We start from the raw sequence: 55,896 nt of genomic DNA on the forward strand, positions 1-55,896 counted from the left end.
CGTCTTCTCGCTCCACAAGCCGGACGTCCTGGACGACGGCCAGCGCCCGCATTTCAACCCGTTCTTCTACACGCTGGACCTCATCCTGCCCATCGGGACGCTCGGCCAGGAGATGGCGTTCGCCCCGAAGGGCGTCTACCAGTGGATCGCCAACTTCATCGTCGCGGCCGGGCTCGTCCTCGGCCTGACCGTCGCGGCGGGTGTGACCAGGGCACTCTCCCGCGAGTAGTCCGCGCGCGTCCGCCCGGCGGGGTGGTGTGCGTCACGTTTGCGTCAAGGACCAAGGCCGCGGGTAGGGGAGCCCATGGCGGGACTTGCATCGCGGGGTGTGAGGTCTGCCACGATGGCATATGCGGCTTTCATCCCCCACCGGGGCCGGAGGCCGTGGACATCGGCCGACCGCGCGGCGATCCCGCGTGCCGGCCCCGAACGAGGAGTGTCATCGATGACGATCGACTCCGTGCGCGGCGCGCCAGATACCCCCGAGGCCGCCGAGCCCGAGCTCGTCCAGCTGCTCACCCCCGAGGGGGAGCGCGTCGAGCATCCCGACTACCCCCTGGACCTCAGCGCCGAGGAGGTACGCGACCTCTATCGCGATCTGGTGATCGTCCGGCGGCTCGACCTGGAGTCCGTGGCGCTCACCCGGCAGGGCGAGGTGGGGCTGTGGCCGTCGCTGCTGGGCCAGGAGGCCGCGCAGATCGGGTCCGGACGGGCGCTGTCCGAGAACGACATGGTCTTCCCGACCTACCGGGAGCACGGCGTCGCCTGGTGCCGGGGCTTGGACCACCTCAACGTGATCGGGCTGTTCCGCGGCGTCAGCCACGGCGGCTGGGACCCCACCGAGCACAACTTCCACCTGTACACGGTCGTGATCGGCAGCCAGACGCTGCACGCGACCGGCTACGCGATGGGCGTCCAGCGGGACGGCGTCCTCGGCACGCCGTCGGCGGCCGCGACCATCGCGTACTTCGGCGACGGGGCGACCTCGCAGGGCGACGTGAACGAGTCGTTCGTGTTCGCGTCCGTGTTCAACGCGCCGATCGTGTTCTTCTGCCAGAACAACCAGTGGGCCATTTCCGAGCCGCTCGAAAAGCAGTCGCGGATTCCGCTCTACCGTCGCGCACAGGGTTACGGATTCCCCGGCCTCCGCGTGGACGGAAACGACGTGTTCGCCTGTCTGGCAGTAACTCGGAAGGCCCTGGAGAACGCCAGGACGGGCCAGGGCCCGACGCTCATCGAGGCGTTCACCTACCGGATGGGCGCCCACACCACGACGGACGACCCCACGCGCTACCGGCTGAAGGCCGAAGAAGAGGCGTGGAAACTCAAAGACCCGATCGAACGCGTCAAGGCGTACCTCGTGCGCAACGACCTCGCGGAGACGGCGTTCTTCGAAAAGGTCGAGGACGAGGCCAAGCAGCTGGGCAGGGAACTGCGCGAAGGATGCCTGTCGATGCCCGACCCGCGGCCGCTGGCGATGTTCGAGAACGTCTACGCGGATTCGCATCCGCTGATGACCGAGGAGCAGGAGCAGTTCGCCGCCTACCTGGCCTCCTTTGAAGGATCCAGCGAGGAGGCGAAATGACTACGCTCACCCTCGGCAAGGCCATGAACGAGGGCCTGCGCAAGGCCATGGAGAACGACCCGAAAGTCCTCGTCATGGGCGAGGACGTCGGAAAACTCGGCGGCGTATTCCGCATCACCGACGGGCTCCAGAAGGACTTCGGCGAAGAGCGCGTCATCGACACGCCGCTGGCCGAGTCCGGCATCGTCGGGACGGCGATCGGGCTGGCGCTGCGCGGCTACCGTCCGGTGGTGGAGATCCAGTTCGACGGGTTCGTGTTCCCCGCCGCCGACCAGATCATCACGCAGCTCGCGAAGATGCGGATGCGGTCGCTCGGCAAGCTGTCGCTGCCCGTCGTCATCCGGATCCCGTGGGGCGGCGGCATCGGCGCGGTGGAACACCACTCGGAGTCGCCCGAGGCGTACTTCACGCACACCGCCGGGCTGCGCGTCGTCGCGTGCTCGAACCCGGTGGACGCGTTCGCGATGATCCAGCAGTCGATCGCCTCGCCCGACCCGGTGATCTTCTTCGAGCCGAAGCGCCGGTACTGGGACAAGGCGGAGGTGGACGTCGAGTCGGCGTCCACGGACTGGGCGCCGCTGCACGAGGCCCGGATCGTCCAGCCGGGCGAGCACGCGACCGTCCTGGCGTACGGGCCGTCGGTGAAGACGTGCCTGGAGGCCGCCGCCGCGGCCGCCGAGGAGGGACGGGCGCTGGAGGTCATCGACCTGCGCTCGCTCAACCCGCTCGACATCGGCACCGTCGTCGACTCCGTGAACCGGACGGGACGCTGCGTCGTCGTCCACGAGGCGCCGGTGTTCGGCGGGTACGGCGCCGAACTGGCTGCGCGGATCACCGAGCGGTGCTTCTACCGGCTGGAGTCGCCGGTGCTGCGCGTCGGCGGGTTCTCCGCCCCGTACCCGCCGTCCCGCAACGAGGACCACTACCTGCCAGATCTCGACCGCATCCTGGACGCGGTCGACCGGACCTTCGCGTGGTGACGCCGGTGAGCCAGCCGAACATCTTCAAACTGCCGGACGTGGGCGAGGGCCTGACGGAGGCCGAGATCGTCAAGTGGCACGTCCAGCCGGGCGACACGGTGGAGATCAACCAGACCATCGTCGAGATCGAGACCGCGAAGGCGATCGTGGAGCTGCCCTGCCCGTTCGAGGGCGTGGTGAGGGAACTGCTGGTCGCCGAGGGCGCGACCGTGGACGTCGGCTCCCCCATCATCTCCGTGGGCGGCGAGGGCGGGGCGGCGACGCCCGCGCCCGAGGGTCCGGCGGAGGCCGCGGCGCCACGGGAGGAGGGCGTGCCGGTCCCGGACGAGCCGGGCATCGTGTCGCCCGAGTCGCCGCCGAAGCGCCAGCCCGTGCTCGTCGGGTACGGCGTTAAGGAGGGGGCGACGAAGCGGCGTCCGCGCAAGCAGGCGAACGGCGCACCACCACCGGCGCCGCCCGCCGCCGCCCCCGCCCAGCAGGCCGCCCCCACGCCGCCGGCGCCCTCCCCGCCGCCGCCCCCGGCACCGGCCTCGCGGACGACTCGTCCACAGCCTGTGGATAACGGGCTGCCGCTGGCGAAGCCGCCGGTCCGGAAGCTGGCGAAGGACCTCGGCGTGGACCTCGCGACGATCACCGGGTCGGGGCCGCAGGGCTCGATCACCCGCGACGACGTCCTCGCCGCGCAGTCCGGGACGGCGACGGCGGCCTCCGCGGCGGCGGTGCCCGTCCAGGCGGGGCCGCGCGAGGAGCGGGTGCTGGTCAAGGGCGTCCGCAAGGCGACCGCGGCTGCGGTGTCCGGCTCGGCGTTCACCGCGCCGCACGTCACCGAATTCCTCCAGGTGGACGTGACCCGGACGATGGAGACCGTGCAGCGCCTCCGCGAGCTGCCCGAATTCGCCGACGTGAAGGTGTCCCCGCTGCTGCTGGTCGCGCGAGCGCTGCTCACGGCCGTGGCGCGCCACCCGCAGGTGAACTCCACCTGGGCGGACGGCCCGTCCGGCGCGGAGATCGTCGTCAAGCGGTACGTGAACCTGGGGATCGCGGCGGCCACCGACCGGGGCCTGATCGTCCCGAAGGTGAAGGAGGCGCAGGACCTCGACCTGCCGGGGCTGGCCCGCGCCCTCCAGGAGCTGACGGAGAAGGCGCGGGCGGGCAAGGCGTCCCCGGCCGACCTGTCCGACGGCACGATCACGATCACGAACGTCGGCGTGTTCGGCGTGGACTCCGGGACCCCGATCATCACCCCGGGCGAGGCCGCGATCCTGGCGTTCGGCCAGATCCGCGACCTGCCGTGGGTGCACGAGGGCGAGCTGGCGATCCGGAAGGTCACGACGCTGTCGCTGTCGTTCGACCACCGGATCGTGGACGGCGAGCTGGGTTCGCGCGTCCTCCGCGATGTCGGCGCGATGCTGGAGGACCCCATCCGCATGCTGGCCTGGAGCTGATCAGACGGCCAAGAGGGCCGGAGAGCGTCAAAGAGGGCCGGAGAGCGTGTAAATAAGGCCGGTGCCGCGCGAGCGGCACCGGCCTTTTCTGGCTGCTCAGGGCCCCTTTTTCGGGCTGCTCAGGGGCGGGGCGGGTTGTCCTCGTCGTACATCTGCTCGTCCCGCCGTCTCGACGGGAACCGCGGGCCGCGCTGCTGCATCCGGGACATCATCAGCATCTGCAACGCGAACGACACCCCGCCCACGATGATCAGGATGACGCCGATGATGTGGATGTCCACCGGGTCGGTCATCGCATCCGGCTTGATCGCGAACTTGAGGATCAGCCCGAGCGTGATCGTGAAGATACTGACGCCGACACCCATGCGATGACCTCCGCCAGACGATCCGTGTTCCTGCTCTTTAACTATCCGTTCAGATCGCCGGTCACACGTCGGACGATCACCTACGCGATCGGCTACGAGACCGGGACCCTGTCGACCTTGCCGAAGGGGCCGCCGTCGAAGGCGACGGACGTGACGTTCCCGGGCGGCGCGGGCAGGTAGACGAAACCGCGGACGGGCTGCCCGACGGCAGTGCGGAACACGGCGCGGCCTGGGCCGACGTAGACGCTCGGGCCGCCCGGCGTCCTGGGGCCGACGCGGACGGCGCGGTACACGTCCTTGCCGCCCGGGACCTGGACGGAGAAGGACGTGAACACCCCGCCCGGATAGTCCGTGTGCGCGTAGGAGGCGTCCGGCGGGGTGGGTCCCGGGCCTTCGTTCACGATCTCGAACACGGCGACGATGTAGGCGCCATCGCGGTAGAACGGCTTGACGTCCAGGCGGCGTTTCGCGGCGCCGAAGCGTACGGAGCGGCTCGCGACCGTCTTGCCGTCCTGCGCCCGGAACGCCGCCGGCGAGCCGGACGAACCAGGTGCGCCGGTCGCGCCAGGCGTCGTGCCGGTCGCCGTCTGTTTGACCTGGTAGGAGATCTCGACGCGGCGGTTGCGGGCGCGGGCCCTGGCGTCGTCGGCGCCGCCCTCCTTGGCGACCGGATCCGTCCCGCCCTTGCCGTGCGCGGTGTAGGTGAAGGTGTTGCCGAGCCGCTTCTTCAGCTCCTTCAGCACGGCGTCGGCGCGCTGCCCCGACAGCTTCTGGTTCTGCGCGCCGTCGCCCTTGGCGTCGGTGTGGCCGGAGAACGTCAGCGGGCCGGTGGCCTTGGCCTTGATCTGCTGCGCGGCCTCGTCCAGGACCGCCTTGGCCCGGCTCGACGGCTTCGCCGAGCCGCCGTCGAACAGCACGTCGGCGCGCAGGTCGAGCGTCATGGTGGACGCGCTGGACGCGACGTTCTTGACCTCACTCTCGGTGAGGTCGTACAGATCCACGGGGTTTTCACCCGCCCCGGTCACGGGCGGTGTGGTCCCGCTGGACGGCGTGGTCGACGGCGTCGTCCGGGGGGACGGCGTCGTCGGGGGTGGCGACAGCGGCGACGGCGCGGACGCGGCGTACGGGTCGTAGCCGTCGGACGACCTGTATCCGTTCGGCGTCGCACCCCCGTTCGGCTGCGCGAATCCTGAAGGCGGGGAGAATCCGGGCGGAAGCGAGAACCCAGGCGGAGGCGAGAATCCAGGCGGGAGCGAGAACCCGGGAGGCGGCGTGAATCCGGGAGGCGGCGTGAAGCCGGTGGGCGGCGCGGACCCGCCGCCCGGTACCGACCCGCCGCCCGGATTCGAGCCGCCACCCGGTGCGGCGGACGAGCCGTTCGTCACCGGTATCCCGGTGAACTCGCCCGCTGTCCCCGGCGTGATCGCGGTGATCTTCTGGACGTTCTGCGGAAGCGCCGGATACTCGGCGGCCATCTCGCGGGCGGCGCCGGGCGCGAAGGCGGCGCCGCTCGTCGACCCGGTGGGCTTGTAGAGCTTGCGTCCGACCGGATCGAGCAGCTCGATCGCGAACGGGACGGACTTCGTGGTCGTGTCCAGCGACGTCACGGTGTAGTTCAGCACCGCCTTGGCGCCCCGCCGCTCGACGCCCTTGATCTCGACGCGCGCGTGCAGACCGTCCGCGCTCCCGAACCAGCCCTCCTTGGCGAACCCGGCGGCGGCGGCGCGGGACCCGGTCACGCCGACGGTCGGCGGTTCGCTCATCTCGGCCTTGTCGGCGTCGGCGCAGCCGGCGATCAGCAGGAACCCGGTAAGGGAGACGGCGAGAGGCAGAGCGCGCATCGTTCATCCGGTCAGGGGGAGGCGGACGGTCGGAGGAGGGGCGGGGCTCGAAAGGCGAGCGGCCGGGAGGGCAAACGGTCGGGAGGGGCGAATGGTCTAAGGAGGCGGGACGAAGCGGGACGAGAGGGACGCGCCAACAGTAGCGACGCGGCGGGCCCTCGCCAACACCCCGGCGAGGGCCCGCCATCACGAAATGATCAGAGGATCAGAAGGCCGCTTCGGGCAGCTCCATCACGTCCAGGCTGGTGGCCTCGGCGATGGCGCGCTCGGACGCCAGCCGCGGCAGCACGGTCTGGCAGAAGAACTGCGCGGCCGCGACCTTCCCGGTGTAGAACGCCTCGTCCGGGCCCGAGACGTCGCCGCCGCCGAGCGCGGTGAGCGCGATCTCGGCCTGGCGGCAGAGCAGCCAGCCGACGATGAGGTCGCCGAGCGCGAGCAGCAGCCGGGACGTGTTGAGCCCGATCTTGTACAGCTCCTTCGGGTTCTCCATCGAGCCGAGCGCCCACTCGATCATCGGGTCGAGGATGCCGTGGACGTCGTCCAGCGCCCGGCCGATCTGCGCCCGCTCGTTCTTAAGCCGCCCGTTGCCGGCGTCGGAGTCGGCGAACGCCCTGATCTCCCCGGCGAGCACGCTCAACGCCTCGCCGTTGTCCCGGAGGATCTTGCGGAAGAACAGGTCCTGGCCCTGGATCGCGGTGGTGCCCTCGTACAGGGTGTCGATCTTGGAGTCGCGGATGTACTGCTCGACCGGGTAGTCCTGCAGGAAGCCGGACCCGCCGAGCGTCTGCAGCGACTCGGCGCCGAGCAGCGCGTACGCCCGCTCGGACCCGAAGCCCTTCACGATCGGCAGCAGCAGGTCGTTGACCTTCTCGGCGGTCTCGTCCCTGCGGCCCTCGTACTCGGCGATCTGCACGGCGTCCTGGTAGGACGAGGTGAGCAGCACCAGCGCCCGCATGCCCTCCGCGTACGCCTTCTGCGTCATGAGGCTGCGCCGGACGTCCGGGTGGTGGGTGATCGTCACCCGCGGGGCAGACTTGTCGGTCATCTGCGTCATGTCCGCGCCCTGGACGCGCTCCTTCGCGTACTCCAGCGCGTTCAGGTAGCCGGTGGACAGCGTGGCGATGGCCTTCGTCCCGACCATCATCCGCGCGTACTCGATCACGAGGAACATCTGCTTGATGCCCTGGTGCACATCGCCGACCAGGTACCCGACCGCCGGGTGCTTCTCGCCGAAGGTCAGCTCGCACGTCGTGGAGACCTTGAGGCCCATCTTCTTCTCGACGTTCGTCACGTACGCGCCGTTGCGCTCGCCCAGCTCCCCGGTCTCCAGATCGACCAGGTACTTGGGCACGAGGAACATCGACAGCCCCTTGGTGCCGGGCCCCGCACCCTCAGGCCGCGCCAGCACCAGATGGAAGATGTTCTCCGCCATGTCGTGCTCGGCGGACGTGATGAAACGCTTGACGCCCTCGATGTGCCAGGTGCCGTCCGGCTGCTCGACGGCCTTGGCCCGGCCGGCGCCGACGTCCGACCCGGCGTCCGGCTCGGTCAGCACCATCGTGGCGCCCCACTTCCGATCGAGCGCCAGTTCGGCGAACCGCTTCTGCTCCGCCGTGCCGATGCGCCACAGGATCTGCGCGAAACCCGGACCGGACGAGAACATGTAGACCGCCGGGTTCGCGCCGAGCACCTGCTCCGCGACCGCCCAGGTCAGGGAGCGCGGGGCGCGGCTGCCGCCGAGCTCGGGCCCGAGGTCGAGCCGGTACCACTCGGCGTCCATCCAGGCCTTGAAGGACTTCTTGAAACCGTCCGGCATGGTGACGGAGCCGGTGGCGGGGTCGAAGACCGGCGGATGGCGGTCGGCGTCCTCGAAGGACGCGGCGATCGGGCCCTCGGCCAGCCGGCCGACCTCGTCGAGGACGCTGCGGGCGGTGTCCTCGTCGAAATCCTCGTACGGGCCGGAGCCGAGGAGGTCCTGGCGCCTGAACACCTCGAAGAGGTTGAACTCCAGGTCGCGGAGGTTGCTCTTGTAGTGCCCCATCCGAGCCTCCGTCTCGTCCCGCGGCGCCCGGCGGTAACCGGTCCCGCAGCCGCTGCCGTACTGGTCGGTAACACCTTCATGCTACCCGCTGGTAACCACCCTGGAACACCCTGCGGGGCTTCGATGGGAAGATCGTGTGCACGATCACACCGCGCAAGGCTCACAAGGGGAGGTGCACATGAATCACAGGGAGGCGGCGGCCCCGAGACTGACCGTCATCGGGACCGGCTACCTCGGCGCCACGCACGCCGTCTGCATGGCCGTGCTCGGCTTCGAGGTCCTCGGCGTGGACGTCGACCGGCACAAGATCGGCAGGCTGGCGTCCGGCGAGGTCCCGTTCTTCGAGCCCGGACTGCCCGAGCTGCTCACCAAGGCGCTCGACTCGGGCCGGCTCCGGTTCACCACCTCCTACGCGGAGGCCGGTGACTTCGGCGACGTCCACTTCCTCTGCGTGGGGACGCCGCAACTCCCCGGGTCGGACGCAGCCGACCTCACCTACGTCGACGCCGCCGTCCGCTCCCTGGCCCCGCTCCTGCGCCGCCGCGCCCTCATCGTCGGGAAGTCGACGGTGCCGGTCGGGACGGCGCGCCGCCTCACCGGCCTCGTCCAGGACCTCGCTCCCGCCGGCGCCGACGTCGAACTCGCCTGGAACCCGGAGTTCCTCCGCGAGGGCTTCGCCGTCGACGACACGATGCGTCCCGACCGGCTCGTGTTCGGCGTCGCGTCCGACTGGGCGTACGAACGGCTGCGGGCCGCGTTCAGGCCCGTCCTCGACCTCGGCACCCCCGTGATCCGCACGGACCTCGCCACCGCCGAGCTCGTCAAGGTCGCCGCCAACTCCTTCCTCGCCACCAAGATCTCCTACATCAACGCGATGGCCGAGGTGTGCGAGGCCGTCGGTGCCGACGTCAAGGACCTCGCCGACTCCCTCGCCCTCGACGACCGGATCGGCGGCCGGTTCCTGCGTCCCGGGCTCGGCTTCGGCGGCGGCTGCCTCCCCAAGGACATCCGCGCGTTCGCGCACCGCGCCGAGGAGATCGGCGTCGGGCAGGCCGTGTCGTTCCTCCGCCAGGTGGACGACATCAACCGGCGCCGCCGCGCCCGCACCGTCGACCTCGTCCGCGAGGTGCTCGGCGGCGACTTCGCGGGCAACCGGATCGCCGTGTGGGGCGCCGCGTTCAAGCCCAACTCCGACGACGTCCGCGACGCTCCCGCGCTGGACGTGGCCCGCACCATGCACGGCCTCGGCGGCGACGTCCGCGTCTACGACCCGGCGGCCCTCGGCAACGCCCGCCGCGTGTTCCCCGAGCTCCGGTACGGCGACAGCGCGTTCGACGTCGCCGGGGACGCCGACGTCGTCGTCCTGGCGACCGAGTGGTCGGACTTCCGGGAGGTGCGGCCCGAGGCGCTCGCGGAGGTCGTCCGGCACAAGCGGATCGTGGACGGACGGCACGCCCTGGACGCCGCGCAGTGGCGCTCTGCGGGCTGGGAGTACCGCGCGCTCGGCAGATCCTGAGCACCCTGCGGCGTCCGCGAGGTCGGCGGACCTGAGCACCCTGCGGCGCTCGCGAGGTCGGCAGATCCTGGGAGCCTGCGGCGCTCGCGAGGTCGGCAGGTCCTGAGCGTCCTGCGGCCGCCGCAGGGAATGCTCCGTGGCACGGGGCCGTTGGGGCTGGTGAGGGCCATCGGTCCCTCCCGGACGAGGTGCGTCGTACCCGGCAGGCGAAGACGACGCGTGACAGCCGTCGTCTCGCCCACCGGGAGGGTGATCATGGCCTGGATCCTCGTCATCGCCGCCGGCCTCTTCGAGGTCGCGATGGCCCTGTGCCTGAAGGGCAGCAGGGGGTTCACCGAACCGCTGCCGTCCATCGGCTTCCTCGTGTTCGCCGTGACCAGCTTCGGCCTGCTCAGCGTGGCCCTGAAGAACCTCGACGTCGGCACCGCCTACGCGGTGTGGGTCGGGATCGGCGCGGTCGGGACCGCGACGCTCGGCATGCTCGTCCTCGGCGACCAGGTCTCCGCGCTGAAGATCGCCGCGCTGGCGTTCATCCTCGTCGGCGTCGTCGGCCTCAACCTCGCGGGCGGCGGCCACTGACGGCCAGAAAGGCCGCGATTCGCAGGTCACGCCCGCGATTCGCAGGTCACGGCGGTCGCGAGGAACGTACTCTCCCGTAACAGCGTCTATGGGACGAGAGTCCCCGGACGGATGGGACAGCGCCCGGTAGTGCGCGAACACGGGAGGACGGACCTTGGTCTTCAAGAAGCTGCGGCAGGCGATGGGCATCGGCGGGCCGTCGATCGAAACGACCCTGCACGACCCGAACACCACGCCCGGCAGCGTGATCACCGGCGAGATCGCCATCATCGGCGGTCAGCACGACTCCGACATCAAGTCGGTGAACCTCGCCCTGCGCACCAGGGTCGAGATCGAGTCGGGGGACAACGAGTACACCTCGAACCTGGAGTACGCCAAGCTGCGCGTGGCCGGCGGCTTCGAGCTGGACGACGGTGCCCGGCACAGCATCCCGTTCCAGTTCAGCATCCCGTGGGAGGCGCCGCTCACCCACATGTACGGGCAGCCGCTGCGCGGTACCACGGTCGGTCTCGCGACCGAGCTGGAGGTCGCGGGCGCGATCGACCCGGGCGACCTCGACCCGATCGCGATCCACCCGCTGCCCGCGCAGGAGCGCCTCCTCGCGGCGTTCTCCAACCTCGGGTTCCAGTTCCGCAACGCCGACTGCGAGAAGGGCCGCATCTGGGGCGTGCACCAGGAGCTGCCGTTCTACCAGGAGATCGAGTTCTTCCCTCCGAGCCGGTACGCGCGCGGCATCAAGCAGCTTGAGGTGACGTTCGTGTCGTACGCGCAGTCGATGGAGGTCGTGCTGGAGCTCGACAAGCGCGGCGGCGCGTTCACCGAGGGGCACGACGCGTTCAGCCGGTTCACGGTCGACTACGCGACCGTCGAGAACACCAACTGGGAGCAGCAGCTCGACGGCTTCCTCCAGGACGCCGGACGCCGCCGCGGCTTCTTCTAGGCCCGTCCAGACGCCCGTGAAATCCCCTCCGCGATCTTGATCGCGGAGGGGATCTCCGTCTAGAAAGAGTGTCCGTGCCCCAGCCCCCCGGACTCAACGACGCCGAACAGCGCCTCTGGGCCGCGTTCCCCACCGGCGCGACGGTCGTGCTCGGCGACGACCGTCCCGCGGGGCCGTTGCCCGAGCGGATGGTGCGCGCCGAGATCATCACCCAGCTGCTGCTGGGCGCGGGCGATTCTCGTCCCGGGTCGGTGGCGGCCGTCCGGCTGCGCGGCGCCTACGTCATCGGACGGCTTGACGTCTCGGGCGGGACGGTCGAGCACGAACTGCTGCTGTCGCATTGCAGGCTCGTCGAGGAGCCCGACTTCTCCAACGCCGAGACCCGCCAGCTGCGGCTCAACAACTGCCGGATGCCGGGCTTCGACGGCGGCGGCCTCCGCGCGGACGGCTTCCTCAGCATGTCCGGGTCGAAGATCGACGGCGAGGTCCGGCTACAGCGCGGGCAGATCAGCGGCGGCCTGCGCCTCAACGGGACGACGATCACCGCGACCGCCCCGGAGAAGTGGGCGCTGTCCGGCGGCTCCCTCGTCGTGGACGTCGGCGCGTTCGTCCGGAACGCGACCATCACCGGCGGCGTGCGGCTCGTCGGGTCCCGGATGAGCGGCGGGCTGTTCATGGAGGGGACGACCCTCGTCAATACCGGCCGGATCGCCCTGGACGGGCAGAACATGGTCGTCGAGGACACCGCCGAGTTCAGCAACGGCTTCACCGCGCTCGGGACCGTCCGGCTGCGCAGCGCCCGCTTCAACGGCATCCTGTCGTTCTCCAGGTCGCGCCTCGACTCGACCGACCCCGAACGGATGGCGCTGCACGCCAGCCACATGCAGGCCGACGAGCTGCTCCTGTGGCCCGTGGAGAGGATCAAGGGCCGGGTGTCGCTGTCGTACTCCCGGATCTCGCAGATCTTGGACAATCCGTCCGTCTGGCCGGACGAGCTGTACCTGAACGGCATGACGTACGAGACGCTGCGCGGCGCCGAGTTCAAGGACCGGCTCAGCTGGGTGTCCCGCGACCCGGAGTTCCATCTCCAGCCGTACGAGCAGCTCGCCGCCTGGTACCACGGCATCGGCCACGACGACCTCGCCCGCAAGGTGCAGCTCGCCAAGCTCCGCGCCCGCCGCCGACGGCTGCACCCGGTCGCGAAGGGCTGGAACCACGTCCTGGACTGGACGGTCGGGTACGGCTACCGCCCCTGGCTGGCGTTCGCCTGGTTCGCGGCCCTCCTCGCCCTCGGGACGACCGTGTTCTCCATCGAGGAGCCGCGTCCGGTCAAGCCGGGGAACGAGCTGCCCGCCTTCCACGCCCTGATCTACACCCTCGACCTGCTGATCCCGCTCGACACGTTCGGGCAGCAGCTGTCGTACGACGCGGTGAGCTGGACCAGGTGGGTGGCGTACGCGCTGGTCACGACCGGCTGGGTACTCGCGACCGCGCTCATCGCGGGCACCGCCCGGGTACTGCGCCCGGCGTCCGGCGCGAACTGATGGGCCGCCCCGGACGTCCACACCCATAGGGGATCCACGAGGATGGGACGTCATGGGCACGTATCTGATCACGGGGGCGACCGGCGGCATCGGGACGGCGGTCGCGGAGCTGCTGCGCGAACGCGGGCACGACCTCGTCCTCACCGCCCGCTCTCCCGAGCGCCTCGGCGAGCTGGCCGGACGGCTGCGCGGCGCCGCGCACGCCCCCACGCAGGTCATCAACCCCAGTGCGGTCGCCGCGGGGCGGCGCGACGCGTCCGTCACCACGATCCCGGTCGACCTGACGGAGCCGCTCCGCATCGAGGCGTCCCTCGCCGTGGCGGGGCTTCCCGCGCGGCTGGACGGCGTCGTCCACGCGGCGGGCATGGTGCATCTCGCGCCGGTCGCCGACATGGAGGCGGACGAGTGGATCCAGCACCTGTCGGTCAACCTGGTGTCCGCGGCGGAGCTGACCCGGTTGCTGCTGCCCGCGCTGCGCGCCGCCGAAGGGCACATCGTCTTCGTCAACTCGACCGCCGGGCTGCGCGCCAACCCGGAATGGTCGGCGTACGCGGCGAGCAAGTTCGGCCTGCGCGCCCTGGCCGATTCGCTACGCGCCGAGGAGCCGTCCTTGCGCGTCACGACCGTCTACCCGGGACGGACGGCCACGGACATGCAGCGCAAGGTGCGCGCCCAGGAAGGCCACCCCTACGCCGAGGACGACTTCGCCGCACCCGCCACGGTGGCTCGCGTACTGGTGTCCGCGTTGGAGACGCCGCGTGACGCCGTAGTCTCCGACGTCACCGTCAGGCCGAACTAGAGCCCGGCACCCGCGCCGGTACCGGCACCGGCGCCCTGGCTGGTGTCGCGGCCGGTGGAGCGCCGCAGGGCCCAGGCGCCCAGCACGCCGCCGATCAGCCCGAACAGGTGCCCCTGCCAGGAGATGCCGGGATCGTTGGGGATGACGCCGAGCAGCATCGTCCCGTAGACGGCGACGACGGCGATCGCGATGCCGATGTCGATCAGCCGCCGCTCGAAGATCCCGCGCCCGACCAGGTAGCCGAAGAAGCCGAAGATCAGGATGCTGGACCCGAGCGTGTTGGCGGAGCTGGTGAACCACACCCCGAGCCCGCCGACCACGATGATGATCAGGCTCGCGACGAGGAACTTCGCGATGCCGCGCGCCGCCGCGATGAATCCGAGCACGAGGAACGGGACCGTGTTCGCCATCAGGTGCCCGAAACCGCCGTGCATGAACGGCGCGGTGAAGATGTCCGGCAGGTCGTTCACGTCCCGCGGCTGGATCCCGAACCGGTCGAACCATCCGTCGCTCGCGTAGTCGAACGTCTCCAGCACCCACATCACCGCGGTCACGGAGCCGATCAGGACCGCGGACGACAGCGCGCGGGCCCCGTGCTTGGCGAGCCCGTCGGAACGTTGCCTCTCGGGGATATAGCTCATGTCAGCCACCGTAAGTCTGGACGCCTCCCTGCGGTCAACGCGCGAAACGTCCGGAACGTGCCACTGCGGTAGGGTCCGGGGATCATGGAGGACTTCGAGTCCTGCCGGGGCCACCTGTGGTCCGTCGCGTACCGGATCCTCGGGTCGGTCGCCGACGCCGACGACGCGCTGCAGGAGACCTGGCTGCGCTGGCGGCAGGCCGACCAGGACGCCGTGCGCTCCCCCCGCGCCTACCTCACGACGACGGTCAGCCGGATCTGCTACGACACGCTGACGTCGGCGCAGGCGCGCAGGGAGGCCTACGTCGGGCAGTGGCTCCCCGAACCCGTGGTCGACGAGCCGGGCCCCGAAGAACGGGTGACGCTGGACGAGTCGGTGAGCCTGGCGCTGCTCGCCGTCCTCGAACGTCTCTCACCGGCCGAGCGGACCGCGTTCGTCCTGCACGACGTGTTCGACATGCCGTTCGGGGAGATCGCGGAGATCGTCGGGCGCAGCGCGGGCGCGGTGAGGCAGCTGGCGTCGCGGGCGCGCGGGCGCGTCCGGGAGTACGGGCCGCGGCGCACGCCTGACCGCGCGGCGCACGTCCAGGCGGTCGAGGCGTTCGCGGCCGCGGCCACCACCGGCGACCTTCCGGCGCTGGTCGCCGTGCTCGACCCCGACGTGGTGTGGCGGGCGGACGGCGGCGGCGTGGTCACCGTGGCCCTGCACCCGATCGCCGGTCCTGACCGCGTCGCCAGGCTCGTCCTGGGGATGGTCGAGCGCTGGTACGCGGGCATGTCCGCCGAGTTCCGCGACGTCAACGGCGCCCCGGGCGTCGTGATCCTGGACGGCGACGGCGCCGTCGACAGCGTGCTCGCGTTCACCGTCGCCGACGGCCGGATCACCGAGGTGGACGTCGTCCGCAACCCGGCCAAGCTCCGCCACGTCACGGTGACGTAGCTCACTCTGACAACCGCGGTCACGGCGCCGTCCCTCTTGCGGCACAACGAAAGCAGGAGGCGGACATGGACATCGTGGTCATCGGAGCCGGGTACGCGGGCCTCACGACGGCGCTGCGGCTGGACCGGGAACACAACATCACCCTCGTCAGCGCCGGAGACCACTTCACCCAGCGGATCAGGCTGCACGAGTTCGCGGCGGGACGGCCCAGCGTGACGGTCCCGCTGGCCGAGCTGACCTGGGGCACGGGCATCGACCTGGTGACGGCCCAGGTGTCCGGCGTGGACCTGGCGTCCCGGCTGGTCCTGACCGGCGACGGCCGGACGATCCCGTACGAAACACTCGTGTACGCCCTCGGCAGCCGCACCGACACAAGCACCCCGGGCGTCGCCGAACACGCCTACACCACGGAGGCGGCGGGCGCTCTGCGGGCGCGCCTGGAGTCCGGCGGCGGCGACTTGGCCGTCGTGGGCGGCGGCCTGACCGGCATCGAGCTCGCCACCGAACTGGCCGAGACCTATCCCGCCTGGCGCGTGTCCCTCGTGACCCGGACCGAGCCCGGCGGAGGGCTCTCCGCCCGCGGACGCGCCCGCGTCGCCAAGGCGATGACCAGGCTCAACATCACCGGGCACCCGAACACGCGCGTCGAAGCCGTCGAACCGGGACGGCTCCGCACCGACCGCGGGGACATCCCGGCGGACGCCGTCGTCTGGGCGGGCTCGTTCACCGTCCCGGCGGTGGCCGCGGAGGCGGGACTCGCCGTCGACGACCGGGGCCGTGCACGCGTGGACGGGACGCTCCGATCGATCTCCCACCCCGACGTCTACGTCGTCGGCGACGCCGCCGCGGTCGAGATCCCCGGCGCCGGAACGTCCCGGATGTCGTGCGCGGTGGGGATGCCGATCGGTGCTCACGCCGCCGACGTCATCAACGCGCGGGCGGCGGGCCGCGAGCCGAAGCCGTTCCGGTTCAGGTACTTCATCCAGTGCGTCAGCCTGGGCCGCCGCGACGGGGTGATCCAGGCGGTCCGGCGGGACGATTCACCGCTCGGCCTGATCCTCGGCGGCCGCACCGCCGCGTTCGTCAAGGAGGCCGTCTGCCGCTTCACGCTGCGCTCCCTGCGCCTGGAGCGCCGCCGTCCCGGCACCTACCTGTGGCCAAAGGGCCGCCGCCTCAAGACGAAGAGCACAGCCGAGGCGGGCTAGGCGGCGGACGCGGACTCAGACCCGGCGGCGGACGCGGCTCGGACGCCTGCGCGGGCGCGTGCCTAGGCGGCGGAGGCGTGTTCGGGCTCGGACGCGTCCCCACGGACGACGATGACGGGGAGGGGGCGCCGCGCGGGGGCGTCGGCCGTCCGGCGGAGGTAGCGGCGCTCCTCGGGCGTCGTCCCGCCCCAGATGCCGTCGGGCTCGCCGACCCGCAGCGCCCACACCAGGCACTCGGCCTGCACCGGGCAGTTCGCGCAGATCGCCTTGGCGGCGTCCTCCTGCGCCTTCAGCACCGCCGCCGAGTAGCCGATCGGGAAGAACAGATCGGGATCGGCGCCGCGGCAGATGGCGTGGTCGCTCCAGTGTTCCTCGTTCTCGTTGTTGTGCATCGGATCTCCCTGCGCGGCGACGAGACCACCGGCAGTTCGGCTCGTCGAGGTGGTCTCCACTCAACGTAGTACTACAACATGTAGTACTACAAGACGTTCGTGAACGTTGCAAGTTAGCGCCCGGATAGCCTGTGAGGCGTGCAGCGTGATCAAGAAGTGACCTTCCGCGAGGCGACGGCGGACGATCTGCCCCAGATCGTCCGACTACTCGCCGACGATCCCCTGGGATCCACCCGCGAAACACCAGGGGACGAGATTCCGGACGCGTACGTCACAGCCTTCACCGCGATCGAGAAAGACCCGAACAACACGCTGATCGTCGCCGAGGTCGCCGGCGAGGTCGCCGGAACGCTGCAGCTGACCTTCATCCCCGGCCTCACCTACACCGGAAGCGAGCGCGCCCAGATCGAAGGCGTCCGCATCGCCGCCTCGCAGCGCGGCCGCGGCCTCGGCCAGCTCATGATCGACTGGGCCATCGACCAGGCCCGCGACCGCGGCTGCCGCGTCGTCCAGCTCACCACCGACCGGCAGCGCCCGGACGCCATCCGCTTTTACCAGAAGATCGGCTTCCGCCCGTCCCACATGGGCATGAAATACCACCTCGCGTAGGTTCAGTGCCGGCCCGTGAGGAGGTTCGCGGCGAAGCCGAGGAACGCGACGCCGCTCACCCGTTCCAGCCAGCGCCGGAAACGGGGGCTCCGCAGCCGCTCCCCCAGCGCCGCGGCGGCTCCGGACACGAACCAGTACCAGAGCGCCAGTTCCACCAGGTCGATCCCGGTGAAGAGCAGCGTCGTCGACCACAGCGGCGCGCCAGGCGGGATGAACTGCGGAATCAGGCTCATGTAGAAGACCCCGGCCTTGGGGTTGAGGAGATTGGTCGCCACCCCGGCCCGGTAGGCCGCCCATCGACCCTGCGTTATCGGGGGTTCGACGTCCACCTGCGCCTGCGGCGACGCGCGGTCACGCCATGAACGCCAGAGGGCGGAGGTCCCGAGCCAGATCAGGTAGACGGCGCCGGCGATGCGCAGGGCGTCGTAGGCGAGCCGGGAGGCGGCCAGGAGCGCGGACAGGCCCGCCGCGGTCGCGATCCCCCACCCCAGACAGCCGGTGAGGATTCCCAGCGCGGCGGCGACCCCGGCCGCCTTGCCGTGGGTGGCCGACGCCCGGAACACCAGAAGAGTGTCCAGGCCCGGCGTGATGTTGATGAGCGCGGCGACGCCGGCGAACAGCAGTGCAGCAGTGATCATTTGTACCGGCCACGCTACGCGCCGCCCTCCCGACGATCAACCGGGTTCACCGGGACCAGGTCCACTCGGCGTTGGGGAACATCCGGTACTTCAGCAGGCGGTCCAGCCGCTCGGCCGCCACCGTGGCATCGCCGCACGGCGACAGGAACCCGCCGCGCCCCTTGCCCGCCTCGAAGTAGCCCCACGTGCCACCCGGCGTCGCCCGCACGGTCACCACGGCGCCGACGTCGTCCGCCGCCCCGCTCGCGTAGACCCACAGCAACGGCACCGGGAACCCGAACTCCGGCTTCTCGTACAGCTCCACGCATCGCCAGCCGTTCGGCTTCAGCGCGACCGACAGCAGTTCCAGGTTCCGCACGGCGATCTCGTCGCCCAGGACCGTCCGCCAGCACAGGACGGTCCGCCATCGTCCGACCACCCGGCGCGCAGCCGCGAGCACCGTCATATCACCCACACCACGCCTCCGGTCCGCGCGTCGCGCCTGCCTTCGACGACCACGCCGAGCTGCAGGTACTCGACCCGACCGCTCATCGAGACCGCGACCCGCCGCACCTCGCCCCGCGTCCCCGGCGCGCCCTCCTCAAGCCCCCGCCGCACATGCCGAATCGCCGCGTCCCGATCCTCGGTCACCCCGCAGGCCCCCTCGGCCACGTCCCACGCATAGAGCGGCGGCCCGCTCGTTCCATTCAGGTTCATGACCAGCCCTTCCGCATGTGGCGAAGCAGTCACCGTCGGTGACAGTTCAGTCGTACGCCGTGCCCGCGGACGCTTGAACGCCGTTCTCGGGACGTCCAGGACGTTTTCGAGCTACCGTGAAAAACGTCCTGACCGTCCCGTGAGAAAGGGTGCCGTTGTGGTGAACGAAGCACTACGACAGGCAATGACCGGTGCGAGACTGACAGAGCAGGAACTCGCCGAAGCATGTCAAGTGGACGTCAAGACAGTGGCCCGGTGGATAGCCGACGAAGGTCGCACGCCGCACCCCCGTCACCGCTGGGCAGCCTCGGACGCGTTGGGAGTTGATGAGGGCATGTTGTGGCCCGATGCCATCCGCAAGAACCTGAAGACCGGACCGGACCGCGAGATCATCGCGGTGTATCCCTACCGGTCCGCCTGCCCCAAATCCGTCTGGCGTCGTCTCATCGGCGACGCGGGCAAGGAACTGACCTTCGCCGGCTACACGAACTACTTCCTGTGGCTGGAGATCCCCAACCTCCGGACCACCCTTCGCCGCAAGGCCGAACGCGGCTGCCGGGTCAGGTTCTTGATCGGGGATCCCGACAGCGACACCACGCGCCACCGCGAGGAACTGGAATCCGTACCGCTGACCGTGAGCACCCGGATCAGGATCACCATGGACGAGCTCTCCAAGATCGCGAACGTATCGGGAGTGGAGGCTCGCTACGGTGACGAGCACATCGCCATGAGCATCTTCGTCTTCGACGACGAGATGCTCGTGACACCGCACCTCGCCTACCTCGTGGGACACGACTCGCCGATGCTCCACATCCAGCGCCAGCAGGAAGACGGCCTGTACGACCGGTTCGCCCACCACGTCGCCGGGCTCTGGGACAGCGGACGCCCCATCGCGGAACTCACCTCCCACACCGGCACAACGTCACCTGATCGAGCGGGCGCGGCTCAGCGCTGGGTCGGAGACCCGTGATGCCCTGGCCAGGGTGGAGCAGCTCGTGGCAACTCCCATGCCCGACCGTCCGGGATCGGCGAGCGGGCCGTTGGCCGGGGCAGGCGCCTTTACTGCTGGATCTGTCCGTGACCGCGACGGCGGCCCGGGTGAGCTATCGCGGCGGGCATGAAGTGGGGTCGGTTAGGCGCGGAGGATGGATTGGACGACTGTGGGGGTGTCGGTGAGGTCTGGGAGGACGACCTCGGCGCCGGAGAGGCGGAGGGTGGAGGCGGGGGTGGCGCCGGTTGCGACGGCGACTACGTGGGCGCCGCCTTCGTGGCCCGCGCGGACGTCGTGCGGGGTGTCGCCGATTAGGACGGTGTTCGATGCGGTGAAGTCCTCGTTGTATTTGGACGTCGCGCGCTGTTGGGCAAGTTTCACCAGGGGTGGGCGTTCGATGCCGTCCATGCCGTAGGCGCCGACTTCGAGGTCGAAGAAGTCGATGAGTGCGAATGCCGTGAGTTTGCACACGGCGATCGGGCGCATGTTTCCGGTGAGGGCCGACTGGATGACGCCGGGGTTGGTGGCCAGGGTCTTCAGGGCGGCGCGGGCGCCGGGCAGGACGTGGCCACGCTCCGCGAATTCGTTTTGACGGACGGTGAATGCGTCCGCGAGGGCATTCGTGAATGACGCCATCAGGTCGCGCGTGGGTTCGATACCGTTGTGGCGGAGGGTCTCGGTGGTGATGGCGAGGTCCGTGCGTCCGGCCATGTCGGCGACCTTCTCGGGCGGACGGCCGATGAGCCGCTGGAACACCGTTCCGTAGATCTCGGAGCTGAGCCCGCCGGCGTTGATGAGGGTGTGGTCGATGTCCCAGAGAACCAGTGTGCGCACCCCACGCATGCTAGGCGGAAGCGGCTGACCACAAGATTTCTGTCGTTGTTCACCTTGGCGTGGAATGCTTGTCAACTGGGTGTGCGCCGCCGTTGCCGACGTCCTTTGAGGAGCTGAGCGTGGCCGAGAGGCATCTGGAGATCGAGCAGAAGTACGACGCCGTCGCCGGTTTCGTCCTGCCGGAGCTGGACGGGCTGCCGGGTGTGGCATCCGTCACGGAGCCCGAGGCCCATGAATTGCACGCCGCGTATTTCGACACCGCCGATCTGCGGCTCGCGGCGCACGGAATCACACTGCGGCGGCGCCGGGGCGGGACGGACGCGGGCTGGCACCTGAAGATGCCCGCCGGGCCGGACAGCAGGCAGGAGTTGCGGGCGCCGCTGGGGCGGCCGCTGGTGGTCCCGGCGCGGCTGGCGGGGCTGGTCGCGGCGTACACGCGGGGCGCTGAGCTGCGTCCGGTCGCGACGCTGGAGACCGCGCGGACGGTGGTCCGGCTGCTCGACGCGGACGGGACGGAGCTGGCGGAGGTCGCCGACGACCTGGTGACGGGCCGCGCCGAACGGGACGGCGAGCGCGAGCCGGATGGGGAGCGGGAGCCGGACGGCGCGCGGGAGCCGGTGCGGTGGCGTGAGGTCGAGGTTGAGCTCGGCGCCGGGCCGCCTGACCTGCTGAAGGCGGCGGGCAAGCGGCTGCGGAAGAGCGGCGCGCGGAAGGCGAAGTCGTCGTCGAAGCTGGGGCGGCTGCTGGGGGACGCGGTCGTGCCGTCGGAGGCCGCGGCGGCGCGGGGCGCGGCGCGGTCGTGGATCGCGGCCGCGACGTGCAACGGGAAGGCCCCGGCGGTGACGACCGGGGAGGTCGTGCTGGCCTATCTCGCGGACCAGGTCACGGCGGTCCTGGCGTTCGACCCGAAGGCGCGGCTGGGCGAGGACGACGCCGTCCACCGGATGCGGGTGGCGGTGCGGCGGTTGCGGAGCGCGCTGCGCAGCTACCGGCCGGTTCTGGACGCGGAGCGGACGGTCCCGCTGGGCCCGGAGCTGCGCTGGCTGGCCGCGGTCCTAGGCGAGGTGCGCGACCGTGAGGTGCTGCGGATGCGTTTCGCGAAGGCGCCGCAGTTCCTGCTGGACGATCTGGAAAGGCAGGAGCGGGCCGCTTATCGGCGACTGAACGCGAACCTCAAAGATGCACGGTATTTCGCTCTGCTCGATGAACTCGACCGGCTGGTGACCGATCCGCCTTTGGCGCGGACCGGCGAGAAGAAGGCGCGCAAGGAATTGCCGATCCTGGTCACGCGGGCGTGGGATCGGATGGCCAAGGATTACGCGTCGATCCAGACGGCGGACGATCCGGCCGTCGCACGGCACGAGACGCGGAAGGCGGCCAAGCGGGCGCGCTACGCGGCGGAGCTGGCGGTTCCGGTGCTGGGTGTGGCGGCGAAGCGGCTGGTCAAGGACGCCAAACGCATCCAGGAGGTCCTCGGCGAGTACCAGGACGGTGTCATCGCCATGGAGCATCTTGAGGCGGCCGCGAAACGCACGCGGGTTCCGGAGGAGGCGTTCACGCTGGGCGTCCTGTACGGGCGGGAGGAATGCGAAGCGCAGGCGGCCAGGGAACGGCTTCCGACCACCTGGTCACAGACGCTGGGGCCGTCCTTCTAGAGGGTGTGGCGTTCCAGTGCCGCCATTGAGTTGTCGGCCAGGTGCGCCACCCAGAATTCCGCCTTGCGCAGGCTCGGGTCGTCAGGGACCTTCTCTCCCATTTCCTTGCACAGGCCGGTGACGAGTTCGGAGACGACCTCGCCGTGGGTGCACACGATGGTCGGGACGCCGTCCGCGATCAGGGACAGGAGCCGTTCGACGGAACGTTCCGGGCTGGTGGCGCCGACGGTGAACGCCGCCTCGGTGGTGATGGACCCGCGGACGAGCCGCGCGTACGGCAGGACGGTCGCCAGGCAGCGCGCCGTCGCGGAGCTGATCAGCCGGGCCGGGCCGTAGGCGTGCAGGAGGCCGGTGAGCCCGGCGGCCTCGGCACGCCCGGCGGCGTCCAGCGGGCGCAGCTCGTCGGCCTCCCGCCAGTCGACCTTCTCCCCGGCCGACGCGTGCCGCAGGATCACGAGCGGCGCGGTGTCCCTGGGGCCGCGCAGGAACTCGCGGAGCAGGTCGACGTCATGGCCGTAGGTCAGCCTGGCCTCGGCCTCGGTGGGCTGGAGCCAGACGAGCTCGTCCACCTCGTGGTTCGCGGTGAACGCGCTCCCGGCGACGGGCCTGGCCGCCCAGTAGTCGACCTGCTTGGTCCGGCCGCGGACGGGATACGTGCTGGCCGGCAGGCGGCGGCCGAGGCGGGGCACGATGCCCGTCTCCTCCTCGGTCTCGCGGACGGCGGCCCGCAGCAGGTGCTCGCCCTTGTCGATCTTCCCCTTGGGGAACGACCAGTCGTCGTAGCGGGGACGGTGGACCACCGCGACCTCGACGCCCTCCCGGCCGGAGGCGTCGCGCCAGAGCAGGGTGCCGGCGGCCCGGACGGCTACCGGCGGCGCCACCCCACACCCCCCGGGGCACACGCACGGGTCGTCATTGGGAATCGACCGTCCTCCACCGGCGGGTCTTCACGAGGTGGGTCTGGATGTCCTGCATGGCCTCGCCCGGGTCGGCCGTGAGCCGCGTCCAGGCGCCGTCGCCGGCGAGGGCCCACGCGTCGGTGCCGTCGTCCATGGCGCGGTCGAGGAGGTCGAGGAGGCCGTCGCGGTGGGCGCGGTCGGTGACGGAGACGAGGGCCTCGACGCGGCGGTCCAGGTTGCGGTGCATGAGGTCGGCGCTGCCGATCCACACCTCGGGCTCGCCGCCGTTCTCGAACGCGAACACCCGGGAGTGCTCAAGGAACCGGCCGAGGACGCTCCGCACCCTGATCACGTCCGACAGTCCGGGCACGCCGGGACGCAGCGCGCAGATGCCGCGGACCCAGACGTCCACCGGCACCCCGGCGCGCGACGCCCGGTACAGCGCGTCGATGATCACCTCGTCGACGAGGGAGTTGCACTTGATCCGGATGCGGGCGGGATGCCCGGCCCGGCGGTTCTCGATCTCGTGCTCGATCCGCTGGACGAGCCCGGACCGCAGGCTGTTCGGCGCGACCAGCAGCCGGTGGTAGGAGCCCTGCCGGGAGTAGCCGGTGAGGTGGTTGAACAGGGCGCTGACGTCCTCGCCGACCTCCGGGTTGGCGGTGAGCAGGCCGAAGTCCTCGTACAGGCGGGCGGTCTTCGGGTGGTAGTTGCCGGTGCCGATGTGGCAGTAGCGCCGTAGCTGGCCCTCCGCGTCCTGCCGGACGATCAGCGCCAGCTTGCAGTGCGTCTTCAGCCCGACGAACCCGTACACGACGTGGCAGCCGGCCGTCTCCAGCTTCCGCGCCCACGCGATGTTGGCGCGCTCGTCGAAGCGGGCCTTCAGCTCGACGACGACCACGACCTGCTTGCCCGCCTCGGCGGCGGCCATCAGCGCGTCGACGATCGGGGAGTCGCCGCTCGTCCGGTACAGCGTCTGCTTGATCGCGAGGACGCGCGGGTCGGTCGCGGCGTCCTCGATCAGCCGCTGGACGGTCGTGGTGAACGAGTCGTAGGGGTGGTGGAGGAGCACGTCCCGTTCACGGATGGCGCTGAAGATGCTCGCATCCGCCGGCAGTGCCTCCTTGGACGGGACGAAAGGGGGATATTTCAGCTCCGGCCGGTCGAGGTCGGCGATGGACGCGAGTCCGCCGAGATCGAGCGGGCCGACGACGCTGTAGATCTGGCCCTCGTCCACGGCCAGCTCGGTGGTCAGCAGTTCGAGCACGCCGCTGGAGATCGACTCCTCGACCTCAAGCCGGACGACCGGGCCGAACCGGCGGCGCAGCAGTTCCCGTTCGAGGGCCTGGAGGAGGCCCTCGCTGATGTCGTCGTCGATCTCCAGGTCCTGGTTGCGGGTGACGCGGAACGCGTGGTGCTCGACGACCTCCATCCCGGTGAACAGCTGGCCGAGGTGGGCGGCGATGACGTCCTCCAGCGGCGTGAACCGGTCCGGGGACGCCTCGATGAACCGGGGCAGCAGCGGGGGGACCTTGACGCGCGCGAACAGCGTGGCGTCCGTCTCCGGGTCGCGGACGATCACCGCGAGGTTGAGCGAGAGGCCCGAGATGTACGGGAACGGGTGCGCGGAGTCGACGACGAGCGGGGTGAGGACGGGGTAGATCCGGTCGCGGAACAGCCGCCGCAGCCGCTCCTGCTCGGTCTCGGCCAGCTCGTCCCAGCGCAGGATGTCGATGCCCTCGTCGCTGAGCGCGGGCCGGAGGTCGTCGCGGAAGCAGGCGGCGTGCCGGTCCATCAGCTCGTGCGCGACCTCGCCGGTGCGTTCGAGCACCTCGCGGGGCTGCCGGCCGCTGGCGGACTGGACGGCGAGCCCGGTCGCCATCCGGCGGGCGAGGCCCGCGACGCGGACCATGAAGAACTCGTCCAGGTTGCTGGTGAAGATCGACAGGAACCGGACGCGTTCGAGCAGCGGCAGTGCCGGATCCTCGGCCAGCTCCAGGACGCGCTGATTGAACCGGAGCCAGCTCTCCTCGCGATCGAGGAAGCGGTCCTCCGGCAACGCCTCGGCATGATGAGGGATATGTCCTGGATTGACGGTCATGCGGTGATTTTCCCTGAGCAAAGTGAACGACAGTAGAACTCGGTCGATTAGCTGAAGTATCAGACACTCCGATGATCCCCCTGGTTCCCGGGGTCATAACACGGACCGCCCGACCCCCTGAGCAGCCTGGCTACCTACCGGACGGCCTCGGCTACGTACCGGGGGCCACGGCTACGTTCCGGGACGCCTTGGCTACGTTCCTGACGGCCTCGGCTACGTTCCGGAGTGGCCGGTGACCAAGCGGTGGCCCAGGTGGCGCTTCAGGTCGTCGACGAACGTCTGGGTGAGCGGCGGCCAGTTCCAGAAGCGCAGGCCCAGCTGGGCGAACGCGCAGGGCACGGGCCATTGCCAGGCGTTGAGGGCCGTCCGGGCGGTGCAGCGGGCGCAGACCAGCGAGTCCGGGCCGCCCTCCAGCCACTCCTCCACCTCGGGCAGGACGGTCTCGAACGGCAGCCACGCGGCGCAGTGCGGGCAGGTCACGCGGTCGTCCTCGCGGATGTTGCCGTAGAAGGCGGTCCGGCCGACGTCGACCTCCAGGCCGTTCGGCCACACGTCGGGGAATCCGCCAAGGGCGGCGGGGTCGACAGGGTCGGCGGTCACGATCGTCGAGGCGCAGGGGCCCGGAGCGTACCCGCCGGGGACGTCGCCGAGCACGCAGTCGGTCCGTTCGGCGACCACCACCCCGGCGCCGACGAGCCGGCCGAGGACAGCGCGGGCTAGGTCGGGCGCGTCTCCGGGATGGGCGTCCACGTCCGCGACCCACCGGCTCCGCTCCCCCACAGGCCCTCACACTACGCCGCACAAGGTGGCCGTGGGGGAGCACCGAACTCTCTACGAAGAGGGCTTCACTGTGGGAGGCACCGTTGGTAGACCGAGAACCGTGACCCATCAGGAGCCTTTTCCGCAGTCCACTACCACGGTGTTCTGGCCGCGATGCTCAGCCGTCCACGGATGCATGGGACGCGCCGTCGATGGGTCGGGCGGTTGTCCCGCCCATCTGTCGCCAGACGACTTCGGACGGTTCGTGGACTCGCTCCGTCCGGGCGCAGACGTCGACCTGCGCGGCGTCACCGTCCCTGCGTGGCTGCTGGACGCCGTGTTGGACGCCCTGACCGGCCCCGACGGGCGACCCCACCTGGGCCGTACCCGCTTCGACCGCGCGGTGCTCCCGTCGGACGCGGCACTGCGCGGCTTCTGCGTGGAAGGCGACAGCTCGTTCGACGGCGCCTGCTTCCTCGGCGGCGCCTCGTTCTACGACGCGCGGTTCTTCGGCAACGTCTCGTTCCGCGGAGCGCGCTTCGGACGCAACGTCTCCTTCCACGCGGCACGCTTCCACCGGCACGCGTCCTTTGAGGAGGCCGTCTTCGCCGAGGACGCGCTGTTCGGGGAGGCGGGCTGGCTCGCCGACGCCTCGTTCCGGCACACGGTGTTCATGGGCGCGGCCTGCTTCGACCGCGCCAGGTTCGGACGGGACGCGGCGATGCAGGCGGCGTGCTTCGGCGGGGCGGTCTCGTTCAAACGCGTCCAGGTCACCCGGCACGCCCGGTTCGAGCGGACGAAGTTCCGCTGCGGCGCGTGGCTCGGGCCGCTGGTCGCGGGCGGCCGGATCGGGCTCGCGGACTCCACCGCGCACGGCGGGCTCCGCGTCCACGCGGCGGCGCGGTACGTCACCGCGCGGGGGGCGACCGTCCACGGGGAGGCCGATTTCCGGCTGCGGCACACCGAGCTCGACCTGGAGGACGCCGACTTCGACGGGACGCTGTGCATCCGCTCCCTGGCGCATCGCATCCAGGGGCTCGCCGAGCCGTCCTGGCCGGGACGGGGATCCGTCCGGCTGACGTCGCTGCGCCGGGTCGACGCGAAGCGGATCCAGCTGATCGACGTCGACCTGAGCGGCTGCGGATTCCTCGGCCTGCGGCGCCCGGACACGCTGCGCATCACCGGCGACTGCACGTTCGCGACGGCGCCCCGCCGCCGGTCGTGGGCGCGCCGCGGCCCGGGACGCGCCGTCCTCGCCGACGACCTCGACCACGCCGCCGCCGACACGGGCACGGCCCGCGGTGACGACCCGCTGGCCGCGCTGTACTGCGACCTGGCCCGCGCCAGCGCCGACTCCGGCCACCGCCGCCTCGCCAGGGACTTCCGCTACAGCGCGCTGGAGAGGCGCCGTCGCAGCGAACCGGCGCCGTGGCGGCGCTGGGGCCTGCACCTGCTCTGGATCACCTGCGGTTACGGCCTCAAGGGGGGCCGCGCCGTCGCCTGGCTCGCCATCATCGTCGCGCTCGTCTGCTCCGGCGCGACGCTCCTGCACCACGACAATCGCCATGAAGCCGTCCGCGTGATCCACCTGGACGGCGACAACACATAACCGCCTCGTGATCTGGCGGCGACGCCGTCCGAAGGGCCCCGGCAAAAGGGCGGCGTCCCCGTTTTGTCAGACCCTTGGGTAATCATTCTTGTTATGAGCAGAGACACCCATCCGGGGGTGCAGTGCCCGCACTGCCAATCGCATCTCGCGCTCGTCCCCGTGCCCGGAAACTCCGCCGCCGCACCGGTTCCCGTCCTGCCGCCCGTCCTCAAGGAGGAATGGCAGCCGCCGCCCGTCGCCGAAGTCCTCGCGGTTTACGCCGGACGCGCCAAGGACTCCGCGACCGCCAGCCGCGGCGCCGCCAAGGTCAGGGATAGCCTCAACCGTGCCAGGGCTGCCGCCGCGCAGCGCAGGGCCGCTCAGAAAACCGCCCGCCGAACTCCCAAAAGCGCCTGATCACATATAGACCACTAACGCCCGCGGTAGCGAAGCGCTCACAGAAGGGACGGCGCTGACCTGCGTGCGCCGTCCCTTCCGGTCGGGGTCTTCTCAGCGCGGGGGCGTGTCCGTCCATTCCGCCGTGAGGGCGACCTCGGAGCTCATCGTCCGCCCGGCGGGGACGTCCGAGCCGGGCGCGGGCCTCAGCATGACGGTGCCGCCGGCCAGCGCCGCCCCGGTGGTCAGATCGATGATCATCTGGTCGCGGATCACGCCGCCGGGCGTCTTCTTGTCCACGGCGATGGCGGCGCCGGTCCGGCCCTGCGGGTCCTTGATCTGACCGATCGACTTCACCGCCGGGAGCCCGGCCAGCATCCGGAATCCGGCCGCCCGCACCTCGGGCCGCACGGGCATGGCCAGCACCATTCCGCGTGTCACCTCGTAGAGCCAGTCGCCGGCGTCCATCGGCCGGTCGGACTCGGTGTCGTGCCCCTCGTACCACCGCATCAGCTCGGCCTTGAGCCGCTTCGGGTCGGACGGCAGCGCCCGCAGCTGCTTCATCGTCACGTTCCGGCCGAGCCAGAACACCGTGTCGCCGCCGGTCAGCGGCGAGGCCCAGGACTGCGGCGACGCGGGCGCGAGCTTCCATCGAGCCGGCTTGGTGATCTTGCTGCCCGGGCCGATGGGCACCCTGACCTCGAACGTGTCCGGCGACCCGGCGCGGCGCCAGGCGGCCTCGTCCGCGGGCGTGGTGGGCTTCGCCCCGAGGTACTGGTCGCGTCCGTGCACCTTGCCGTTCGGGCGGCTCGGCGTCCAGGCCTCGTACTTGCTCCTGGCCGTGACGCTGTAGCGGGCCCCGGCCTTCCCCACCGTGTGCGTGCTGGATCCGATCGACACCGTGTGCCAGTAGGCGCGCATCGTGTCGGGCCGTCCGTCCGCCTTCTGCGCGGCGGTGAGCAGGACGGTCTTCGCGTCGAGCGTCCACTCGGTGTCGCCGCCGGCGCGGGGCGGCTCCGGCCCGTCCTCGCCGGACGGGACGAGCACCACCGCGGCCAGCGCCCCGGCCGCCACCGTCCCCGCGAGCCCGGCGCCCCACACCGGACGGAAGCGCCGCCTCCGCGCCGGCACCGACACGGGCACCGGCACGGGCGGCAGCATGGGCGGCGACACGGGCGGCGACACGGGCGGCTCGGGCGCGGTGGCCATGGCGCGCGCCAGTTCCGCTCGGCGGACGTGCTCGTCGACGGGCGCGTCGGGGTCGTATTCGGCGGGCCGGGCGTCCCGCAGGGTCCGCAGCACGTCGTTCATGACATCTCCTCAGTGATGGTCTTCACCTGCCGGCGCGTCCCCGCCGGGCTCGCCTTCGCCGCCTGCCCCGCGGCCGGAGGCGGTTCGGCGCTCTCCGCGGCGCTGGCGAGGCGGCGTCGCGCGCGGTGCAGGCGCACCCGCAGGGCCGCGGGCGAGCAGCCGACGACGCGGGCGGCGTCGCGCGGCGTCAGCCCCTGCCAGGCGACGAGGATCAGGATCTCCCTGTCGCCGTCCGGCAGCGCCGCCATCGCGCGGAGGACGGCGAGGCGTTCCGCCACGTCCTCGGCGATGTCGCCGGCGGGACGCGCCGTCCACCGCGCCAGTTCGGTGGCGAACGACTCGCGCCGCACCTCCGCGCGGTGTCCGCCGCGCAGCACGTTCCGCGCGACGCCCAGCAGCCACGGCAGCGCCGGGTCGGGGACGTCGGCGAGCCGCCGCCACGCGACGGCGAACGTCTCGCTCACCACCTCGTCCGCGACCTGCCGTCCGGCGCGGCTGGCGGCGTACGCCCACACGCGCTGGCGGCACTCGTCGTAGATCGCGGTGAAGCGTCGTTCGTCGTGAGCCTCGTCTGCCACCGCCTGCTTCTCCGTCCGTCCGGGGTCCGGGTCTTGCGCGTCACCAGGTAGTGGCCCCGGGAGGCCCATCGTTACGCACGGACCGGGAGCGACGAACGAGACGACTACCGCGCCGGCAACAAAGGCCCTCCTTTCGGGAGGAACATCACCGTTCGGTGTGCGTTGCAGCGGCCCGGTGCCTTTAACATTTGCCCGACTGCAAGCGACGACTCCCCAAGGGAGCTGAGAGATGTCCGCGATGCACAGTCGCGGCGCCGAACGGCTCCTCGGCGTGGCCGGCTCCCCGCATCTTCTCCTCGTCGAGGACGACCCGGGCGACGCCTTCCTGTTCGAGGAACTGCTCACCGAGGCGCAGCCCGGCGTGCGGATCACGGTCGCGACCACGCTCGCCGAGGCGCTCGACGCGCTGCGGCCCGAGATCCAGTGCGTCATCGTCGACCTCACGCTCCCGGACGCGCAGGGCCTGGACGCGCTGCGCCAGGTCCGCGGCCACGCCCCGGCCACCGCCGTCCTCGTGCTGACCGGGCTCGCCGACGCGCACGTCGGGGTGGAGGCCGTCGCCGCGGGCGCGCAGGACTACCTCGTCAAACAGGACGTGGACGGCGCGCTCCTCACCCGCGCGATCAGCTACGCGATCGAGCGCAAGCGCGCCGACGAGTCGGAGCGGCAGCTCGTCGAGGCACGTGCGCTGAGCAGGGAGAACGCGCGGCTTGAGCGCGGGCTGCTGCCCGTCCCGATCCTCACCGACACGACGTTGCGGCACCACACCCGGTACCGGCCAGGACGCTACCGCGCCCTGCTCGGCGGCGACTTCCACGACACCGTCGAGACCGCCGACGGCGCGGTGCACGTCGTGATCGGCGACGTCAGCGGCCACGGCGCGGACGAGGCGTCTCTCGGGGTGCGGCTCCGCATGGCCTGGCGCACGCTCGTTTTGGCCGGGCACACTGGGGAACGGCTCCTGGACACGCTCGACGCCGTCCTGCAACACGAGCGGTGGAGCGAGGAGATCTTCACCACCGTGTGCATGCTGACGATCCGACCCGACCGGCGCACCGCGCGGCTGTACCGGGCCGGGCATCCGCGCCCGCTGTTCTTCGGCCCGGGCGGCGTGGAGGCCGTCCCGGACGAGCCGCGCGGCCCCGCGCTCGGGCTGATCCCCGGCACAGCCTGGCCCGCCGTCGACCTCGAACTCGGCGACTCGTGGAGTCTGCTGCTCTACACCGACGGTCTCATCGAGGGCTTCGCGGGCGGCAACGGCGAGCACCTCGACCTGTCCGGCCTGATGGAGCTGGCCACGGCCGCGCACGGCGACGGGCAGCGCGGCGGAGTGCTGGTCGACGGGCTCATCGCGGAGGCGGAACGGCTGAACGGGGACGTCCTGTCCGACGACCTGGCCGTCCTGCTGCTGAGCCGGGGCGACGGCTGATGTCTCCCGCCGACCCCGACCTCGACCGCCCCGACCCCGACCCCGACCGCCCCGAGCCGGGACGAGAAGGGTCGGCGGTGCCGGGCCCGCCTCGCCGGGCTTCCGGGCCCGCCGTCGTGCTGCCGGCGGCGGACATCCCCGAAGCGCACGGGATGAGCCGGATCAGGCTCGTCCAGATCTACCGGATCGGCTCGATCGTCCTCGGGCTGCTCCTCCTGATCGCGTTCGCGCAGACCGGGTTGGCGCAGTACGAGAACGCCCGGGCGCGGGACGTGCTGATCGACCAGGTCGACCCGGCGGCGCTGGAGCAGTTCCGCCTCTCGGCGGCGGTCGGCGCGCAGGATGCTGCCATCCGCGAGTACGCCCTGGACGGCGGGCCGGACCGGCTCGCCGAGTACCGCGCCGCGGTCGGGCAGGAGGCGGCGTCCGCGGCACGGATGCGCCGCCTGCTGGACGGAGTGTCCGGCAGCGAGAACGTCCTGCGCCTCCTGGACAGGGCCACCGCCGACACCCGCGGCTGGCGGACGTCCTTCGCCGACCGCGTGGCGGCCGGGCCCGGCGGCGAGGGCCTCCAGCCCGAGGCGAGCCGGGAGGCGCGGCGGCTGCTCAACCAGGCGCGCGGCGACATGACCCCGTTGCAGACGGGCCTCACCGGCCTGCACGACCGGGCCGCCGACACGCTGCGGTCCCGCGCGCGGACGGCGACGTGGTCGACGGCCGCCGCGCTCGCCCTGGTCGTGCTGGCCGCGCTCGCGCTCGCCGTGCTGATCCGGCGGACCGTGCTGACGCCCGTGTCGACCCTGACCGGACGCGTCCGCGCCGTGGCGCAGGGCGACTTCGAGCATCCGCTGGACGTACCTGGACCGTCCGAGATCAACGAGCTCGCCGTGATCATCGACGCGATGCGCGACCGGATCATCGAGGAGTGGCTGGCCACCGTCGAGCAGACCCGACGGCTGGACGAGCAGGCGGAGGAACTGCGCCGGTCCAATGCGGAGCTGGAGCAGTTCGCCTACGTGGCGAGCCACGACCTCCAGGAGCCGCTGCGCAAGGTCGCGAGCTTCTGCCAGATGCTCGAACGCCGGTACGGGGACCGGCTCGACGACCGCGGACGCCAGTACATCGAGTTCGCCGTCGACGGCGCCAAACGCATGCAGTCCCTGATCAACGACCTGCTGAGCTTCTCCAGGGTCGGGCGGCTCGCCGAGCTGGCGGACTCCGTCGACCTCAACGACGCCGCCCGGCAGGCGCTGGACAACCTGGCGGCGCTGCGCGAGGAGACGGGCGCCCAGGTGGACGTCGGCGACCTGCCGAGCGTGCCCGGCGACCGGACCCAGCTCGTCCAGCTCTTCCAGAACCTCGTCGGAAACGCCATCAAGTTCCGCCGCGCGGACGAACCGCCCCGCATCACCGTCGACGCCCGCCGGGCCGGGGACGAGTGGGAGTTCCGCTGCGCCGACAACGGCATCGGGATCGAGCCCCGCCACGCCGACCGGATCTTCCTGATCTTCCAGCGGCTGCATCCGCGCGACGAGTACACCGGCACGGGCATCGGCCTGGCCCTCTGCAAGAAGATCGTCGAGTACCACGGCGGCCGCATCTGGCTCGCCACCGCCTCCACCGCCTCCACCGGCTCCACCGGCTCCACCAGCGACACCGGCGGCACCACCGGTGTTGGCACCACCTTCCAATGGACGCTGCCGACCCGGAACCGGGCGGGCATCCCCGCACCGTTCACGGACGCGACAACGACGAGGGACACCCCATGAACGAAGCCCCCCACCCCATCGAGGTTTTGCTCGTGGAGGACGATCCCGGCGACGTCCTGCTGACCGTCGAGGCGCTGGAGCACAACAAGGTCAACAACACGCTGCACGTCGTCAACGACGGCGAGCAGGCGATGGCGTTCCTGCGCCAGGAGGGCGAGTACGCGGACGTCCCGCGTCCCGACCTGGTCCTGCTCGACCTGAACCTGCCGCGCAAGGACGGCCGCGAGGTGCTCGGCGAGATCAAGGCGGACGCCGACCTGCGGGCCATCCCCGTCGTCGTGCTGACGACGTCGGAGGCGGAGGAGGACATCCTGCGCAGCTACCACCTGCACGCCAACGCCTACGTCACCAAGCCGGTCGACTTCGACCAATTCATCTCCGTTGTCCGCCGAATCGATGATTTCTTCGTAACGGTCGTCAAGCTCCCTCGCTAGCCCCGAGTACGCGTGTTCAAGCGGCCCCGCGAAATGGCGTTCGGTGGCGTCGCAGGACGGCCGCGCGCAGCAGTTCCCATCGAATTCCGCCCGCGGGCATCAACCAGATGCGGCGGCTTGCATCAGCCGGGTGCGGCGGAGAGCGTCAAGCGGGTGCGGCGGCGGTGGCGGGCCGGGGGGCGTGCCGGTCCGGGATGCCGTCGGCGACGTCGTGTGTAACAGTGGGAGTCATGATGGGGACGTCGGGTGAGGGAGCCGCGGAATCCGCGGCCGCGCTCGACGACGCGGCGTTCGCTCTGATGGACGTCTGGTCCCGCGCCCATAACGCGCCGGACGTACCGGTTCCGTCCACGCAGCTTCGCGCGCTGTTCGTGCTGGAACGCGGGCCGGTCAACGTCAGCAACCTGGCCGGTGAGCTGGGCGCGCTGGTGTCGTCGGCGAGCCGGCTGTGCGACCGGCTGGAGGCGTCCGGGCTGCTGGCGCGCGACCACGGGCGGGACCGCCGCGAGGTCACGGTGCGGCTGAGCGCGGACGGCGAGGCGCTGCTCGACCGGCTGCGGCGGCACCGGCGCGAGGAGCTCACCCGCGTGCTGTCCTCGATGCCGGCGCCCGCGCGGGCCGCGCTGCTGTGGGGGCTCACCGAGTTCCACGAGGCGGCCTCCAAGCCGGGCTCCGCGGGCGGCTCCTTCTCCATGCCCGCCTGAGACGCCCTTGGATATCCGCCTTTTCCGTACAAGCCGCGCCTGCACCGAGCTTCCAGAAATTCGGAGAATAAGGCCATTTTAATGGGCGGCCTCCGGCTGGGTTTTCGCCATTCTCGATACGCCCCCTCCAAGCATCAGTAACATCCCGGCTCATGGCGATTCAAAATGCGTCGCGGCATTCCCGGCGCCGGCACCGCCGGTCCGGCTCGGCCGCCGGGCGCGTGATCCCGGCGGCCACGGCCTTCGGCGTGCTGCTGCTACTCGGCGGCGGCTGCGGTGGCGGCTCGGGCGGCTCGGCGCTCGGCGCGGCGTCCACCGGGAGCGGGAACGCGCCCACGGACGGGAGCGCGGCGCGCGGCACCGCCCGAGCGTCCAAGATCCCCGAAGCGACCACGTTCACCACCGTCTCCGGCGCACCCAAGGACCCCGGGCCCAGCAGCGACGGCACGCCCGGCGGCGACGGCATGCCCGGCGACGGCACACCCGGCGGCGGGCGCGGCGGCCTGGTCCTGCACCCGGACAGCGCGACCCCGATCTTCGACCGTCCCGGCGGACGGCCCGTCGCCACGCTCCCCGCCAGGCAGCTCGGCGGCCCCACCTGGGTGCCCGTGGTGGAGAGCTCCGGCGCGTGGCGGCGCGTGCTGCTGCCGTCCAAGCCGAACCGGTCGAGCGGCTGGATCTCCGGCGACGGGCTGCGCGCCGCGTACACGCCCTACACCGTCCGGATCGACCTCGCGAAGCGCCGCCTCACGCTGCTCAAATCGGCGCGCAAGGCCGGGCAGTGGACGGTCGCGACCGGCGGCCCCAAGACCCCGACACCTCAAGGCCGGACGTTCCTCATGGCCACGCTCGCCCCGGCGAAGAAGACGCCGAGCCCCCTCGTCCTCCCGCTCGGCGCCCACTCAGCGACCCTCGACACCTTCGGCGGCGGTCCCGGGACCGTCGCCCTGCACGGCTGGCCCGACACGTCCGTGTTCGGCAAGGCCGTCACGCACGGCTGCGTCCGGGTGCCGAAGGACGCGCTCCGGGCCCTGTCGCGCGTCCCGCTCGGCTCCCTGGTGATCATCACCGCCTGAGCCGCCCACATTCCCCGCTCGAACCGGCCGCCCCGAGACACGGCGGCCGGACCCTTCCCAGATCTCAAGAATCGGAGAACACCCATGCGTCACAGCCATGCCGCCGGACGGCTCACCGCCGCCGGCCTGCTGGTCACCGGCCTCGTCGCCACCACGGCCCCGGCCTTGGCCGCGGCCCCGGCCTTGGCGACGGCCCCGGCCTTGGCGACGGCCCCGGCGACGGCCGCCACGCGCGGCCCCGAGGGGTCCGCGTACGGGCTGACGGTGGACGGGCCGCTCGCCGTCCCGCCGGTGCCGTCCGTCTCGTCCGCCGCCGGAACGGTCAGCAGGAGCCTGGCGCGCGAGGACCACACCAAGCTGGTCAACGCGTCCGCCCTGGACGTCAGCGCCTCCCGCGCCCGCGCCCACTCGACGGTCGCGCGGCTCGCCGTCCCGTCCGCGCGGCTGCTGGCGAGCGCCGTGTCCGCCCGGTGCGAGGCGGGCCGGGGCTCCGCCCACCTGACCCGCGCCAACATCGCGGGCAGGGAGCTGGACGCGTCGCCGCCGCCGAACACCACCGTCCCGGTCGACGTGGAGGGCGTCGGACGTGCCTCGCTGACCCTCAACAAGCAGCAGCGCATGGCCGACGGCCGGCTCGCGGTCACCGCGATGGAGCTCCGGCTGCCCCTTCCCGGGAAGGCGTCGACGGTCCGGATCGCGTCCGCCACGTGCGGCCGCGCCGCGAGCGACGACCCGGGCGAGGCGCCCGCCCCGACCCCGGTGAAGCACGACCTCCCCGTCACCGGCTGACATCCGTCCAGCACGACGGCCCAGGCGACGGTCCGGAGGGGTGAACGCCCTCCGGGCCGTCGTCGCGGTCAGCTCGCCAGCGATTTCTCGAAATGCACGACCGCGCCGTCGCGGTGAACGCGCTCGGCGATCCGCAATTCCTCCGTGAACGCCCGCATCAGCTGGAGGCCGCGTCCGTGCTCCGCGAGCGGCGGCACCTGGACGTCCTCCCAGCCGGCGCCGCACCCGCCTTCCGAGCCGATGCCCGGCGCGGTTTCCAGGCCGGATTCCGGGCCGGGTTCGGCCGTGTCGGACGCGTCCGCCGCGCCCCCGTCGATGACCTCGACGACGCATCTCGTCCCGTCCATCCGCGCACGGACCTCGTACTCCATTCCGTTCGCGGCGTGCTGGATGACGTTCGCGCACGCCTCACCCAGGGCGAGCGCGATATCGGCACGGATCTCGGAAGCGACCCCGAGCCCGCGGAGCGAGGCGTCGAGCGTGTGCCGCACCAGCGGAGCGCTCTCGGCGTTCCTCGGCAGGGTCATTTCGAGAACGACCTCCATGCCAATCGCCTCCGTTCCTCTAGCAGCCAGAATTCCCGTTGATCGGCAAGAGAAACTCCAGTCACCGGAAAACCCCGGCGACCGGCGGCGCCGACGCCATTCGGCGGGAATTCCACGTGCCCTCGGCCACTTGACCCGGCCCGCCGGACGGGCAGACTGGGGCGGTGGTCAAGTCACTGCGCCCCCAGAGCTACAACGAGGTCCTGTACGTCGGGCACTTCTTCCGCAAGGGCGTGCCCGTCCTCATGGACCTGTCGGACGTCCCGGACGCCGAGGCCAAGCAGATGGTCGATTTCGCGACCGGCCTGGTCTTCGGCCGCGGCGGCGCCATGGACCGCGTCGACCGCAGACTCTTCCTCCTCCAGCCCTGACGTTCTCCAGCCCTGACGTTCCAGGCCACCGCCCGGCCACGCCGCCCCTGAATTCGGCGGCGCCCGGGGCGGGAACCCGACGCGGGCTTTGTGCATCTATTCCTCCGACATGGTGTTCGCCAGAGGAGGACCAGTGTTCCGTTCGGTTCCGGTTGTGGCCGGCCTTGTGCTCGGCGGTGCGCTGCTGGTCAGCGGCTGCCAGAGCAATTCGTACTCCTGCAAGAACGGCCAGTGCCACGTGACCGTGTCCGGCGCCGGGCAGACCATCGAGATCAACGAGATGAACGTCACGGTCTCCGCGATCACCGACCAGGGGATGACGGTGTCCGCCGGAGGCTCGGCGCCGGCGACGATCGCGGTGGGCGAGAGCGCCCAGGTCGGCGGCGTGAAGATCGAGGTCACGTCCGTGGAGGGCGAGAAGGTCAAGTTCGACCTCAGCTGACCGATCGCCCCGAGCCGCCCTCACACCCCGACCCCGCCCTCACACCCCGACCCCGCCCTCACGCCCTGCCCCGACTTCACGCCCTGCCCCGCCCTCACGCCTTGAGCCGACGGATTCCGCGTGTGAGCGGTTTGTGAGCGGCGCGCGGCAGCCTCGGGGACATGAGCTACGCGTTTCAGGCCGACGGCCTGGTCAAACGGTTCGGTAGGACGACCGCGCTTGACGGTGTGGAGCTGGCCGCGCGTCCGGGCACGGTCCTCGGCGTCCTGGGGCCGAACGGCGCAGGAAAGACGACGGCGGTACGAATCCTCGCGACGCTGCTGCGGCCCGACGCGGGCCGGGCGGAGGTGTGCGGGCTGGACGTCGTCCGCGACGCGGCCCGGGTGCGGGAGCTGATCGGCCTCACCGGCCAGTACGCCTCGGTCGACGAGGACCTCACCGCGCGGGAGAACCTCGTCCTCATCGGGCGGCTCCTCGACCTGCGCAAGGCGGAGGCGCGGGCGCGCGCCGCCGACCTGCTGGACCGGTTCGAGCTGACCGACGCCGCCGAACGCCGCGTGTCGACGTACTCGGGCGGGATGCGGCGCCGCCTCGACCTCGCCGCCAGCATGATCGGACGGCCCGCCGTGATCTTCCTGGACGAGCCGACGACGGGCCTCGACCCGGGCAAGCGGGAGGAGGCGTGGCGGCTGATCCGCTCGATGACGGACAGCGGCGGCACCGTCCTGCTGACCACGCAGTACCTGGAGGAGGCCGACGCGCTCGCCGACGAGATCACCGTCATCGACCACGGGACCGTGATCGCGTCCGGCACGCCCGCCGAGCTGAAGCGGATCGCGGGCGGCCAGACGATCACCGTGCGGCCCCGCGACCCGGGACGGCTCATCGAGGCCGCGGCGATCCTCAACGCGGTCTCGGGCCGTGACGCCGAATCGCCCCGCCGCGACGTGATCTCCGTGCCGGTCACCGGCGACGACGGGGAGCGGGCGTTCGCGGAGGCCGTCCGCCGCCTGGAGGCCGCCGGGATCGGCGTCACCGAGCTGTCGCTGCGCCTGCCCAGCCTGGACGAGGTGTTCTTCACCCTCACCGGCCACCACACCGAGGAGGCGGCAGCATGACGGACACCGCGATGGAGACGGGCACCGTCCAGGCCGCCCACGCACGATCGAAGCGCCCCTACGGCCTGGCGCGGCACAGCCTCCTGCTCGCCGGACGCAGCCTGACGAAGACCAGGCGCAACCCCGGCGTTCTCCTGGACGCGCTGTTCATGCCGATCATCTTCCTGCTGCTGTTCGTGTACCTGTTCGGCGGCGCGGTCTCCGGGTCCACACGCGAATACCTGCAGTACGTCTTCCCGGGCGTGCTGGTCATGACGATGCTGCTCACCGGGATGCTGGCCACCGGGCTCAGCATCAACACCGACATCAAGAAGGGCGTGTTCGACCGGTTCCGCAGCCTCCCGATCGGACGGTCCGCGCCGCTCGCCGGGCTCGTGCTGGGCGATGTGATCCGGTACGTCGTCGCGGCCGTCGTGCTCTTCGCGACCGGTTACCTGCTGGGGTTCCGCGTCCAGACGGACCTGCCGTCGGCGCTCGCCGCCGTCGGCCTCGCGACCGCGCTGGGGTTCTCGCTGAGCTGGATCAACGTCCTGATCGGCGTGCTGATCCGGGAGGTTGCGGTGGTGCAGTCGGTGGCCTTCCTCGGGATCTTCCCGCTGGCGTTCGGCACGGACATGGTCGTCCCGGCGGACACGCTGCCCGGCTGGTTGCAGGCGTGGGTGAAGGTCAACCCGGTCAGCGACGCGGTGGACGCCGCGCGCGGCCTGCTGCTCGGCGGCCCGGTCGCCGACGCGGCGATCAGGACGCTGCTGTGGTCGGCCGGATTCCTCGCCGTGTTCGGCCCACTGGCCGCCCACGTCTACCGCCGCCGAAGCTGACCGTCCTATCGGGGGCGGAGGTGAGCTTGAGCTTGGAGCAGGGCGAGGGCGCCGGACACGTCGAGGCGTCCGCCGCGGTCGTAGGCGGCGCGGAAGGCGCGCTCGCCCAGCTCCCGGCGCAGTCGGCGGGTCACGAGGACGACGTCCGGATTGAACGCGTCGGGCGCCCCGCGCAGGACGGACGAGCCGCCGAGCACCTCCGCCGCGGCCTCCGGATCGGCGGCGGCCCGGAGCCGGGCGATCGCGATTCCGGCGACGGCGGCGATCGGCATGTCCGGCCCGTCGACGGCCAGGGCCAGCGCCTTGCGCAGATGCGCGCGCGCCGCGTCCGGCTCGTCGTTCCCGATGGCGAGATGCGCCATCCCCGTCTCGTGCAGCGACCCGTACTGCGGATAGGACGGGACGCGCCCCAGCTCCCGCCCAGCGGCGGCGTAGTGCTCGCGCGCCTCGTCCACGTCGCCCGCGTGCCGCGCGAGATCGCCAAGCGCCAGCCGGACGGACACCAGATACCTGGCCTGCGTCCCCGCCCCCGGGGCGATCATCGCGGTCAGCTCGTCGCGCGCCCGCCGGACGTCGCCCGAACGGGCACGGGCCACGGCGAGCATCACGCGCTGCATGCCGGTGTTGCCGCCCTGGTCCAGCCCGCTGAGCAGCTCGATCGACTCCTCCAGCCCGGCGATGGCGTCGTCGAACTCTCCCGCGACGGTCTGCGCGTCGGCCAGGAACACGAGCGCGAGCGACAGCCCGACCCGTTCTCCCGCCTCGCGGAACCCGGCCACGGCGACGGCGATGTCGCGGTGGGCCGCGTCCATCTCGCCGCCGTTGCCGTTGAGCATCGCCCGCATCAGGTGCAGGGCCGCTCTCGCCCACGGGTCGCGTTCGGGCAGGCGGCGGTCGATGGCCGCCACGCCCCGCGCCGTGTCGTCGGTGAGCAGCGCGATGGCGGGCTCGATCATCGCGGCCAGCGGATGCGCCGATTCCCGGGCCGTGACGCCTTCCCGGGCCGTGGCGCCGATGAACGGGTCGTCGCGGGCGTCGCCCCCGGCCATGACGGTGTTGAACAGGTACCCGCCCAGCGCGACCGCTTCGGCGTCGGCTGGGACGGGCCGCCGCTCCCGGCGCGGCGCCTCCAGCGCGAGCCGCAGCCTGCGGGCGGCCTCGGCGTGGTCGCCGAGGATCATCCAGAACGTGGCCAGCGCCGCCCCCAGCCGGACGGCCGATCCGCCGTCTCCCGCGTCGACGGCGTGATGCAGGGCGGCGACGAGGTTCTCGCGCTCGGCCGCCAGCCGGAAGAACCACTCCAGCTGCCCGGGACCGCGAAGGTGCGGCTCGGCCCGTTCCGCCAGGTCGAGGAAGCACGCGACGTGCGCGTCCCGGACCCGGTCGAGCTCGCCGGCCTCCGCCAGCCGCTCCCGCCCGTACTCGCGGATGGTCTCCAGCATGCGGAACCGCGGCTCGGCGCCCTCCACGACCTGGAGCAACGACCGATCGGCGAGCGAGTCAAGAACATCGAGCGCCTCGGGCGTGCCCGCCACAAGGGACGCGGTCTCCGGCGTGATCGTGCCGGGGAACACCGACAGGTGTTCGGCGAACCGGCGTTCGGCGTCGTCCAGGAGGTCCCAGCTCCAGGCGACGACGGCGCGCAGCGTCCGGTGCCGGGTCAGGGCGGTCCTGTTCCCGCCGGTCAGGACGCGGAACCGGTCGTCCAGGCGGGCGGCGAGCTGCTCCAGCGACATCGAGCGCAGCCGCGCCGCGGCCAGCTCGATCGCCAGCGGCAGCCCGTCCAGGCGGCGGCAGATCTCCCCGACCACCTCGGCGTCACCGCCACCCACGACCCCGACGTCAGCACCGCGCACCACCCCGACGTCACCGCCGCGCACCACCCCAACGTCACCGCCGCCCACGACCCTCGCGTCACCGCCGCGTACCACCCCGGCGTCGCCGCCGCGCACCGTGAACCCGGGCCGGACGGCGGCGGCCCGCTCGGCGAACAGCTCGACCGCCGACGACCCCATCGCGTCCGCGCCCGCTCCCGGTTCGGGGACGTCGAGCGGCGGCACCGGGCACAGCGCCTCACCGTCCACCCCCAGGCGTTCCCGGCTGGTCGCGAGGACGCGCAGGCTGGGGCATGTCCCGAGGAGATCGTCCACGAGGCGGGCGGCGGCCTCGACGACGTGTTCGCAGTTGTCCAGGACGATCAGCGTCTCGTCCGCGGACAGCGCCTCGACCAGGCGGCTCGTCCCGTCCCGGAGCCCGAGCGCGTCCGCCGCCGCGCGCGGGACCTCGTCGGGGTCGCCGACCGCCGCCAGCTCCACCAGCCACACCCCGCCCGGGAACCGCCCGGACAGCTCCGCGCCAACCGTCGTCGCCAGCCGCGTCTTCCCGGAACCGCCGGGCCCGACCAGCGTGACGAGCCGTCCTTCCCAGAGCCGCCGCGCGACCCAGGCGCGTTCCGTCTCGCGTCCGACGAAGCTGGTCGGCGGCACCTTCAGATTGCCGCGCGCGCCCCCGCGCGCCCCAGGCGGAACGTCCCGCAGGACGGCCAAGTAAGCCTCTTGCAATTCCTGCCCCGGATCAGCGCCCAGTTCCTCGGCAAGTCGCCCCCGGAATTCCTCGAACACCGCGAGCGCCTCCGCCGAGCGCCCCGCCCGATGCAGGGCCTCGACCAGCAGGGCGCGCAACCGCTCCCGCAACGGGTGCCGCGCCGCCAGCTCTTCCAGCTCCGCCACCAGCCCCGCCGCGTCGACCCCCATGACCGAACCGACACCCATGGCCAGTTCGACACCCGAAGCCGGAGCGACACCCGTGGCTGTGTCGACACCCGAAACCGCGTCGACGCCCGAAGCCGCCTCGACGCCCGGGGCGGGGCCGACACCCACGGCCGGGCCGACACCCACGGCCAGATCGACGCCCGGGGCCGGGACGACGCCCGGGGCCGTGTCGACACCCGGGGTCGGGGCGACGCCCGAAGCCGCCTCGACGCCCGAAGCCGTGTCGACGCCCGGGGCGGGGTCGACACCCACGGCCGGGCCGACACCCACGGCCAGATCGACGCCCGGGGTCGGGGCGACGCCCGGGGTCGGGGCGACGCGTGTGGCGAGTTCGGCGGCTATTCGGTCCTCGGTCGCGGCGAGGCGGAGCGTCGCCAGCCGCATCGCCGCGGCCTCGGCGAACGGGAGGCCCGCGGCGTCCGCGAGCGCGTCGCCCCGCCACAGCGCAAGCGCCGCGCTCAGCCGTTCGGCGGCGAGCTTCGCGTCCCCTCCCCGAAGCGCCTTGCCGCCTTCGCGCGCCAACCGCTCGAACTCGGGAGCATCCACAGCGTCGACGTCCAGGACGTATCCGCCGGGCACCGACCGCAGCCGTCCGGCAGGCAGGACGCGCCGCAGCCGCGAAACGAGAGCCTGCAACGCGTGCACCCGATCCGCGGGCCCGCCGTCCGGCCACAGCGCGTCGACGAGCGACTCGACGGTGACCGTCCGCCCGGCCTCCAGCGCCAACCGGATCAGCAGCACCCGTAGCCGCGCGCCGCCGACCGCGACGTCCTTCCCCTGGTCCGTCACCGCCAGCGGACCAAGAATCCCAACCCGCACCCCTCAAACTCTGCCATGCGCCTTCAAACCGTCAGACATCCTCGCGCAGCAGCAAGGTCAGCTCGGCCGCGAGCGGCGCCTGCCCAGGCAGATCGGACTGGTAGAGCGCGATGCGCGCATGCGTCCCGCGCTCCTCGCCGAAGACGTCGATGAGCAGGTCGGACGCCCCGTTCAGCACGGCGGGCGCCTGCGCGAACTCCGGCGTGGAGTTGACGTGCCCCGCCAACCGGACCGGACGTTCGACGACGTCCAGGCTGCCGAGCTCGGCCCGCGCCATGGCCAGCAGGTTGATCGCGACCAGCCGCGCGGACGCGTACCCCTGCTCCACATCGAGATCCCGGCCGAGCTTCCCGCTGATGGGCAGATGGTCGTTCCCGTCCTCGTCCTTGGCCGTCCCGTATGTCCCGGACACGTAGAAGAAGTCACGGGCCCGCACGCCGTACACGAACCGTCCGATGGGATCGGGCGGCCGCACCTCGCTCAACCCGAGCCGCGCAAGGGCCTGTTCTGGCGTTTCCGTCTCACCACTCGTCATGCGAACAATCTTCACCCCCATCACCGCACGCCAAGGCACATCTTGAACCATGGTACAAATAGTACGATGGTTCAACTAATATCCCAGGGGGATGCCGATGATGGCGGGACGACCCGTACGCGCCGGATGGCGAGAGTGGAGCGGCCTCGCCCTGCTGGCGCTGCCGACCATGCTGCTCGGCCTCGATGTGACGGCGCTCTACCTGGTCGTCCCGAGCCTGGCCGCCGACCTGGACCCGACCGCGACCGAGACGCTGTGGATCATGGACGCCTACGGCTTCCTCATCGCCGGTTCCCTGATCACGATGGGCACGCTGGGCGACCGCCTCGGCCGCCGCCGCCTCCTCATGATCGGGATGGCCGCGTTCGCCGCCGCCTCGGTCGTCGCCGCGTTCGCCCCCGGCGCCCTCTGGCTGATCGCGGCCCGGGCGCTGCTCGGGGTGGCCGGGGCGACGCTGATGCCCTCGACGCTGTCGCTGATCAGCACCCTGTTCGCCGACGCCAGGCAACGCGCCCTGGCGATCGGCGTGTGGGCCACGATGTTCGCCCTGGGCATGGCCGCGGGCCCGGTCGTGGGCGGCGCCCTGGTCGCCGCCTTCTGGTGGGGGGCGGTGTTCCTCATCGCCGTCCCGGTCGCCGTGCTAGTCCTGGTCAATGCACCCGTGCTCCTCCCGGAGTCCCGAACCCATGGCGGACGGCTCGACCTGCTCAGCGTCGGGCTGTCCCTGACGGCACTACTGCCGACCATCTACGCGATCAAACACCTCGCTTCCCACGGCCTCGACGTCCAGGCGTACGTCGCCGCCCCGATCGGCGCCGTCTCAGCGATCGCCTTCGTCCGGCGCCAACTGCGCCTGAAGGAACCACTCCTGGACATCCGGCTCCTCACCACCAACCGCGCCTTCGCCTCCGCCCTGACCATCCTGCTGATCGGCCTCGCCGGGTTCGGCGGGGTCATGTACCTGGTCACCCAATACCTACAGCTTGTGGACGGCCTCACACCCACAATCGCCGGCCTGTGGATGGGGCCGCCCGCCCTGGCCATGCTCGTCGGCGCGATCGGCGCGCCCCTGCTGGCCAGCCGCATGTCCCCCGGCGTGGTCATGGCCACCGCCCTGACGATTTCCCTCACCGGATACGCCCTGCTCGCCCTGGCAGGAACCGACGCCAAACAGACAATCGTCGCCGGATTCGGGTTCGCGTACCTCGGGCTCGGCGTGACAGCCGCCCTCGGCACCGACATCGTCGTGGGCACAGCACCGCCAACGAAGTCCGGATCGGCCGCCGCGCTGTCGGAGACCGTCCAGGAACTCGGCATCGCAATGGGCGTGGCGCTCCTCGGCAGCCTCACCGCGGCGACCTACCGGTCAACGATCGAGGTCCCGTCCGGACTGACGAAATCCGCAGCCGACGCATACGGCGACAGCCTCTCCGGAGCCTGGTCCGTCATGGACGAGCTACCACCCGGAGCCCTGCTCAACGCACAAACCGCCTTCACCCACGGGCTCAACACCGCCGCCATCGCGGCAGGCATCGCCGTCGCGGCCGCCACACTCGCCTGCTTCGCCACACTGCGACACCTGCGTCCCCTCGGCCAGACCGCCCCCGAACTCGAACCGCTACCCTCAGCCTCCGTAAGCGGCGACGACAGGTGGAACGGTGACGGCTGAGCAGGACACCGCGGACGGACGCAGGCTGCGCGGCCAACGCCGCCGAGCCCAGATCATCGATGCGACGCTCGCGATCGTCCGCCGCGACGGCGCCTCAGGCGTCACACACCGGACCGTCGCCAAGGAGGCCGGTATCACCACCAGCCTCACCGTCTACTACTTCGCCACACTCGACGACCTCTTGCTCGCGGCCCTGACCAGCGTCACCGAGGCCTACACCCAGCGCATCCGCGAACTCATCGACACACAGGCCGACCCGATCGACGGGCTCACCCACCTCATCGCCGAGTCCGCCGGACCGGGCCGCGAACGCGCACTCGCCGAACGCGAACTGTCGACACTGGCTGCCCGCCGTCCCGCCCTACGCCCGGTCGCTCGCCGCTGGCGCGACAACGTCGCGGACCTAGCCCGCACCCAGACCGACGACCCGGACGCCATCGAAGCCTTCGTCGCCCTCTCCGACGGACTCTGCACAGCGCTCCTCCTCGACGACAAGGAAGCCGACCCAACCCGCATACGCGCCGTCCTAAGCAAGGCCTTGCCAAGAACCCGCCAATAACACCCCGACACCCACCACGTGGACGGGAACATCCGGTGCTTGTAGTACCCCCAGGTACTCCCCGGCGTAGCGCGGACGCTCACCACCACCTTGACGTGACTGTCCGGACTGAACGCGAAGACCCAAACACCGGCGGACGCGTCGGAAACTCATCAGCCTGATACAGCTTCACGGCCCGATACCCCTTGGACACGACCGCCCCGTCGAGCAAGTCGAGATAGTAAATGGCCGTACCGCGCCCCAGACAGGCACGCCACCGCAGATACTGACGCTCCACCCGGACGTTCATCGAGCGCAGCGAGCCCCATCGGTGAACTGCCGGCTCCTAGGGTGCGTGGGTGAACCTTTCGCATCTCGGCGTGCCGATCGGGCCGATGAACCGCGTCCACGGCGGGTTCGCCAACCGGATGTACCGGCTCGACACCGACCAGGGGTCGTTCGCGGTGAAGGAGTTGAACCTCGTCGACCGCCGCTGGGCCTATCGCGTCGAGGACGTGTTCAGGTTCGAGCGGGCGGCCTTCGCTGCCGGCATTCCGATGCCAGAGCCGATCTCGGCCGGCCACCGCACGCTTGTTCACCGGTGGGTCGAGGGAGAGAAGGTGCCCGAAGCGCCGGTGTCGGCGGCGTTCGCGTTCGAGATCGGTGAGATACTCGCGCGCATCCACGCGCTCGACGTCGCGTGGACCCATGTGTCGATCGAGGACCCGACGTCACGGGACTGGCCCGAGCTAGCCGAGCGGGCGGCGTCGACCGGACAGCCGTGGGCCGACGAACTCGCCTCTCACGTCGAGACGTTCCTCGCGATTGCCCACTTCGTCGACACCTGCGAACGGCCAGGCCCCGTCGTGCTGACCCACAGGGACATCCAGCCGTGGAACCTGCTGGCCCGAGATGGTCGGCCGGTGGTGCTCGACTGGGAGCTCTCGGGGATGCTCGACCTGTCCTGTGAGCTCGGCTCGACCGCGCTGAGCCTCGCGAAGGGACCTGGCTTCGACGACATCGAACCCGCCATCTTCCGCTCGGTTCTCGACGGCTATGTCGCGGGGGGCGGAGCGCTGCCGCCGTCAGGTCCAAGCTGGTTCGTGTTCATGATCGGCGGCTGGCTGGGGCACACGAGGTGGAACATCCTGCGGTGCCTGGCCGGTGTCGAGGCGAGCACCGGCCCTGACCTCGCGCTGTCGCACGAGTCCGTGCACAACGGGGTGCGCGGCCTGCCCGACCTGTTCAACCGACTTCCGGAGCTCGAAGCGCTGCTCGTATGACAGTGACCTGCGTCGGTGAGGTCCGGGTGCGCGCCGGGTTCAGTGCTGGTCGGGCTTCGGTAGGTCGCCGCGGTTCTGCATTTCGCGTAGGGCCTCGTCGGCGGCTGTGAGTTCCGGGTAGAACTGCCGGTGCACCTTGTACGTGCGGTCGAGCTCGATCTTGTAGTACATCCCGGTCGGCTTGCCGAAACGGCGGTCGCGGGGGAGGCGTTGTGCGCCGTCGCGGCCCACGACCAGGATCGCGCGGTCGGTCGCCACGACCGTCGCCGCCGGGACGGTGAAGATCAACCAACCGGTCAGCGCGATGAATCCCGTCTGGATCTGCTCGCCCGGCTCCAGGTGCGGTGCGGCCCGCTTGGCGATCAGTTCGACCCGTCGTTCCTGGTAGCCCATGACTTCCCTCCGCAGCGAGACGTGCCCGTATCGTAAGGCAGGTCGCCCGCGAATGAGATGGCGCCTTAGTTGAGCTGGCGGAGCCATTTGGCGAAGACGATGCCATGCCGCCGGTATCCCATACGGTGCTCGTAGAACGGAACGGACACCGGGCTGGCGGCGTAAGTGTCCAAGGTGACCAGGTGCGCATCACGTGCGCGGGCCCACTGCTCTACCGCCGCCATCAGTTCCGTCCCCGCTCCAGAGCGCCAATGGTCGCGCTGGACGGCGAGCGCGTTGACGAACACCCGGGTCAGCGCGAGTTCCCTGACCAGCAGGCGTTCAGCGTCCTCGTGCGGCGGCATGAATCTCGCGGCGACGAAGCCGACCGCTTCTCCGCCGAGATCGGCCACGCGGACGAACGCGTCATCATCGCCGGTCAGCAATTTGTCTTCAAGCCAGGCTTCGAGGCCATCGCGGCGGGGCGACTGGAACGAGTCCGGGGCGAGCTCCTGGTAGAACTCGGCGAAGTCACACCACGCCACCGCGGCCCCCGCGCCATCACCGGCTTTCGGAGGACGAATCCGCAAGTCGATCACCGTCGTCCTCCCGCAGTAGCTCCACCATCGGTCTCCAAACAACCACACATAGCGGCGCCTGGAGCGCAATGGCGCACATCGCGGTCTTCATCAGTCGGCGGCCGTTCGTCGGTGGGAGCCGCTTGAATACGGGCATGACCGCAGTTGAGCTCGCTGAGCGTCTTCCCTCCATCGCGACCGTCCGGGCGTTGAGCCAATCCTTCGCCGTGCTGGACGCGATCCTGAGCCCGGACGGCTACGCCACTTACACTTTCGACAGCGGCTGGGCCGAGAACCAGGAACTCGCCTCGATGGACAACGGCAGCGGCGACGAGTACTCGATCGTCTTCACCGACTCCGGCGCCTTCATCCGCGGGTTCGACCACGAGTCCATCATGAGCCCGTACGCCGATGACGACTACGCGCTCTGGCCCGGCCTGGTCGAGTCGATTCCGGAGCAGTTCGCCGCCCAGGCCACCGAACCGGCCTTCTGCCATCACGGGGATGAGGAGCCGTTCCTGGCCGCCACCGTCTGCCTGTGGCGCCTGCATGACGACCTGTCCTGGCGAACCGGCGACGTCGAATTCCCACCCCAGGAGGAGGGCACGGACGGATCGGATTGGATGTTCCGCCTCCTGACCGAGGGCTCTCCCGAGGCCTACCGTGCCTACGCCGCCGAATACTTCGAGGTGTCCCTCGACCTCGCCGCCGTCGGAGAGATCTTCGAGCACCGACCGCTGACCGCCGACCTCGTCCAGCGCATCAACCCGCGAACCGACCTCGACTCCCTGACCGAAACGCTCGTCACCATCGGCTACCTCGCACCGAAGTGAGCGCGCCGCCCACACCCCGAACAAGGGGCTGCGAGCCCGCCTGATCAGGTCCTGAGAATCGAGGAGGCGAAGCTGGTCGCCTTCCAGTAATTCCCCTTGTCGCCTTGGCCCGTAATGCTTTGGGTTAGCCTGTGGTCACAATCGGTCGTGAGGCGGGGCCACGATGCTGAATATTCCGTTGCGACGCTCGTTCAGGTACGTGCATGAACCGTTGCGAGCCGGAGAGGCCACGCTGCCCCAACTCGGTGACGCGGCGCTGATCGGAGAACTGCGCAGCAGAATCCGGCACTCCCGTGGCGGCGCCTTCCTGATCACGGGTTTCCGCGGGGTGGGCAAATCCACGCTGGTACTGCGGGCCCTGGACGAGATCGTGGAGCAGAGCGCGCCGGACGAACTGGTGCTGGCCGTCACTCTGAGCGTCGCGCGATCGACCACGACCGAACGCTTGCTGTTCGCGGTGGTGCGCCGGGTCTTCGAGGCGCTCAGCGACTCGGGCGTCCTCGATCGGCTGCCGATGGAGACCCGGCGGCCGTTGTTGCTGGCGTACATGCGCACCTCGTTGGCGTTCAAGGAGACGCAGTCCGAGGCACGGGAACGCGGCGCGACCTTGGACGTCGGCGCGGGCGGCGGACGCGGCGTGAAGACCGTCGTCGACTATGTGGTGCCGAAACTCAATCTCTCGGCGAAGCGCACTTCCACGATGGCCAGCGAGGCGGCCTTCCTGGCCTACTCGGAGACCGATGTCGAGCACGACCTGATGCGCATCGTCTCGCTGTTGGACAACGAGGCCGAACTCGCGCCCGAGCCGCGATCGGGCATTCGGCGTCTGTGGCCGTGGCCGCGCCAGGTCAGTTCCCGCCTGCGGCTGGTCATCGTCCTCGACGAGGTCGACAAACTGACGGTGGACGCCGAAGGCCTGGCGACCGTCGAGACCCTGCTGAGCGGCATCAAGAATGTGCTGACGATGCCCGGCGCGCATTTCCTGGTCGTGGCGGGACCGGACCTGCACGACCGCGCCGTGCGTGACGCGGCGCGCGGAAACGGCGTCTATGAAAGCGTCTTCGGCTGGCGCATCTACGTGCCGTGCACCTGGGACGCGCCCAATGTGCTCATCGATTCCCTCATCGACCCGGACACGCGTCCGGCCCCCGATTCCGGGCAGTTGGAGTTGCTGGCGCACTATCTGCGCTTCAAGGCACGCGGAGTCCCGCGCCGCCTTCTGCAGGAGTTCAACGGGTTCGTGGTGTGGGAGGACGACGTCCCTCACCTTCGAGTGGACGACACCGAAATGGAACGCGTGGAATTCTACGCCCAGCTTGAGGACGTGTTACGGGACTACATCGAAGGCGGCAGGCACCACCGGCTGTTCCCTGTCGCCATCGATGAGGACCGCTGGCGGCTGGGCAGCTATTTCGTGCTGGATTGGGTGCTGCAAAGCGACGGGGAGCCGTTCAGCGCCACAGACCTCCTCAAGGAAGGGGACGAGGCGGAGTTCGATCCGCTGCTGCGGCTGTCGCGGCGCAACGTGGAACGGTTGCTGGATCACCTGGCGCAACGCGGCATCCTGGAGGTGATCCGGGAGCCCGGCGCCGCCGCGACGATGATCGGTGACGTGGCCGAGTCCGGGGCGAAGGTGTTCCGGCTCGCCGAGGACGTCCGGCGGTCGCTGCAGGGGTTCGCGGCCCTGTACGAGTCGGAGCGCCCCGACGGCGGGTACGCGCACATACTCGCGGCGTTGACCTCCTCGCGGGGCGAGACGCTGCCGACGTCCGGCCGCCCGCCCCGGGCCCTCGGCCGCCGCTACGAGCTGCTCGACATGATCGGCCAGGGCGGCATGGGCACGGTCTACCGCGGCCGGGACCGGATGCTGGCCCGGCCGGTGGCGATCAAGACGCTGCGCGGCTCGATGAAGGACGACCCGATCGCGGTGGCACGGCTAGAACGCGAAGCCAAGATCACCGGGCGGCTCCGGCATCCGCAGATCGTCCGGGTGCACGATGTCCTCCACGAGCCGGACACGGGACCGGCGATCGTCCTGGAACTGCTGGAGGGCCCCACCCTCGACGAGCTGGTCCAAGAATCAGGCCCGCTACCTCCCGCCCAGGTCGCCGTCATCGCGCATCGCCTGGCAGGCGCTCTGGACTACATCGCGCAGGAACATATCGTCCGCCTGGACCTCAAGCCCGCCAACGTCATCCTTTCCGCGGAACGCGGCCCGGTCATCATCGACCTCGGCGTCGCCCGGATCGAGGGCATGGAGCGGCTGACCGCGACCGGCCTGATCGTCGGCACTCCCGGTTTCCTGGCGCCCGAGGAGATCGACGACCGGGAACCCGACCACCGGGTCGACCAGTACGCCCTTGGGCTGGTCCTCTATTACGCCCTGATTGGCCGCCAGGCCTACGACCAGACGAGCTTTGAATCGATCTTCTATGCCAAACTGAATTCCGAAGTCGATCTGTCCGAGGCACCGGTCTCTGCGGAATTCCGCGAGGTGCTGGCCCGCGCCGTCGCACGGAATCCCGAGAGCCGCTTTCCCACCTCCGGCGACCTCCAGCGGGCCATCGAATCGGTCCCGGAATGGTTGAACGTAGCGGACTCCGGCGTGTTCACCACACAGATCGTGCCCGCATGGACGCAAATCGGCGCCCGCTCCCACCTAGCGGACAGCACGGATCGCGTACATCGACCACGGACCCCACCGCGCAACTCCACCGGGTGATCAGCCCGACCGCCCCCGCCGCCCCAGGACGGCAAAAGCAAAGGCAGGGAGTTTTGGGCTCCCTGCCACTTCCAACATATAGCGCACCCGGGGGCTTGCGGCAAGACCCCTGTCGTGATGCAGAATCTGCCGCCGGAGCCAGCACCTGCGGAAATCAGGAAGCGCGGGTGCGCGTCGCTGATCTGCGCGGTGCGGCTGGCCGGGAAAAGACGTCAACGAATTGGGGGGTTCATGTTCGACGTGGTCATTGCCGGGGGCGGGCCGACCGGTCTGATGCTGGCCGGGGAGTTGCGGCTGCACGGGGTGCGCGTGCTCGTGGTGGAGAAGGACGCGGAGCCGACCAAGCAGATCCACGCGCTCGGGCTGCACGTGCGCAGCATCGAGGTGATGGACCAGCGCGGCCTGCTCGACAGGTTCCTCGCGAACGGCCGCCGACACCCGCTCGGTGGCTTCTTCGCCGCCATTCCCAAGCCCTCGCCCGAAAGGTTGGACACCACGCACCCGTACGTCCTCGGGATCCCGCAGCCCACCACCGAACGTCTGCTGACGGAGCACGCCACCGAGCTCGGCACCGAGATCCGGCGCGGCTGCGAGCTGGTCGGGCTGAACCAGGACGAGGACGGCGTGACCGCCGAGCTGGCCGACGGCACGCGGCTCCGGTCCCGCTACCTCGTCGGCTGCGACGGCGGCCGCAGCACGGTGCGCAAACTGCTCGGCGTCGGCTTCCTCGGCGAACCGGCGAAGGCGGAGACGCTGCTGGGCGAGATGGAAGTCACGGAAGATCGGGACACGATCGCCTCCGTCGTCGCGGACATCCGCAAGACCCAGCTGAGGTTCGGGCTCGGGCCGTACGGGGACGGCCTGTACCGCGTCGTCGTTCCCGCCGAGGGAGTGGCCGAGGACCGCACCGTCCCGCCGACCCTGGACGACTTCAAGCGGCAGCTCCGGAAGTTCGCGGGCACGGACTTCGGCGTCCACTCGCCGCGCTGGCTGTCCCGGTTCGGCGACGCCACCCGCCAGGCCGAGCGCTACCGGGTCGGCCGGGTGCTGCTGGCGGGCGACGCGGCGCACGTCCATCCGCCGATGGGCGGGCAGGGGCTCAACCTCGGCATCCAGGACGCCTTCAACCTCGGCTGGAAGCTGGCCGCCGAAATCCGCGGCTGGGCGCCGGACGGCCTGCTGGACACCTACCAGACCGAACGGCACCCGGTGGCCGCCGACGTGCTGGACCACACCCGCGCGCAGACGGAGCTGATGTCCGCCGAGCCGGGCCCCCAGGCGGTACGGCGGCTCGTGGCGGAACTGATGGACTTCGAGGAGGTGAACCGGTACCTGATCGGGAAGCTCGTCGCGATCGGCGTCCGCTACGACTTCGGCGAAGGGCCTGACCTGCTCGGACGACGGATGCGGGACGTCGACCTGAAACGCGGGCGCCTCTACGACCAGCTGCACCAGGGCCGCGGCCTGCTGCTAGACCAGACCGGACGCCTCTCGATCGCAGGCTGGACAGACCGTGTCGACCACGTCGTCGACAGCGTCGACGGCCGCGAAGGCGACGGCGGACGGCTGGACGTGCCCGCCGTGCTGCTGCGTCCGGACGGCCACGTCGCATGGGCCGGTGACGACCAGCAGGAACTACTCGGCCGGCTCGCCCGGTGGTTCGGCGCCCCCGGAAACGGCTGAGCCCGCCGTGCGGCGGGCGAGGAGGTAGGCGCGGCGGGTGTCGACCTCGTCGGGAAGGTGGACGCGCTCCATTCGCATCTCCACCGCGAATCCCGCGTCCTCCAGGAGTCCGGCGACATGTGCGGGCTCCAAGAACTGGAAATCGAGGTGCACTTCGTGGCCCCACCATTCGTCCAGATGGCGGACTTGCGTGCCGACGTGGAACGCGACGAGGAAAAGGCCGGAGGGGCGCAGCGTCCGGTGCACCTCCGCGAAAGCCCTCGGAAGCTCGGACGGCGCCAGATGAATGATGGAGTAGAACGCGACGGCCGAGCCGAACTCGCCGTCCGCGGCGGGCAATGCGAGCAGGTCGCCCTCGCGGAATTCCACGTCCGGGTATGCGCGGCGTCCGGCGGAGACCATCGCGGCGGACAGGTCGATGCCGACCGCCGCGGCGCCCGTCCCGGCGATCCAGGCCGCGACGTGCCCCGGGCCGCAGCCGAGGTCGGCGAGTGGGGCGCCGGGCGGTGTCTGCTCGACGAGGGACGCGAGCAGCGCGCGGTCCAGCGGTTTCGCGGCGAGTTCGTCACGAAATCTGGCGGCATACTTCTCGGCGACGGTGTCGTAGCTTCGGCGGGTCGCGTCGTGTCCCTCGGCGTTCACGCTCGCGAGCCTCGCACAGCCGCCTTGGCGGCGGCCCTCCAGGGGCAGCGAAAGTGGCCGCCCTGGGCAGCTAGAAATGCTCGTCCAGGACGGCGGCTAAGAGGGGTCGCCCGGGGCGGTTAGAAGTGGCCGTCCAGGTCGGCGAGGAGGAGGCGTTTGGACTTGGCGCCGATGATCTGCCGGACGACGTCGCCGTCGCGGTAGAGGTTCATTGTCGGAAAGCCCATGACGCCGTACCGGGACACGATCTCCGGATGGTCGTCGCCGTTCAGTTTCGCGACCGTCAGGCGGTCGTTGTGCTCCGCCTCGATCTGCTCAAGGATCGGCGCGATCATTTTGCAGGGAGGGCACCAGTCCGCCCAGAATTCGACCAGTACCGGCTTGTCGCCGTGGAGCACGTGGGCGTCGAAGTTCTCCGCCGTCAGTGTGATCATTCGTCTTCTCCTGGGAGAGCAGGCAGCCGGGGCAGGCCCGGGCGAGTTGGTCGGCCACGTCCGCGCGGCGGCGGATCAGGGTCCGGATGTCGGCGTCGATCTCGGCGAGTTTGCGCTGGTAGACCGCGACCGACTCGGGGCAGGCGGCGCCGTCGGAATGTCCGGCGCGCAGGCAGTCGACGAACGGGCGGGCGTCCTCCAGCGTGAACCCGGCCGCCAGCAGCGAGCGGATCTCCGTGACGAGCCGGACGTCGGACTCCTCGTACTGCCGGTAGCCGTTGGCCGCACGCCGCGCCGACAGCAGGCCCTGCTGTTCGTAGTAGCGCAGGGTCCGGGTGCTCACACCGGCCCGGCCGGCCAGCTCCCCGATCCGCATCGACCCTCCTCCTTCCATGGCCGATTGCGACGCTACCCCTTAACACCGGCGTCAATGTCAACCGGGAACGGCCAGCGAGGACGGACCCCGGACTGCACCGAAAGTCGCCTCGGCCACGCGGACGGACGTACGACGAACGCAGGACGACACCCCTTGGACGGAGGGCGGACGCCCATCCGGACGCAGGACGACACCCGTCCGGACGTGGGACGGGCCCGGCGGTGGGTACCGTCGGGCCCGTCATCGCGAGAGGTTGAACCGCTAGCGGCCCTGGAGCCGTTTGACGTTGTCGCCGAAGGTCCAGTTCTTCGAGCCGTCCCAGTTCATGGACCAGGTCATCAGGCCCTTGAGCTGGCCGTTGAAGCTGTTCCACGCCTGGCCGACCAGGCCCGTTCCCATGTACCCGCCGCCGGCGCCCGGCTGCGCGGGCAGGCCCGGGGCCTGCTTGTCGTAGGGCACCTTGATGGTGACGCCGTTGACGACGAGTCCCTTGTTCAGGCATTCGGTCTGCTTGACGAAGCCCTCGACCGTCCCGGCCGAGTAGGAGTCGCCGGAGCAGCCGTACATGCTGCCGTTGTAGTACTGCATGTTCAGCCACCACAGGCGGCCGTTGTCGGCGTACTTCTTGACGATCGGCAGGTACGCGCCCCAGATGGAGCCGTAGGTGACGCTGCCGCCGGTCACGTACGCGGTCTCCGGCGCCATGGTGAGCCCGAAGTTGGACGGCATCGCGGCGAGCACACCGTCGATGATGTGGATGAGGTTGGCCTGCGACGTGGACGGCGTGGCGGGGCTGCCCGACCCGGTCAGGCCGGTCTCGATGTCGATGTCGATGCCGTCGAAGTTGTACTTCTTCAGGATCGGCACGACCGTCGCGATGAACTTGTCGGCGACGCTGCGGGAGCCGAGGTCGATGCCGGCGGTCGCGCCGCCGATCGACATCAGGATGGTCGCCCCGGCCTCCTTGGCCGCGCACATCTGCTCGGGAGTGGCGACCTTCACCGTCGCGTCCATGCCGTCCTCCCAGAGGACGGTGCCGTCGGAGCGGATGACGGGGAACGCCGCGTTGTACACGTTGTAGCCGTGCTGCTTGAAGATCGGGTTCTCGATCGGGCTCCAGCCGAACGGCGGGTGGACGCCGTTGGCGGCGCCGTCCCAGTTCTCCCAGTAGCCCTGCAGCACCTTGCCTGCGGGCTTGCCCTTCACGGCGCAGGTCGGCTCGCCCTCGGGCGGCGTCGTCGGAGGCGTCGTGGGCGGGGTGGTCGGCGGGGTGGTCGGC

General features: G+C 70.9%; 55 protein-coding genes and 1 riboswitch (2 of these 56 running past the window's edge). Of the genes, 32 read left to right on the forward strand and 23 right to left on the reverse strand.

Annotated features, from left to right (window positions below):
• The 4 genes from ACH34T_RS18805 to ACH34T_RS18820 form a co-directional block, all read left to right on the forward strand.
• Positions 1-229, forward strand: partial view of a hypothetical protein gene (locus ACH34T_RS18805; protein ID WP_395993448.1) — the final stretch only. It extends 1,391 nt beyond the left edge of the window; 229 of the gene's 1,620 nt are visible here — the last part of the coding sequence; its start codon lies beyond the left edge, outside the window; its stop codon occupies positions 227-229.
• A gap of 216 nt (positions 230-445) precedes the next feature.
• Complete coding sequence (gene pdhA / locus ACH34T_RS18810; RefSeq protein WP_395993449.1) at positions 446-1,585, forward strand: pyruvate dehydrogenase (acetyl-transferring) E1 component subunit alpha; 1,140 nt, start codon at positions 446-448, stop codon at positions 1,583-1,585.
• The gene (locus tag ACH34T_RS18815) at positions 1,582-2,565 is read left to right on the forward strand and encodes an alpha-ketoacid dehydrogenase subunit beta (protein ID WP_395993450.1); all 984 of its coding nucleotides are present in this window, start codon (positions 1,582-1,584) and stop codon (positions 2,563-2,565) included. Before pdhA ends, ACH34T_RS18815 begins: the two co-directional genes overlap by 4 nt.
• A gap of 5 nt (positions 2,566-2,570) precedes the next feature.
• Positions 2,571-4,010, forward strand: coding sequence for a dihydrolipoamide acetyltransferase family protein (locus ACH34T_RS18820; protein WP_395993451.1), 1,440 nt, complete (start codon positions 2,571-2,573; stop codon positions 4,008-4,010).
• Positions 4,011-4,129: 119 nt separating this feature from the next.
• Here ACH34T_RS18820 and ACH34T_RS18825 read toward each other — a convergent pair whose 3' ends face one another.
• The 3 genes from ACH34T_RS18825 to ACH34T_RS18835 all read right to left on the reverse strand — a co-directional run bounded on the left by ACH34T_RS18825 (position 4,130) and on the right by ACH34T_RS18835 (position 8,257).
• The gene (locus tag ACH34T_RS18825) at positions 4,130-4,375 is read right to left on the reverse strand and encodes a DUF6458 family protein (protein WP_395993452.1); all 246 of its coding nucleotides are present in this window, start codon (positions 4,373-4,375) and stop codon (positions 4,130-4,132) included.
• A 92-nt stretch (positions 4,376-4,467) separates the two neighbouring features.
• A complete protein-coding gene (locus ACH34T_RS18830; protein ID WP_395993453.1) occupies positions 4,468-6,216 on the reverse strand; it encodes an OmpA family protein in 1,749 nt (582 codons plus the stop codon).
• Between the two features lie 205 nt (positions 6,217-6,421).
• The gene (locus ACH34T_RS18835; protein WP_395993454.1) at positions 6,422-8,257 is read right to left on the reverse strand and encodes an acyl-CoA dehydrogenase; all 1,836 of its coding nucleotides are present in this window, start codon (positions 8,255-8,257) and stop codon (positions 6,422-6,424) included.
• 178 nt (positions 8,258-8,435) lie between these two features.
• Here ACH34T_RS18835 and ACH34T_RS18840 point away from each other — a divergent pair, with 178 nt between their 5' ends.
• The 5 genes from ACH34T_RS18840 (at position 8,436) to ACH34T_RS18860 (ending at position 13,635) form a co-directional block, all read left to right on the forward strand.
• Positions 8,436-9,773, forward strand: coding sequence for a UDP-glucose dehydrogenase family protein (locus ACH34T_RS18840; protein WP_395993455.1), 1,338 nt, complete (start codon positions 8,436-8,438; stop codon positions 9,771-9,773).
• Between the two features lie 158 nt (positions 9,774-9,931).
• A riboswitch (guanidine-III (ykkC-III) riboswitch) is annotated at positions 9,932-9,995 on the forward strand.
• Positions 9,996-10,028: 33 nt separating this feature from the next.
• On the forward strand, positions 10,029-10,352 hold the full coding sequence (locus ACH34T_RS18845; protein WP_395993456.1) for a DMT family transporter: 324 nt from the start codon (positions 10,029-10,031) through the stop codon (positions 10,350-10,352).
• A 154-nt stretch (positions 10,353-10,506) separates the two neighbouring features.
• A complete protein-coding gene (locus tag ACH34T_RS18850; RefSeq protein WP_395993457.1) occupies positions 10,507-11,292 on the forward strand; it encodes a sporulation protein in 786 nt (261 codons plus the stop codon).
• A 74-nt stretch (positions 11,293-11,366) separates the two neighbouring features.
• Complete coding sequence (locus ACH34T_RS18855; RefSeq protein WP_395993458.1) at positions 11,367-12,836, forward strand: hypothetical protein; 1,470 nt, start codon at positions 11,367-11,369, stop codon at positions 12,834-12,836.
• Positions 12,837-12,888: 52 nt separating this feature from the next.
• Complete coding sequence (locus ACH34T_RS18860; protein WP_395993459.1) at positions 12,889-13,635, forward strand: SDR family oxidoreductase; 747 nt, start codon at positions 12,889-12,891, stop codon at positions 13,633-13,635.
• Here the strand turns inward: ACH34T_RS18860 and ACH34T_RS18865 are convergent.
• Positions 13,632-14,276: a rhomboid family intramembrane serine protease gene (locus tag ACH34T_RS18865; RefSeq protein ID WP_395993460.1), complete on the reverse strand. Its 645-nt coding sequence runs from the start codon at positions 14,274-14,276 to the stop codon at positions 13,632-13,634. The two genes, ACH34T_RS18860 and ACH34T_RS18865, sit on opposite strands and share 4 nt — an antisense overlap.
• Positions 14,277-14,360: 84 nt before the next feature.
• Between ACH34T_RS18865 and sigJ the strand changes: the two genes are divergently transcribed.
• Together sigJ and ACH34T_RS18875 are read left to right on the forward strand one after the other, a co-directional pair.
• The gene (gene sigJ / locus ACH34T_RS18870; RefSeq protein ID WP_395993461.1) at positions 14,361-15,215 is read left to right on the forward strand and encodes an RNA polymerase sigma factor SigJ; all 855 of its coding nucleotides are present in this window, start codon (positions 14,361-14,363) and stop codon (positions 15,213-15,215) included.
• Positions 15,216-15,280: 65 nt separating this feature from the next.
• Positions 15,281-16,420 (forward strand): NAD(P)/FAD-dependent oxidoreductase, encoded by a 1,140-nt coding sequence (locus ACH34T_RS18875; protein ID WP_395993462.1) that lies wholly within the window; start codon positions 15,281-15,283, stop codon positions 16,418-16,420.
• A 62-nt stretch (positions 16,421-16,482) separates the two neighbouring features.
• Here ACH34T_RS18875 and ACH34T_RS18880 read toward each other — a convergent pair whose 3' ends face one another.
• Complete coding sequence (locus ACH34T_RS18880; RefSeq protein ID WP_395993463.1) at positions 16,483-16,812, reverse strand: WhiB family transcriptional regulator; 330 nt, start codon at positions 16,810-16,812, stop codon at positions 16,483-16,485.
• Between the two features lie 156 nt (positions 16,813-16,968).
• Here ACH34T_RS18880 and ACH34T_RS18885 point away from each other — a divergent pair, with 156 nt between their 5' ends.
• Positions 16,969-17,421 carry a GNAT family N-acetyltransferase gene (locus ACH34T_RS18885; RefSeq protein WP_395993566.1) on the forward strand — a complete coding sequence of 151 codons (453 nt, stop codon included), beginning with the start codon at positions 16,969-16,971 and terminating at the stop codon, positions 17,419-17,421.
• 2 nt (positions 17,422-17,423) lie between these two features.
• Here the strand turns inward: ACH34T_RS18885 and ACH34T_RS18890 are convergent, their stop codons facing one another.
• From ACH34T_RS18890 to ACH34T_RS18900, 3 genes are read right to left on the reverse strand one after another with little or no spacing between them, the layout of a single operon-like run.
• On the reverse strand, positions 17,424-18,059 hold the full coding sequence (locus ACH34T_RS18890) for a LysE family translocator (RefSeq protein WP_395993464.1): 636 nt from the start codon (positions 18,057-18,059) through the stop codon (positions 17,424-17,426).
• Positions 18,060-18,105: 46 nt separating this feature from the next.
• Positions 18,106-18,504 carry a hypothetical protein gene (locus ACH34T_RS18895; protein WP_395993465.1) on the reverse strand — a complete coding sequence of 133 codons (399 nt, stop codon included), beginning with the start codon at positions 18,502-18,504 and terminating at the stop codon, positions 18,106-18,108.
• Positions 18,501-18,755: a hypothetical protein gene (locus ACH34T_RS18900; RefSeq protein WP_395993466.1), complete on the reverse strand. Its 255-nt coding sequence runs from the start codon at positions 18,753-18,755 to the stop codon at positions 18,501-18,503. The genes ACH34T_RS18895 and ACH34T_RS18900 overlap by 4 nt, the downstream gene beginning before the upstream one ends.
• 160 nt (positions 18,756-18,915) lie before the next feature.
• On the opposite strand from ACH34T_RS18900, the gene ACH34T_RS18905 reads away from it, so the two are divergent.
• Positions 18,916-19,725 (forward strand): XRE family transcriptional regulator, encoded by an 810-nt coding sequence (locus tag ACH34T_RS18905; RefSeq protein ID WP_395993467.1) that lies wholly within the window; start codon positions 18,916-18,918, stop codon positions 19,723-19,725.
• Between the two features lie 162 nt (positions 19,726-19,887).
• Here ACH34T_RS18905 and ACH34T_RS18910 read toward each other — a convergent pair whose 3' ends face one another.
• On the reverse strand, positions 19,888-20,580 hold the full coding sequence (locus tag ACH34T_RS18910) for an HAD family hydrolase (RefSeq protein WP_395993468.1): 693 nt from the start codon (positions 20,578-20,580) through the stop codon (positions 19,888-19,890).
• 119 nt (positions 20,581-20,699) lie between these two features.
• Between ACH34T_RS18910 and ACH34T_RS18915 the strand changes: the two genes are divergently transcribed.
• Positions 20,700-22,235: a CHAD domain-containing protein gene (locus tag ACH34T_RS18915; RefSeq protein WP_395993469.1), complete on the forward strand. Its 1,536-nt coding sequence runs from the start codon at positions 20,700-20,702 to the stop codon at positions 22,233-22,235.
• On the opposite strand, the gene ACH34T_RS18920 is transcribed toward ACH34T_RS18915, so the two are convergent.
• The 3 genes from ACH34T_RS18920 to ACH34T_RS18930 form a co-directional block, all read right to left on the reverse strand.
• Positions 22,232-23,116: an NUDIX domain-containing protein gene (locus ACH34T_RS18920; protein ID WP_395993470.1), complete on the reverse strand. Its 885-nt coding sequence runs from the start codon at positions 23,114-23,116 to the stop codon at positions 22,232-22,234. The two genes, ACH34T_RS18915 and ACH34T_RS18920, sit on opposite strands and share 4 nt — an antisense overlap.
• A gap of 31 nt (positions 23,117-23,147) precedes the next feature.
• Entirely contained in the window at positions 23,148-25,235 is a 2,088-nt protein-coding gene (locus ACH34T_RS18925; RefSeq protein ID WP_395993471.1) for an RNA degradosome polyphosphate kinase, read from the reverse strand.
• Between the two features lie 213 nt (positions 25,236-25,448).
• A complete protein-coding gene (locus tag ACH34T_RS18930; RefSeq protein WP_395993472.1) occupies positions 25,449-26,015 on the reverse strand; it encodes a hypothetical protein in 567 nt (188 codons plus the stop codon).
• A 175-nt stretch (positions 26,016-26,190) separates the two neighbouring features.
• Here ACH34T_RS18930 and ACH34T_RS18935 point away from each other — a divergent pair, with 175 nt between their 5' ends.
• Positions 26,191-27,603, forward strand: a complete 1,413-nt coding sequence (locus ACH34T_RS18935) for a pentapeptide repeat-containing protein (protein ID WP_395993473.1) — start codon at positions 26,191-26,193, stop codon at positions 27,601-27,603.
• A gap of 93 nt (positions 27,604-27,696) precedes the next feature.
• Positions 27,697-27,999, forward strand: a complete 303-nt coding sequence (locus tag ACH34T_RS18940; RefSeq protein ID WP_395993474.1) for a hypothetical protein — start codon at positions 27,697-27,699, stop codon at positions 27,997-27,999.
• A gap of 93 nt (positions 28,000-28,092) precedes the next feature.
• Here the strand turns inward: ACH34T_RS18940 and ACH34T_RS18945 are convergent, their stop codons facing one another.
• Positions 28,093-29,289 (reverse strand): CU044_5270 family protein, encoded by a 1,197-nt coding sequence (locus ACH34T_RS18945; RefSeq protein WP_395993475.1) that lies wholly within the window; start codon positions 29,287-29,289, stop codon positions 28,093-28,095.
• Positions 29,286-29,867 carry an RNA polymerase sigma factor gene (locus ACH34T_RS18950; protein WP_395993476.1) on the reverse strand — a complete coding sequence of 194 codons (582 nt, stop codon included), beginning with the start codon at positions 29,865-29,867 and terminating at the stop codon, positions 29,286-29,288. The genes ACH34T_RS18945 and ACH34T_RS18950 overlap by 4 nt, the downstream gene beginning before the upstream one ends.
• 229 nt (positions 29,868-30,096) lie before the next feature.
• On the opposite strand from ACH34T_RS18950, the gene ACH34T_RS18955 reads away from it, so the two are divergent.
• The 6 genes from ACH34T_RS18955 (at position 30,097) to ACH34T_RS18980 (ending at position 36,068) form a co-directional block, all read left to right on the forward strand.
• A complete protein-coding gene (locus ACH34T_RS18955) occupies positions 30,097-31,296 on the forward strand; it encodes a PP2C family protein-serine/threonine phosphatase (RefSeq protein ID WP_395993477.1) in 1,200 nt (399 codons plus the stop codon).
• Complete coding sequence (locus ACH34T_RS18960) at positions 31,296-33,065, forward strand: ATP-binding protein (protein WP_395993478.1); 1,770 nt, start codon at positions 31,296-31,298, stop codon at positions 33,063-33,065. Before ACH34T_RS18955 ends, ACH34T_RS18960 begins: the two co-directional genes overlap by 1 nt.
• On the forward strand, positions 33,062-33,499 hold the full coding sequence (locus ACH34T_RS18965; protein WP_395993479.1) for a response regulator: 438 nt from the start codon (positions 33,062-33,064) through the stop codon (positions 33,497-33,499). The genes ACH34T_RS18960 and ACH34T_RS18965 overlap by 4 nt, the downstream gene beginning before the upstream one ends.
• A 230-nt stretch (positions 33,500-33,729) precedes the next feature.
• Positions 33,730-34,203 (forward strand): MarR family winged helix-turn-helix transcriptional regulator, encoded by a 474-nt coding sequence (locus ACH34T_RS18970; RefSeq protein WP_395993480.1) that lies wholly within the window; start codon positions 33,730-33,732, stop codon positions 34,201-34,203.
• A 152-nt stretch (positions 34,204-34,355) separates the two neighbouring features.
• Positions 34,356-35,279 carry a L,D-transpeptidase gene (locus ACH34T_RS18975; protein WP_395993481.1) on the forward strand — a complete coding sequence of 308 codons (924 nt, stop codon included), beginning with the start codon at positions 34,356-34,358 and terminating at the stop codon, positions 35,277-35,279.
• A gap of 84 nt (positions 35,280-35,363) precedes the next feature.
• Positions 35,364-36,068 (forward strand): choice-of-anchor P family protein, encoded by a 705-nt coding sequence (locus ACH34T_RS18980; RefSeq protein ID WP_395993482.1) that lies wholly within the window; start codon positions 35,364-35,366, stop codon positions 36,066-36,068.
• Positions 36,069-36,136: 68 nt separating this feature from the next.
• Here the strand turns inward: ACH34T_RS18980 and ACH34T_RS18985 are convergent, their stop codons facing one another.
• Positions 36,137-36,613: an ATP-binding protein gene (locus ACH34T_RS18985; protein WP_395993483.1), complete on the reverse strand. Its 477-nt coding sequence runs from the start codon at positions 36,611-36,613 to the stop codon at positions 36,137-36,139.
• A gap of 164 nt (positions 36,614-36,777) precedes the next feature.
• On the opposite strand from ACH34T_RS18985, the gene sepF reads away from it, so the two are divergent.
• The 4 genes from sepF (at position 36,778) to ACH34T_RS19005 (ending at position 39,362) form a co-directional block, all read left to right on the forward strand.
• Positions 36,778-36,984, forward strand: coding sequence for a cell division protein SepF (gene sepF, locus ACH34T_RS18990; RefSeq protein WP_395993484.1), 207 nt, complete (start codon positions 36,778-36,780; stop codon positions 36,982-36,984).
• 154 nt (positions 36,985-37,138) lie between these two features.
• Positions 37,139-37,426 (forward strand): hypothetical protein, encoded by a 288-nt coding sequence (locus ACH34T_RS18995; RefSeq protein WP_395993485.1) that lies wholly within the window; start codon positions 37,139-37,141, stop codon positions 37,424-37,426.
• Positions 37,427-37,587: 161 nt separating this feature from the next.
• Positions 37,588-38,544, forward strand: coding sequence for an ATP-binding cassette domain-containing protein (locus ACH34T_RS19000; RefSeq protein ID WP_395993486.1), 957 nt, complete (start codon positions 37,588-37,590; stop codon positions 38,542-38,544).
• On the forward strand, positions 38,541-39,362 hold the full coding sequence (locus tag ACH34T_RS19005) for an ABC transporter permease (protein ID WP_395993487.1): 822 nt from the start codon (positions 38,541-38,543) through the stop codon (positions 39,360-39,362). The genes ACH34T_RS19000 and ACH34T_RS19005 overlap by 4 nt, the downstream gene beginning before the upstream one ends.
• A 5-nt stretch (positions 39,363-39,367) precedes the next feature.
• On the opposite strand, the gene ACH34T_RS19010 is transcribed toward ACH34T_RS19005, so the two are convergent.
• Together ACH34T_RS19010 and ACH34T_RS19015 are read right to left on the reverse strand one after the other, a co-directional pair.
• On the reverse strand, positions 39,368-42,952 hold the full coding sequence (locus tag ACH34T_RS19010; RefSeq protein WP_395993488.1) for an AfsR/SARP family transcriptional regulator: 3,585 nt from the start codon (positions 42,950-42,952) through the stop codon (positions 39,368-39,370).
• A 31-nt stretch (positions 42,953-42,983) separates the two neighbouring features.
• Positions 42,984-43,487, reverse strand: coding sequence for a RidA family protein (locus ACH34T_RS19015; RefSeq protein ID WP_395993489.1), 504 nt, complete (start codon positions 43,485-43,487; stop codon positions 42,984-42,986).
• A gap of 100 nt (positions 43,488-43,587) precedes the next feature.
• On the opposite strand from ACH34T_RS19015, the gene ACH34T_RS19020 reads away from it, so the two are divergent.
• From ACH34T_RS19020 to ACH34T_RS19030, 3 genes are all read left to right on the forward strand, one after another.
• On the forward strand, positions 43,588-45,156 hold the full coding sequence (locus tag ACH34T_RS19020) for an MFS transporter (RefSeq protein ID WP_395993490.1): 1,569 nt from the start codon (positions 43,588-43,590) through the stop codon (positions 45,154-45,156).
• Positions 45,146-45,715 carry a TetR/AcrR family transcriptional regulator gene (locus ACH34T_RS19025; protein ID WP_395993491.1) on the forward strand — a complete coding sequence of 190 codons (570 nt, stop codon included), beginning with the start codon at positions 45,146-45,148 and terminating at the stop codon, positions 45,713-45,715. The genes ACH34T_RS19020 and ACH34T_RS19025 overlap by 11 nt, the downstream gene beginning before the upstream one ends.
• Before the next feature lie 374 nt (positions 45,716-46,089).
• Positions 46,090-46,977: a phosphotransferase family protein gene (locus ACH34T_RS19030; RefSeq protein ID WP_395993567.1), complete on the forward strand. Its 888-nt coding sequence runs from the start codon at positions 46,090-46,092 to the stop codon at positions 46,975-46,977.
• Positions 46,978-47,016: 39 nt separating this feature from the next.
• Here ACH34T_RS19030 and ACH34T_RS19035 read toward each other — a convergent pair whose 3' ends face one another.
• Both ACH34T_RS19035 and ACH34T_RS19040 read right to left on the reverse strand, forming a co-directional pair.
• The gene (locus tag ACH34T_RS19035) at positions 47,017-47,370 is read right to left on the reverse strand and encodes a hypothetical protein (RefSeq protein WP_395993492.1); all 354 of its coding nucleotides are present in this window, start codon (positions 47,368-47,370) and stop codon (positions 47,017-47,019) included.
• 65 nt (positions 47,371-47,435) lie between these two features.
• Positions 47,436-47,948, reverse strand: a complete 513-nt coding sequence (locus tag ACH34T_RS19040) for a GNAT family N-acetyltransferase (RefSeq protein ID WP_395993493.1) — start codon at positions 47,946-47,948, stop codon at positions 47,436-47,438.
• A gap of 134 nt (positions 47,949-48,082) precedes the next feature.
• Between ACH34T_RS19040 and ACH34T_RS19045 the strand changes: the two genes are divergently transcribed.
• The 3 genes from ACH34T_RS19045 (at position 48,083) to rox (ending at position 53,165) form a co-directional block, all read left to right on the forward strand.
• Complete coding sequence (locus ACH34T_RS19045; RefSeq protein WP_395993494.1) at positions 48,083-48,760, forward strand: hypothetical protein; 678 nt, start codon at positions 48,083-48,085, stop codon at positions 48,758-48,760.
• Between the two features lie 211 nt (positions 48,761-48,971).
• Positions 48,972-51,482: a protein kinase gene (locus ACH34T_RS19050; protein ID WP_395993495.1), complete on the forward strand. Its 2,511-nt coding sequence runs from the start codon at positions 48,972-48,974 to the stop codon at positions 51,480-51,482.
• Between the two features lie 231 nt (positions 51,483-51,713).
• Entirely contained in the window at positions 51,714-53,165 is a 1,452-nt protein-coding gene (gene rox / locus ACH34T_RS19055; protein ID WP_395993496.1) for a rifampin monooxygenase, read from the forward strand.
• Here the strand turns inward: rox and ACH34T_RS19060 are convergent.
• The 4 genes from ACH34T_RS19060 to ACH34T_RS19075 form a co-directional block, all read right to left on the reverse strand.
• Complete coding sequence (locus tag ACH34T_RS19060) at positions 53,118-53,807, reverse strand: class I SAM-dependent methyltransferase (RefSeq protein WP_395993497.1); 690 nt, start codon at positions 53,805-53,807, stop codon at positions 53,118-53,120. The genes rox and ACH34T_RS19060 overlap by 48 nt on opposite strands.
• A 119-nt stretch (positions 53,808-53,926) precedes the next feature.
• Positions 53,927-54,241 carry a thioredoxin gene (gene trxA, locus ACH34T_RS19065; protein WP_395993498.1) on the reverse strand — a complete coding sequence of 105 codons (315 nt, stop codon included), beginning with the start codon at positions 54,239-54,241 and terminating at the stop codon, positions 53,927-53,929.
• Positions 54,123-54,617, reverse strand: a complete 495-nt coding sequence (locus ACH34T_RS19070; RefSeq protein WP_395993499.1) for a MerR family transcriptional regulator — start codon at positions 54,615-54,617, stop codon at positions 54,123-54,125. The genes trxA and ACH34T_RS19070 overlap by 119 nt, the downstream gene beginning before the upstream one ends.
• A gap of 261 nt (positions 54,618-54,878) precedes the next feature.
• Positions 54,879-55,896, reverse strand: partial view of a carbohydrate-binding protein gene (locus tag ACH34T_RS19075; protein ID WP_395993500.1) — the 3' portion only. Its footprint extends 329 nt past the window's final position; 1,018 of the gene's 1,347 nt are visible here — the last part of the coding sequence; its start codon lies off the right edge, out of view; its stop codon occupies positions 54,879-54,881.

Origin of the sequence: Actinomadura sp. 9N215, from assembly GCF_044326345.1 — a bacterium.
In the GTDB taxonomy this organism is placed as follows: Bacteria; Actinomycetota; Actinomycetes; order Streptosporangiales; family Streptosporangiaceae; genus Spirillospora.

Excerpts from the sequence above, each read along its gene's own strand:
- pdhA (WP_395993449.1), top strand. The coding sequence starts at position 446 with ATGACGATCGACTCCGTGCGCGGCGCGCCAGATACCCCCGAGGCCGCC.
- ACH34T_RS18815 (WP_395993450.1), top strand. The coding sequence starts at position 1,582 with ATGACTACGCTCACCCTCGGCAAGGCCATGAACGAGGGCCTGCGCAAG.
- ACH34T_RS18825 (WP_395993452.1), bottom strand. The coding sequence starts at position 4,375 with ATGGGTGTCGGCGTCAGTATCTTCACGATCACGCTCGGGCTGATCCTC.
- ACH34T_RS18830 (WP_395993453.1), bottom strand. The coding sequence starts at position 6,216 with ATGCGCGCTCTGCCTCTCGCCGTCTCCCTTACCGGGTTCCTGCTGATC.
- ACH34T_RS18835 (WP_395993454.1), bottom strand. The coding sequence starts at position 8,257 with ATGGGGCACTACAAGAGCAACCTCCGCGACCTGGAGTTCAACCTCTTC.
- ACH34T_RS18840 (WP_395993455.1), top strand. The coding sequence starts at position 8,436 with ATGAATCACAGGGAGGCGGCGGCCCCGAGACTGACCGTCATCGGGACC.
- ACH34T_RS18845 (WP_395993456.1), top strand. The coding sequence starts at position 10,029 with ATGGCCTGGATCCTCGTCATCGCCGCCGGCCTCTTCGAGGTCGCGATG.
- ACH34T_RS18860 (WP_395993459.1), top strand. The coding sequence starts at position 12,889 with ATGGGCACGTATCTGATCACGGGGGCGACCGGCGGCATCGGGACGGCG.
- ACH34T_RS18865 (WP_395993460.1), bottom strand. The coding sequence starts at position 14,276 with ATGAGCTATATCCCCGAGAGGCAACGTTCCGACGGGCTCGCCAAGCAC.
- sigJ (WP_395993461.1), top strand. The coding sequence starts at position 14,361 with ATGGAGGACTTCGAGTCCTGCCGGGGCCACCTGTGGTCCGTCGCGTAC.
- ACH34T_RS18875 (WP_395993462.1), top strand. The coding sequence starts at position 15,281 with ATGGACATCGTGGTCATCGGAGCCGGGTACGCGGGCCTCACGACGGCG.
- ACH34T_RS18880 (WP_395993463.1), bottom strand. The coding sequence starts at position 16,812 with ATGCACAACAACGAGAACGAGGAACACTGGAGCGACCACGCCATCTGC.
- ACH34T_RS18890 (WP_395993464.1), bottom strand. The coding sequence starts at position 18,059 with ATGATCACTGCTGCACTGCTGTTCGCCGGCGTCGCCGCGCTCATCAAC.
- ACH34T_RS18895 (WP_395993465.1), bottom strand. The coding sequence starts at position 18,504 with ATGACGGTGCTCGCGGCTGCGCGCCGGGTGGTCGGACGATGGCGGACC.
- ACH34T_RS18900 (WP_395993466.1), bottom strand. The coding sequence starts at position 18,755 with ATGAACCTGAATGGAACGAGCGGGCCGCCGCTCTATGCGTGGGACGTG.
- ACH34T_RS18925 (WP_395993471.1), bottom strand. The coding sequence starts at position 25,235 with ATGACCGTCAATCCAGGACATATCCCTCATCATGCCGAGGCGTTGCCG.
- ACH34T_RS18935 (WP_395993473.1), top strand. The coding sequence starts at position 26,191 with ATGGGACGCGCCGTCGATGGGTCGGGCGGTTGTCCCGCCCATCTGTCG.
- ACH34T_RS18940 (WP_395993474.1), top strand. The coding sequence starts at position 27,697 with ATGAGCAGAGACACCCATCCGGGGGTGCAGTGCCCGCACTGCCAATCG.
- ACH34T_RS18945 (WP_395993475.1), bottom strand. The coding sequence starts at position 29,289 with ATGAACGACGTGCTGCGGACCCTGCGGGACGCCCGGCCCGCCGAATAC.
- ACH34T_RS18955 (WP_395993477.1), top strand. The coding sequence starts at position 30,097 with ATGTCCGCGATGCACAGTCGCGGCGCCGAACGGCTCCTCGGCGTGGCC.
- ACH34T_RS18960 (WP_395993478.1), top strand. The coding sequence starts at position 31,296 with ATGTCTCCCGCCGACCCCGACCTCGACCGCCCCGACCCCGACCCCGAC.
- ACH34T_RS18965 (WP_395993479.1), top strand. The coding sequence starts at position 33,062 with ATGAACGAAGCCCCCCACCCCATCGAGGTTTTGCTCGTGGAGGACGAT.
- ACH34T_RS18970 (WP_395993480.1), top strand. The coding sequence starts at position 33,730 with ATGATGGGGACGTCGGGTGAGGGAGCCGCGGAATCCGCGGCCGCGCTC.
- ACH34T_RS18975 (WP_395993481.1), top strand. The coding sequence starts at position 34,356 with ATGGCGATTCAAAATGCGTCGCGGCATTCCCGGCGCCGGCACCGCCGG.
- ACH34T_RS18980 (WP_395993482.1), top strand. The coding sequence starts at position 35,364 with ATGCGTCACAGCCATGCCGCCGGACGGCTCACCGCCGCCGGCCTGCTG.
- ACH34T_RS18985 (WP_395993483.1), bottom strand. The coding sequence starts at position 36,613 with ATGGAGGTCGTTCTCGAAATGACCCTGCCGAGGAACGCCGAGAGCGCT.
- ACH34T_RS19000 (WP_395993486.1), top strand. The coding sequence starts at position 37,588 with ATGAGCTACGCGTTTCAGGCCGACGGCCTGGTCAAACGGTTCGGTAGG.
- ACH34T_RS19005 (WP_395993487.1), top strand. The coding sequence starts at position 38,541 with ATGACGGACACCGCGATGGAGACGGGCACCGTCCAGGCCGCCCACGCA.
- ACH34T_RS19015 (WP_395993489.1), bottom strand. The coding sequence starts at position 43,487 with ATGACGAGTGGTGAGACGGAAACGCCAGAACAGGCCCTTGCGCGGCTC.
- ACH34T_RS19020 (WP_395993490.1), top strand. The coding sequence starts at position 43,588 with ATGGCGGGACGACCCGTACGCGCCGGATGGCGAGAGTGGAGCGGCCTC.
- ACH34T_RS19030 (WP_395993567.1), top strand. The coding sequence starts at position 46,090 with ATGAACCGCGTCCACGGCGGGTTCGCCAACCGGATGTACCGGCTCGAC.
- ACH34T_RS19035 (WP_395993492.1), bottom strand. The coding sequence starts at position 47,370 with ATGGGCTACCAGGAACGACGGGTCGAACTGATCGCCAAGCGGGCCGCA.
- ACH34T_RS19045 (WP_395993494.1), top strand. The coding sequence starts at position 48,083 with ATGACCGCAGTTGAGCTCGCTGAGCGTCTTCCCTCCATCGCGACCGTC.
- rox (WP_395993496.1), top strand. The coding sequence starts at position 51,714 with ATGTTCGACGTGGTCATTGCCGGGGGCGGGCCGACCGGTCTGATGCTG.
- trxA (WP_395993498.1), bottom strand. The coding sequence starts at position 54,241 with ATGATCACACTGACGGCGGAGAACTTCGACGCCCACGTGCTCCACGGC.
- ACH34T_RS19070 (WP_395993499.1), bottom strand. The coding sequence starts at position 54,617 with ATGCGGATCGGGGAGCTGGCCGGCCGGGCCGGTGTGAGCACCCGGACC.